Consider the following 56691-nt stretch of genomic DNA (forward strand, 5'->3'; position numbering starts at 1 on the left):
GCGCGCTGGCCACCGTCAGCACCACCGGCGAGGGCCGCCTGCTGCTCGAGGAGGCGCGCGAGACGCTCGCCGGGGGCCCGGCGGCCCGGCTCTCCGCGCAGGTCGACACCGACCTGGCCGGGCTGCTGGTGCTCTCCGGCGAGGGCTCCTCGCCCCGGGTGGTGCGGCTGCTGCGCGCCGCGGAGACGTACGCCGCCGACCAGGGGCTGTGGCCGCTGCGCCAGCGTGCCCGGCGGCTGCTCGACCTCGTGGGCGCGAGCGCGGAGGGGCGCAGCGAGGCGCTGGCCGCCCTCACCCTGGCCGAGCGTCGGGTCGCCGAGCTGGCGGTGCAGGGCCTGAGCAACCGCGAGATCGCCACCGCGCTGGTGGTGACGGTCAAGGCCGTCGAGTGGCACCTGTCGCGGGTCTACCGCAAGGTGCAGATCACCTCGAGGCGCGAGCTCGCCGGCGCACTGATGGGCTGAGTCGCTCAGGAGCGCTCAGGGCAGGTCCGGGTCCGGTGCGGTCCAGGTCAGGGCGCGGCCGTGGGCGTGCGTCCAGCCCACCGCCCGGCCGTCGAGGCCCAGCACGAACAGGCCCGGCGGCGGGGCGGGGCCGGTGGCGGTGACGCCGGGCAGCACGTCGGGACCCTCGTTGCTGAGCCAGTGGCAGGCCCCCTCGGCGACCAGCCCCCGCAGCAGCTCCTCGGCCCGGCGCCGGGCCGGTTCGGGCAGGTAGCTGAGCACGGCGCTGTGCTGCACCACGACCCGGCCGTGGGCCGCGGCCCGCTCGACCAGGGCCGGCAGCTCCTCGACCAGGTCGCCCGCGACGAGGTGCGGCGGGTCCTGCCGAGCCACCTCGACCGCGGCAGCCAGCACCCGGCGACGGTCCTCGTGCTCGGGCCAGACCAGCGTCTCGAGCCAGTCGGTGGCGTCGTGGTCGGTGACGTCGAGGGGGTGCAGGTCGACGCCACCGCGCCAGGCGACCCGGGGCAGCCGGCCGGGCAGCGGGGCGCACGCCGCGCCGGCCCCGTCGACCCGGCACTCCAGCACCGGCCGGCCCTCGCCGACCCCCACCTCGTGCACGACCTCACCGTCGGGAGCGCGGTAGCGGTGGCCCCACCGGTCGGGGTAGAGGCACAGCCCGGCGCTCGCGCCGACCTCGACCAGCGCCAGCGGCTCGTCACCGAGCGCGGCCACCGCGGCCAGCGCCGGCAGCAGGGTCGCCATCCGCCCGGCCTCGTTGGTCTGCGTGGCGCGGGAGAGGATCGTGGCCCGCACCGACCCGTCGTCGCCGAGCAGCGCCGCCCGCAGCGCGTCGTACGGCGCCGGGGCCGCCACGCCGTGCCACCGCGCCGCGGCGAAGACCAGGTTCGGCTGGCGCTTCGGCGCCGGCAGCGTCTCGAGCCAGGCCCGCACCTCGGCGTCACCGACCACGCCCAGCGCCCACTCGGTGAAGCACGGTGAGTCGTCGGCGGCCCCGGCGTACGCCGCGAAGTCCTCGTAGACCGCCACCACGTCACCCTCGACCAGCACGCCCCCCACTATCGCCGACCCGGCCCATATCTCACGCTGACCCGGCGCACATCTCGCCTCGAGCCGGCCCGAACCGACGCCGGGTAAAGGCCGGTGCTGCGCGACTCGGCCGGTTGAGGGAGGGTGGGCCCGTGACGACGTACCTCCTCATCGCCGGGCTGGGCCTCGTGCTGCTGCTGGTCTCGCTGGTCCTCGGCGACCTGCTCGACGGCGCGCTCGACGCGCTGGCCGGCGACACCTTCTCCAGCGCGGTGATCGGGGCGTTCGTCTCGGCGCTCGGCTTCGGCGGTGCGCTGGCCCAGGGCCTCGGTGCGCCACTGGCGGTCTCGCTGCCGGCCGGCGTCGTGGCCGGCGTCGGCTTCGGCTGGTTCGCCGCCTGGTTGACCCGGCTGCTGCGCACCGACACCTCCGGCGCCTCGCCGCGCACCGACGACACCGTGGGCCGCGAGGCGGTGGTCGTCACCGCGATCCCGGCCGACGGCTACGGCACGGTCAAGGTGCTCATCGGCGGGCACGAGATGCGCCTCAACGCGCGGCTCGACACCGACCACCCGATCCCCGTCGAGCCCGGCACCCGGGTCCACGTCACCGGCTCCGTCTCCCCCACGGCCGTCACGGTCGCGCCCACCTGGCGCGAGCTCGGCTGATCCCCTGCGACCCACCCCCGGCACCACCCCGTCCCGCTCCCAAGGAGTCTCGTGTGAACCCGTCCGTGCTGATCCCCGTCGCGGGGTTCGTCGTCCTCTTCGTCCTGCTGGTGCTGCTGGTCACCAGCCGCTACAAGGTCGCCGGGCCCAACGAGGCCTTCATCGTCACCGGCCGCAAGGGCAAGGCGGTGGTCAACCCCGAGACCGGTGAGCTGACCACCGACCTGTCCGGGCAGAAGGTCATCCTCGGCGGCGGCACCTTCGTCATCCCGTTCGTGCAGAAGCTCGGCACCCTCGACCTCTCCTCACGCCGGATCTCGGTGCAGATCCGCGGCGCCGTCTCGGGCCAGGGCATCAAGCTCAACGTCGAGGGCGTCGCGATCGTCAAGGTCGGCGGCAACGCCGACCAGATCCGGCTGGCGGCCCAGCGCTTCCTGTCCCAGCAGGCCGACGTGGAGTCCTACACCCAGGAGGTGCTCGCCGGTGCGCTGCGCTCGATCGTGGGAGGCCTGACCGTCGAGCAGATCATCCGCGACCGCGCCGCCTTCGCCCAGCGCGTGGCCGACGAGTCCGAGAACTCGCTCACCGGCCAGGGCCTGATCCTCGACACCTTCCAGATCCAGGACGTCACCGACGACGGCACCTACCTCGCCGACCTGGGTCGGCCCGAGGCAGCCCGCGTGGCCCAGGAGGCCCGCATCGCCGAGGCGAACGCCCGCCAGGCCGCCGAGCAGGCCCAGATCGCCGCCGAGCAGGAGATCGCGATCTCGCAGCGGGTGCTGGCGCTGAAGCAGTCGGAGATCAAGGCCGAGACCGACGCCGCCTCCGCGCAGGCCGCGGCGGCCGGGCCGCTGGCCCAGGCCGACCGCGACCAGTCGATCCTCACCGAGCAGGAGAAGGTCGCGGTGCGCCAGGCGGCCCTGACCGAGCGCCAGCTCGAGACCGAGGTCCGCAAGCCCGCCGACGCCGAGCGCTACCGCGTCGAGCAGGAGGCCGAGGCCCGCCGCAGCGCCGAGATCGCGGCGGCCGAGGCCCGCAAGGCCTCGACCATCGCCGCCGCCGAGGCCAAGGCCCAGGAGGCCCGCCTCTCCGGTGAGGCCGAGAAGGCCCGCCGCGCCGCGCTCGCCGAGGCCGAGGCGATCGAGGGTGAGCGTCGCGGTGCGGCCGAGCGCGCCCGGCGTACGGCCGAGGCCGACGCGACCCGCGCCGAGGGTGAGGCAAAGGCCGCAGCGACCCTCGCGGTCGGCCAGGCCGAGGCCGAGGCGATGGACAAGCGGGCCGAGGCGTTCGCGCACTACAACGACGCCGCGGTGCTGCAGATGCTCATCGAGGTGCTGCCCAAGGTCGCCAAGGAGGTCGCAGCACCCATCAGCGCCATCGACCAGCTGACCGTCATCTCCACCGACGGCGCCGGCGCGATGCCCAAGCAGGTCACCGACAACGTCACCCAGACGATGAGCATGCTCAAGGCCACCACCGGCCTCGACCTCGAGGCGCTCATCAAGAACTCCGTCGGCAAGGCGGCCCAGGCCACCGGGCTCGAGGGCTCCTCGACCGACTGAGCGCGAGCCGGCCCGGAGCTCCTGGAGGGAGGTCCGGGCCGGGTCGGCGCGAGATATGCGCCGGGTCGGCGCGAGATAAGGGCCGGGTCAGGTGGCGGGGAGGGCGACGTACGTCGTCTCCAGGTACTCCTCGATGCCCTCGAAGCCGCCCTCGCGGCCGAAGCCGGAGGCCTTGACGCCGCCGAAGGGGGCCGCGGGGTTGGAGATCAGGCCGGTGTTGACCCCGACCATGCCGAACTCCAGCGCCTCGGCCATCCGGATCGTGCGGGACAGGTCGCGGGTGTAGACGTAGGAGGCCAGGCCGTACTCGGTGGCGTTGGCGCGGGCCACCGCCTCCTCCTCGGTGGCGAAGGTCGTGATCGGGGCGACCGGGCCGAAGATCTCCTCGCTGTTGATCGCGGACCCGGCGGGGACGTCGAGCAGCACGGTCGGCCGGTAGAACCACCCGGCGCCCTCGGGGCGCTCGCCGCCGGTGACGACCCGGGCCCCGTCGTGCACGGCGTCGGTGACCAGCTGCGAGACGGAGTCGACGGCGGCCTCGTCGATGAGGGGCCCCACGTCGACCCCGTCGTCCTGGCCCCGGCCCAGCGACAGCGCCCCCATCCGCTCGGCCAGCTTCTCGCCGAACTCGGTCGCGACGTCCTCGTGCACCAGGAACCGGTTGGCAGCGGTGCAGGCCTCGCCCATGTTGCGCATCTTGGCCACCATGGCGCCCTCGACGGCGGCGTCGAGGTCGGCGTCGGCGAAGACCAGGAACGGCGCGTTGCCGCCGAGCTCCATGCTGACGCGCTGGAGCTGGTCGGCCGACTGGCGCACCAGGGTGCGGCCCACGCCGGTGGAGCCGGTGAAGGAGACCTTGCGCAGCCGGTCGTCGCCCTGCAGCGCCTGGCTCATCTCCTTGGCGTGGGTCGAGGGCAGCACGTTGAGCACCCCGTCGGGCAGCCCGGCCTCACCGAGGATCGCGGCCAGCGCCAGCATCGTCAGCGGCGTCTGGGCGGCCGGCTTGATGACCATCGTGCAGCCCGCGGCGACCGCCGGGCCGATCTTGCGGGTGCCCATCGCGAGCGGGAAGTTCCAGGGCGTGACGAAGAAGCAGGGACCGACCGGCTTCTTGATCGTCAGCAGGCGGCTGCCGCCGGCCGGCGCCTGCATCCAGCGGCCGTGGATGCGCACGGCCTCCTCGGCGTACCAGCGGAAGAACTCGTTGCCGTAGGCGACCTCGCCCTTGGCCTCCTTGATGGTCTTGCCCATCTCCAGGCTCATCAGCCGGGCCAGGTCGTCGGCGCGCTCACCGATCATCTCGAAGGCGCGGCGCAGGATCTCGCCACGCTCCCGGGGCGGGGTGGCCGCCCACCCGGCCTGGGCGGCCACGGCGGCGTCGAGCGCCTCGACCGCGTCGCCCACCGACGCGTCGGCGACCCGGGTCAGCTCCGAGCCGTCGGCCGGGTCGTGCACGGCGAAGGTGGCGCCGTCCTCGGCGTCGCGCCACCGGCCCCCCACGAGGAGCCGACGGTGCTCGTCGGGCAGCAGGGCGGCGAGGTCGGGAGTCTGGTCAGCACCGTTCATGGCGCGATCCTCGCACCACGATCTCCTTCTCCCAACGCTTCACCCGGCCGGGCGCGTCGTGGCATACTCGAGATGTCGACTTCGGAGGGAGCACTCAGAAGACGGCTGTGGACCCCTCGCCGACCCCATGCGGCGGGGGGTTCATCTGTTCGGTGCCAGCCCGGCGCCAGCCCGCACCAGCCCGGGGGCTCAGCCGGCCGCGCGCAGCAGCGCCTCGACGAGCGGACCGGCCGTGCCGGAGCCGGAGTCGCCCACCTCGACGTACGCCGCGACCGCCAGGTCGCCCTGGGCGGCGACCATCCAGGCGTGGGTGAGCACCTTGCCGTCCCGCTCGAACTCGGCGGTGCCGGTCTTGGCCAGCACGGCGGGGCCGGGCACGTCGGCGAGGCCTCGCCCGCTGCCGGAGACGACCACCTCGCGCAGCATCGAGCGCAGCGCCTCGGCCTCGCCCTTCGTCAGCGGCGCGGCCCCCTCGGGCGGGTCGTCGGTGTAGCCCTCGACCAGGGTCGGGACGACGGTCGCCCCCTCCTGGACGCTGGCGATGACCGCGGCCATCACCATCGGCGAGGCCAGCACCCGGCCCTGCCCGATGAGCGAGGCCGCCGCCTCGGTCTCGCTCTCGGGCTGCGGCACGCTGCCGAAGTACGCCGGGAAGCCCAGGTCGTGGTCGATGCCCATGCCCAGCGTGGCCCCGGCGTCGTAGAGGTCGGTGCCGTCGAGGCGACCGGACTCGGCGATCAGCGCGGTGTTGCACGAGCTGGCGATCGCGCGGCGCAGCGGGATCCGGCCGAGGTCGGCCGAGGGGTAGTCGGAGTAGTTGGTGAACGCCTTGCCGTCCACGACGACCCGCGGGCTGCAGGTCACCGTGGTCGAGGGGCTCATCCCGGCGCGGAGCAGGGCCAGGCTGGTGACGATCTTGAAGGTGCTGCCGGGCGCGGCCTGGCCGAAGGTCGCGACGTTCGTGGCCCCGACCCCGGGGCCGTTGGCCGCGGCGAGCACCTCGCCGTCGCTGGGGCGCAACGCGACCAGCGCGCTGGCCGGGCCGACGTCGGCCAGCAGCGACTCGGCGGTGCGCTGCAGACCGACGTCGAGGCTCAGGCGCAGGTCCTCGCCGTCGGTGGCCGGCAGGGCGACCAGCTCGCGCTCGCCGCCCCCGGCCCCCGGGTCCTCGTCGACGGCGCGCACGAGCATGCCCGGGCTGCCCCGCAGCTCCTCGTCGTAGCGCGCCTGCAGCCCCGAGAGCCCGGCACGGTCCCCGACGCGGTAGACGCCGGGCTGGGCCTCCATCATCTCGGCGGTCACCTCGCCGACGCTGCCGAGCAGCTCGGCGGCGAAGTCGCGGGTGGGCGCGAGCGCCTGCTCCGAGGAGATCGCCTTGATGCCGGCGAACGTGTCGGAGCCCTGCGACAGCGACGCCGGCACGTCGCCGACGCGGTAGACGATCCCCTCGACGAAGGCCTCGGGCCCGGCCCCCGCGACCCGGGCGCGGTAGGTCTTCTTGTCGAGGTCCGCGAGCTCGGCGAGCCGCTCGGCGGCCCGCAGCGCCTGCTGCTTCGACACCGCCGACCGGTCGACCCCGAAGCGCACGACCGCCCGGGGGGTGACGATGCGCTTGCCACCGGCACCGAGCACGTCGCCGCGCGAGGCCCCCAGGGTGGAGGCGTCGAGCACCTCGCCGTCCTCGAGGCTGGGCTCGACCACGGACGGCTGCCACACCGCGCGCCACTCGTCGTCGACCAGGCGCAGGCTGGTGGTGGTCTCGTAGGACCAGTCCCCGGCGGGCAGCCGCCAGGTCCAGCCCAGGTCGACCTCGGCCACGTCGCGGGTGTCGCTGACCGTGAGCACCTCGACCTGCGGCTCGAGGCCCGCGAAGGCCGGCTCGAGCCCCGCGACCACGGCCGCGTGCGCCTCGTCGGCCTCGGCGGCGGCCGGCTCGGCCAGCGGGACCGAGCCGGGCTCGCCGGCGGCCAGGGCGGCGGCGTACGCCTCCGCGGCGGGACGCGCGTCGGGCCCGCCCACCGTGTCGGCGACCTGGTCGCAGGCGGTCAGGCCGGCCGCGACCAGCGCGGCGGCGCCCAGCAGGGCAGGGGTCCCGAGACGTCGCATGCGACGTTCCTACCAGCCCCCGCCCCCAGGGCCCGGGAGCCCCGCGAGGGGCAGCGTCCCTACGGCTTCTTGTGGCGCGCCTTCTTGCGGTCGAAGTCGCCCGCGGGCTTGTCGCCGCGGGGCGGGCGCGCCACGGAGCTGCGGGGGCCGTTGTCGGCGCGCAGCTCGATCAGCTTGCCGGAGATGCGGGTCTCGGCCAGGGCCGAGAACACCTCCGGGCCCAGGTCGGCCGGCAGCTCGACGAGCGAGAAGTCGGGGCGGATCTGGATCTTGCCGAAGTCGCTGCGCGAGAGCCCGCCCTCGTTGGCGAGCGCCCCGACGATCTGGCGCGGCTCGACCTTGTGCCGCTTGCCCACGTTGATGCGGTACGTCGACAGGTTGGTGTCGCCGCCGCGGCGCGGGGCCCGCTCGGCGCGGGCCTTGCCGGCCCGCTCGTCGCGACCGCCCGGCTCGGAGCGGCGCTCCTCGCGCTGGGCGCGGGCCCGGTCGGCCTCGGGGTCGATCAGCAGCGGGGTCTCGCCCTGCGAGAGCACCGCGAGGGCCGCCGCCACGTCGACCTCGGGCACGTCGTGCTCGCGCACGTAGTGGGCCACGATGTCGCGGAAGCGGTCGATGCGCGCGGTGTTGGCCAGCGCCTCGGTGATCTGGTCGTCGAAGCGCGCCAGCCGGGTGGAGTTGACGTCCTCGGCGGTCGGCAGCTGCATCTGGGTCAGCGGCTGCTTGGTGGCCTTCTCGATGTGCTTGAGCAGGTAGCGCTCGCGCGGGGTGATGAAGGAGATCGCGTCGCCGGTGCGTCCCGCGCGGCCGGTGCGGCCGATGCGGTGCACGTAGGACTCGGTGTCGGTGGGGATGTCGTAGTTGACGACGTGGCTGATCCGCTCGACGTCGAGGCCGCGGGCGGCGACGTCGGTGGCGACCAGGATGTCGAGCTTGCCGGCCTTGAGCTGGTTGACGGTCCGCTCGCGCTGGGCCTGGGCGACGTCGCCGTTGATGGCGGCCGCGGAGTAGCCGCGGGCGCGCAGCTTCTCGGCCAGGGTCTCGGTCTCGTTCTTGGTGCGGACGAAGACGATCATCCCCTCGAAGTTCTCGACCTCGAGGATGCGGGTGAGGGCGTCGACCTTCTGCGGGTAGGAGACCGTGAGGTAGCGCTGGGTGATGTTGGCGGCGGTCGTCGCGCTGCGCTTGACGGTGATCTCGGCCGGGTTGCTCAGGTACTGCTTGGAGAGCCGGCGGATCTGCGCGGGCATGGTGGCCGAGAACAGCGCCACCTGCTTGTCGTCGGGGGTCTCGGCCAGGATCGTCTCGACGTCCTCGGCGAAGCCCATGTTGAGCATCTCGTCGGCCTCGTCGAGCACCAGGAAGCGCAGCTGCGACAGGTCCAGGGTGCCCTTGTCGAGGTGGTCCATGATCCGGCCGGGGGTGCCGACGACCACGTGGACGCCGCGACGCAGCGCGGAGAGCTGCACGCCGTAGGCCTGGCCGCCGTAGACGGGCAGCACGTGCACGCCGCGCATCCGGGCGGCGTACTTCTCGAACGCCTCGCACACCTGGAGCGCGAGCTCACGGGTGGGGGCGAGCACGAGCGCCTGCGGGCTCTTCTGCGCGATGTCGAGGTTGGAGAGGATCGGCAGGGCGAACGCGGCGGTCTTGCCGGTGCCGGTCTGCGCGAGGCCGACGACGTCGCGGCCCTCGAGGAGGGTCGGGATCGTGGCGGCCTGGATGGCCGACGGGGTCTCGTAGCCCACGTCGGACAGTGCCTTGAGCACCGGCTCGGACAGACCGAGATCGACGAAGGTCGGCACCTGATCGTCGACGGTCGTGGGGTCGGTGTCAGAGGAAGTCACTGCCATAAGGTAGTGGGTCGCGGGCGTGGGCCCCGATTCCTGCGCGCGGTGGCCTGGATCACCCGCACCCTCCGGGGCCCTCCCCGACCCGCTGCCCGGCCCACTCCCGGGCTCACTCCACGGTGACCGACTTGGCCAGGTTGCGGGGCTTGTCGGCGTCGAGCCCGAGGTGCTTCGCGGCGTGGTAGGCCAGCACCTGCAGCGGGATCGTCAGCAGGATCGGGTCGATCTCGCGCTCGTTGCGGGGTACGTCGATGCGGTGCGTGCCCGGGGCGGCCGACAGGTCGCCCAGGTCGACGCCCTCGTGGGTGACGACCACCAGCGGCCCGCGGCGGGCCGCGATCTCGTGGAGCGCGGCGACGTTGCGCTCGACGAGCTCGTCGTCGGGCACCAGCGCCACGGTCGGCACCGCCTCGCTGATCAGCGCCAGCGGGCCGTGCTTGAGCTCGGAGGTCTGGTAGGCCTCGGCGTGGCGGTAGGTGATCTCCTTGAACTTCTGCGCGCCCTCGCGGGCGACCGGGAAGCCGCGCACCCGGCCGATGAAGAACAGGCTGTCGGCCTCGGCGAGGCGCTGGGCGACCTCCTCGAGCTCGCCGTCGCGGTCGAGGACCGACTGGATCTGCTCGGGCAGCCGCTGCAGGCCGGCGATGAGCCGCTTGCCGTCGGCGATGGAGAGGTCGCGCACCCGACCGAGCTGGAGCGCGAGCAGCGAGAAGGCCAGGAACATCGTGGTCAGCGCCTTGGTGCTGGCCACCGCGACCTCGGGGCCGGCGTGCAGGTAGATGCCGCCGTCGCACTCGCGGGCGATCGCGCTGCCCACGACGTTGACCAGCCCGACCACGCGACCGCCCTTGCGCCGGATCTCCTGCACCGCCAGCAGCGTGTCGATGGTCTCGCCCGACTGGCTGACTGCGACGTAGAGGGTGTCGGGCTCGATGACCGGGTCGCGGTAGCGGAACTCGCTGGCCGCCTCGGCGTCGGCGGGGATGCGGGCGAGCTCCTCGATCATCGAGGCGCCCATCTGCCCCACGTAGTACGCCGAGCCGCAGCCCAGGATCTTGACCCGGCGGATCGCCCGCAGCTCGCGGGCGTCGAGGTTGAGGCCGCCGAGGTGGGAGGTGCCGAACCGCTCGTCGAGGCGCCCGCGCAGCACCCGCTCGGCCGCGCGCGGCTGGTCGAGCATCTCGGCGTGCATGAACGACTCGTGCTCGCCGATCTCGTACGCCGCCGGGTCGACGTCGACGCGCGAGGCGTCGCGGTGGGTGCGGTGCAGCTGGGCGGTGTCGTGGCGGTAGGTGGTGAAGCCCTGCGCCGTGACGGTGGCCATCTCGCCGTCGTCGAGGTAGGCGACGGTGGTGGTGTAGCGCACCAGCGCGGCCAGGTCGCTGGCCACGTGCATCTCCTTGTCCCCGACGCCGACGATCAGGGGGCTGCCGTTGCGGGCCACCACGATCCGGTCGGGGAAGTCGGCGTGCACGACCGCCAGGCCGTAGGTGCCCTCGACGGCGCTGAGGGCGTCGGCGACCCGGCCCTCGAGGGTGTCGGCGCCGGAGCGGGCCACCAGGTGGGCGATGACCTCGGTGTCGGTGTCGGAGGACAGCTCGACGCCCTCGTCGGTGAGCATCGCGCGCAGCGACGAGGCGTTGTCGAGGATGCCGTTGTGCACCACCGCCACGCGGCCGGCGACGTCGGTGTGGGGGTGCGCGTTGTGGTCGGTGGCCGGGCCGTGGGTGGCCCAGCGGGTGTGCCCGATGCCGACCTTGCCGCCGAAGCGGGCCGGCAGCTCCTCGGCGAGGTCCGCGCACCCGGCCCGAGCGCTTGGCCACCCGCAGCGCGCCGGCGGTGCCCAGCACCGCCATGCCGGCGGAGTCGTAGCCGCGGTGCTCGAGGCGACCGAGGCCCTCGAGGAGCAGGGGGGCGGCCTGCTGGGTGCCGATGTAGCCGACGATTCCGCACATGCTGGTGTCTCCTGGCTGGTTGGGGCTGGTCGAGGGGTGCTGGACGGCTCAGCCGTAGATCATCCGGCGCAGCTGGCGCTCGGACAGGGTGGGCGGGGCCACGACGCGCTCGGCCAGCTCGGCCGCGACGCGCGCGAAGATCTCGGGGTTGCGCAGCCCGCGCAGCTGCAGCGCGGCGTGGCGACGGCGTACGTAGTCCTCGACGCTCTCGCGGTGGAAGGCCACCACGTCACCGACGACGCGGCGCGCCTCGGCCTCGTCGAGGCCGGTGGTGGCCACCAGGTGCTGCACCAGGGGCGCCACCGGGTCGGGGGCACCGACCCCCCGCTGCACGACCGTCACCCCGTCAATCTGCTCGATGGGGGGTCGTCGACGCAAGATCCTGCCCGATTCCGGGCAAGAACTGGTGCATCGGCTCGGAACTTCACTTCCGGTGGTCAGCACCACGGAAAGGGTGTTATGTTAGGTGAACAGAAGGTGAACAGGAGGTGTCCGATGACGGACTCACAGATGACCGGGTGCCCCACTCGCAGCTGGGTGCTGGTGACCGACGCGGACGGACGTTCGCACCTGGAGTCGCGGTGGACCACGCCCCAGCCCGCCCCGGCCGCCGCACCCGTGCCGGCGACCCAGGCCGCCTGAGGCGTCCCGCACCACATCCAGTCGAACGAGCCGCGTCCCACCGGGACGCGGCTCGTTCGCGTTGCCCGACCCGTCGCTGGAGAAAAAGTTCCGCGGCCCGGGAATGATTGCGCGGCGTCGTGGCTTAGGTAGTTGAATCTTCACCAACAACTTCCCAGGAGCATTCCATGGCCTTCTTCCGCAAGAACGACACCGCGACCACCACCCCCGACTTCGACGCACCCACCGCCGCCCTGGAGGACATCTCCGGCGACTACACCATCGACGCCAGCCACAGCCGTCTCGGCTTCAGCGCCCGGCACGCGATGGTCACCACCGTGCGCGGGCAGTTCACCGACTGGTCGGGCACCGCCCACGTCGACACCGCCGACCCGGCCGCCTCCTCGGTCTCCCTCACCATCCGCACCGCCTCGATCGACACCGGCAGCGCCGACCGCGACGGCCACCTGGTCTCCGCCGACTTCTTCGACGCCGAGAACCACCCCGAGATCACCTTCGTCTCCACCCACGTCACCCGCGACGGCGCCGACTGGACCATCGCCGGCGACCTGACCATCAAGGGCGTCACCCAGCCGGTCACGATCGAGTTCGAGTCGACCGGCTCGGCCCAGGACCCGTTCGGCAACCTGCGCATCGGCTTCGAGGGCGGCACCTCGATCAACCGCAAGGACTGGGGCCTGACCTGGAACGCGGCCCTCGAGACCGGTGGCGTGCTGGTGTCGGAGAAGATCAAGCTCGACTTCGACGTCTCGGCGATCCGCAACGCCTGATCCCTGCGCGGCCCCGGGACGTCATGCCCCAGGCACGGACGGACGTCCTGCCCGTACGACGTCCCGGGCGCCCGCCGCGGAAATCAGGTGCCGGGGGTGCCCGCCCGGGTGCACCATCGGCGCATGAGCACCACGCCGGCACCGCTGCCCCCCGGGCTGCGCACCCGCACCCTGACCCTCGACGACGCCGCGGCCGTGGCCGACCTGGTGCGCGCCGAGGAGACGGTCGACCTCGGCGCCCCCGAGGTTGACGTCGAGGACATCCGCGCCGACTGGCTGCGCCCCAGCTACGACCTCGCCTCGAGCGCCGTCGGCGTCGAGGACCCCGCGGCCGGCGGGCGGCTCGTGGCCTACGTCGACCACGCCGGTGACGACGTCGCCTACGCCGCGGTCGACCCCGCCCACCAGGGTCGCGGCATCGGCACCTGGCTCGCAGGGTGGGTGCAGCAGCGCGCCCGGGAGCGTGGCGCCACGCGGGTCGGCAGCCAGGTGCCGCAGGACAGCGCCGCCGACCGGCTGATGGCCGCCCTGGCTACCGGGTGCGCTGGACCGCCTGGGACCTGGAGCTGCCCGAGGGCGTCACCATGCCCGCCGCCCCGCTGGCCGCCGGGCACACGCTGCGCGACGCCGACCCGGCCGACCGGCCGACCGGGAGGCGGCCTGGACGCTGCTCGAGGACTGCTTCCTGGAGTGGGCCGAGCGGCCCCGCCAGCCGCTGGCCGACTTCGGCGCGCGGGTCTGGGACCGCGAGGGCCACCAGCCCTGGAACCTGCGGCTGGTGCACGACGCGGACGGCGTCCTGGTCGGCGCCACCCACGTGCACCTGGCCGGCGGGGGCGGCTACGTCGCCAAGGTCGGCGTACGTCGCGACCGGCGCGGGCAGGGCCTGGCCGCGGCGATGCTGGTCGACGCCTTCGCCCTGGCCCGGGAGCACGGGGCGACCCGCTGCTACCTCTCGACCGACTCGCGCACCGGGGCGCTCGGCCTCTACGAGAAGGTCGGGATGGTCGTCTCCTCGACCTGGGTGAACCGCGCGATCGACCTCTGAGCCGGGCCGTCCCGGCGACCTCTGGGAGGCTGTCCCGGTGAGCAGCCCGACCAGCACCACGCAGCCCGACCTGCACGGGGCCGGGCTGCAGCGCTCGCTCATCGCCCTGATCCAGGTGCTCGGGCTGGCGGTGTGGTTCTCGGCGACCGCGATCGCGCCCACGCTGCGCGGCGAGTGGGGGCTCGGCGACACCTCGGTGGTGTGGCTGACCGGTGCGGTGCAGATCGGCTTCGTCGTGGGGGCGCTGACCTCCAGCGTGCTCAACCTGCCCGACCGGATGCCGCCGCAGCGGCTGGTGGCCCTGTGCGCCTTCGGCGCGGCCGCGTCGACGTCGCTGCTGGCGCTGGCCGCCGACGGGCTGGCCCTGGCCCTGCCGCTGCGCTTCCTGACCGGGGCCTTTCTCGCCGGGGTCTACCCGGTCGGCATGAAGCTGATGGCCTCCTGGTCGCTGCCGGTCGACCGCGGTCGCGCGTTCGGCGTGCTCGTCGGCTCGCTGACCCTCGGCTCGGCGCTGCCGCACCTGATCAGCGCCTCGGGGCCGCTGCCGTGGCGCGTGGTGATGCTCACCGCCGCCTCCCTCACCCTCGGCGCCGGGCTCGTGGCGCTCACGGTGCTGCGCCCCGGGCCGCTGCTGGCGCCGGGCCAGCGCCCGCAGGCACGGCACGCGCTCGCCGGGCTCAGCAGCCGCGCCCCGCTGCTGGCCAACCTCGGCTACTTCGGCCACATGTGGGAGCTCTACGCGCTGTGGACCTGGCTGCCGGCCTTCCTCGTGCACCAGCCGGCGTGGGAGCTCTCGGGGGCCGGGGTGAGCGCGCTGACCTTCCTGACCGTGGGCGTGGCGGGTCTCGTCGGCGCCCTGCTCGGGGGCTGGGGCGCCGACCGGTACGGCCGCTCGGCCGCGGCCGTCGCCGCGATGGCGACCAGCGCGGCCTGCTGCCTGCTCGCCCCGCTGCTCTGGTCGACCGGACCGGTGCTGCTGGTGGTCTTCCTGCTGGTGTGGGGCGCGTCGGTGATCGCCGACTCCGGGGTCTTCTCCACCGCGCTGAGCGAGAGCACCGACCAGCGCTACGTCGGCACCGCGCTGAGCGTGCAGACCGCGATCGGCTTCACGCTCTCGGTGGTGACCATCCAGCTGCTGCCGCTGCTGGCCGACGCGGTCGGGTGGCGCTACGCCTTCTGGCTGCTCGCGCCGGGTCCGGCGCTGGGCGCGCTGGCGATGCTGCGCCTGGGCCGGATCACGGCACCTCGACGGTCGTGACCACCGAGGTGACCGAGGGCCGGCGGGGGGTGGAGGAGAAGCCGAAGTCGGGAGCGGGGTGCACGGGCGCGAGCGCGCCGAGGTCCCGCCCCTCCAGCCGCCCCCGGATCGCGGTCACCGCGTGGTGGTCGGTGGCGCCGTACCACTCGCGGCGCCCGTGGCCGGCCGACCCGCGGGTCCGCACGCCCCGCATCACGACCCGGGCGACCGGGTCGACCGCTGCGCAGAAGGCGGGCGACGTCGCCACCGGGTCGGGTACCAGGCCCAGCAGTCGGCCCAGCGGGGTGCGCCCGCCCACGTCGAGGTCGAGCTCGAGGGAGTCGGCCCGCACCGACCAGGCACCGGCCGGGCCGGTGGTCTCGAAGGCCTCGACCCGGACCTCGTCGAAGGTGTAGGTCGAGGCGATGAACTCGGCGACCCGCTCGGTGGGGGCCAGCAGCAGCCGGTGACCCGAGGGCAGCGCGACCATCGCGTCGGAGAACGGGCCCCACGGGGTCCGGTCCCAGCGCCCGACGACCACGCGCACGCCGGTGGTGCTGCCGACGCCGGCGATCCGGCCGTGGAAGCGTTGGCGCATGCGGCGAGCCTAGGGGCCGGGCCTCACCCCCCGGCGTTCCAGATGTCGTTGGTGCAGCGCCAGGTGCCGCCCTCGCGGCGCCACGTCGTGAGGACCCGCCCCTCCATGACCACGGGCGTGCCGTCCTCGCCGGTCATCTCGACCCGGTTGGTGCCCCGGATCCAGGCCATCGAGCCGTCGTCGGAGAGCTCGATGTCGCCGGTCTCCCACGAGATGCGGAAGCCGGGGATGGCCGTGCTCGCGGTGACGTAGGCGCGCAGCGCGTCCTTGCCGCGCACCTCGTCCATGCCGGGTGGCACGACGACGGCGTCGTCGCTCCAGTACTCCAGGACCTCCTCCAGCGGGGCGCCGGACGAGGCGGCCGCCGACCAGGCGGCGTCGCGGGCCCGCAGCTCGTCGCTCAGGGCGTCGGTCGTGGTGCTGCTCGTGGTGTCGAGGGTGTCGCTCATCGGGACCTCCGGGATGACCGACCCGCCCCATGCGGGCCGGACCTCTCATCGTGGCACCGCGGGGGGCCGTCGGGAAGCCTCGCCGCTAGTTGTGGCCGAGGCGATCGAACGCGCGGGTCGCGGCGTCGACGATGTCGTCGGGACCCGCGGCGATCGAGCCGTCGAGCCAGGCGCTGACGAGCTTCTCCAGCCCGCCGATGAACATCAGCCCGGCGAGCTCGCCGTCGCGCCCCTGCAGGGCGTCGGTGCCGTAGAGCGCGGCGGCCTCGGAGGCGGCGTACGCGCCGAAGCCGCGCAGCATCGCGTTGCGCGGGGCGCTCAGGGTCGGCCGCGCCGCGCCGCGCAGGATCGCGACCCGGCCCTTGCGCGGGTCGTCGGTGATGAGGTGCACGAACGCCTCGACCGCGGCGCGCACCCGCTCGGCGGGCCCGCCCTCGGTGCCGCTGATCGCGGCGTCGACCACGGTGCGGATCTCCTCGGTGATCTCGCGGAGCACGGCGAGCAGGGCGTCGTCGAGGTTGGCGAACTGCTCGTAGAAGTAGCGCTCGGTCAGCCCCGCCTCGGCGCAGATGCGGGTCATCGTCACCGGCGGGCCGTCGACGCGCGCCCAGACCTCGAGGGTGGCCTCGACGAGCTGCTGACGGCGCGCGGCGACACGCTCCTGGGCGCTCTGCCCGCGGTAGCGACCCGCTTTGACGGCCATGGGGGCATGGTGCCACGACTTCGGGCGGCCCCGACCCCACCCACTCGGAGGCACCCGACGACTATTGACAGGACGCTCTGTCTGAATGACGCTGTGGCCGTGACCCTCCGCCCGCCCGCGCACCCGGCTCCCGCCCTCGGGTCGTCGCGAGCCCACCGCGGCGGGCTGCCGCTGGTGGGACGGACCCTGGAGTACGTCCGCGACCCCCAGGGCCTCTTCGAGAGGCAGTGGGCGGAGCAGGGCCCGGTCTCCCAGCTGCCGCTCCTGGGCGACCCGTGGGTGCTGCTGCTGGGCCCCGACGCCTGCGGCGCGGCCCTCACCAACGGCGACAAGGCGTTCGCGAGCGCCCCCGCCTGGACCTACCTCGTCGGGCCCTTCTTCCGCCGCGGCCTGATGCTGCTCGACTTCGAGGAGCACCGGCTGCACCGACGGATCCTGCAGCAGGCCTTCACCCGCGACCGGCTCGAGGGCTACGCCCGCAGCCTGCAGCCGCCGGCGCGGGCCGGGGTCGGGGCGTGGACGCCGGGCCCCGGGTTCCGTGCCCACCCGGCCCTGAAGGCGTTGACCCTCGACCTGGCCGCCGAGATCTTCATGGGCGGCGCCGAGCTCACCTCGGCCCAGGAGATGGCCCGGGTCAACCGCGCCTTCATCGACTGCGTGCAGGCCGCCTCCGCGCTCGTGCGCCGGCCGGTGCCGGGCACCCGCTGGTGGCGCGCCACCCGCGGGCGCCGGGTGCTCGAGGAGTTCCTGCGCGGCTACCTGCCCGTCCGCCGCGCCGAGCCGGGCGACGACCTGCTCTCCCAGCTGTGCCTGCTCGAGGACGACGACGGGCAGCGCTTCGACGACCAGGCCGTGGTCGACCACATGATCTTCCTGATGATGGCGGCCCACGACACCTCCACCAGCACCCTGACCACGATGACGGAGATGCTCGGCAAGCACCCCGAGTGGCAGGAGCGCTGCCGCGCAGAGTCGCTGGCGCTGGGCCCCGACCCCACGCTCGCGGAGCTCGAGACGCTCAGCTCGCTCGACCTGGTGATGCGGGAGTGCCTGCGGCTGCGCGCCCCGGTGCCGCTCGTCGTGCGCCGCACCGTCAAGGACACCGAGGTGCTCGGCACCCGCGTCCCGGCCGGCCGCTACGTGGCCGTCGCGCCGGGCTTCAGCCACCTGATGGCCGAGCACTGGAGCGACCCCGAGCGCTTCGACCCCGAACGGTTCGGGCCGGAGCGCCGGGAGGACCGCTCCCACCGGCACGCGTGGATGCCCTTCGGTGCCGGGGTGCACAAGTGCCTGGGCATGGCCTTCGCAGGCCTCGAGGTCACCACCGTGATGCACCACCTGCTGCGCCGCTGCACCTGGGACGTCTACCCCGACTACCGCCCACCGCTGGACCACCGCTCCCTGCCCTTCCCCACCGACGGCCAACCCCTCGACCTGCGCCCCCTCACGACCCAGGAGACCCCATGACCCGCACCCGCACCGACCGCCAGCGCGACCTCCGGGGCAGCGTCGTCGTCGTCACCGGAGGCGGGCGGGGCATCGGTCTGGCCACCGCCGGCCGTTTTGCCGACGCGGGCGCCCGTGTGGTCCTCGGGGACCTCGACGGCGACCTCGCGGCCCGGGCGGCCCGGTCCCTCGGGGGCACCACCCGGGCGCACGGCCACGCGCTCGACGTGACCGACCGCGCCTCGTACGCCGACTTCCTCGAGCGCGCCGCCGAGCACGGTCCGGTCGAGGTGCTGGTCAACAACGCGGGCATCATGCCGCTGTCCCCGCTGGGCGAGCAGAGCGAGGAGTCGATCGACCGGGTGCTCGACGTCAACCTGCGGGCCGTCATCACCGGCACCCGGCTGGTGCTGCCGGCCATGACGGCGCAGGGCCGCGGGCACGTCATCAACGTCGCCTCGGCCGTCGGCCGGGTCGGCATGCCCGGCGGCGCGGTCTACTCGGCCTCCAAGTTCGGCGTCGTCGGCTTCTCCGAGGCCATGGTCGGCGAGCTGTCCCCCCTCGGCATCGACATCTCCTGCGTGCTGCCGACCGTGGTGGCCACCGAGCTGTCCGCCGGCGTCTCGGCAGCCCGCGGGATGCGCCCCTGCACCCCCGAGGAGGTCGCCGACGCGATCCTGGGCGTCGCACGCGCGCCCCGCTTCGAGACCTGGGTGCCGGCCTACGCCAAGGGCGTCTTCCACGCGAGCAACGCGCTGCCGCGCCGCGCCCGCGACCTGCTCAGCCACCTGATGCACGCCGACTCCAGCCTCACCGACGTCGACACCGCGGCCCGCGCCGGCTACGAGCAGCGCGCCCAGCGCTGACCAGCCCCCACCTCGCCGACCCGGCCCGAATCTCGCGCTGACCCGGCCCGTACTTCGCACCGAGTCGGCGCGAACCGACCCCCTGCGCCCCGGAACCTCCGTACCCTCGTGCTCGTGCCCACCTCCCGCTCCCGGTGCGCGGCGCTCCTGGTCGCGGCCGGGCTCGCGCTGACCGGGCTCCCGCCCCAGGCCGGCGCCGACGCGCCCGCGCTGGCCGAGCGCGACCCCCGCAGGACCCAGGGGCTCTTCGTCGACCCGCTGATGCCCGCCGCCCAGCAGGGTCCGGCGTACGCCGACATCGCCAAGCGCGCCCAGGCGCTGTGGCTCTCCAACGAGTACTACCCGCGCGACCAGGTGGCCGACGTCGTGCGGGCCTACACCTCGCGCGCGGCGCAGGCCGGCAAGACGCCGATGCTGGTCGTCTACGCGATCCCCGACCGCGACTGCGGCCTGTACTCCTCCGGCGGCCTCCCCGGCGCCGACGCCTACCGCTCCTGGGTGGCCGAGGTCGCCGCCGGCGCCAGGGGCAGCAAGGCCCTGGTCGTCGTGGAGCCCGACGCGATCGGCTTCTACGGCCACGACGAGTGCGCCAACGGCCGCGAGCGGCTGCTGCTCCTGCGCAGCGCCGTGCGCAAGCTGAGCAGGGCCGGCGCCTGGGTCTACCTCGACGCCGCCCACTCCGGCTGGACGCCGTACGCCGACCGCGCGCGGCTGCTCAAGAAGGCCGGCGTCGGCCTGGGCCGCGGCATCAGCACCAACGTCGCCAACTACCGCCGGCTCGGCCAGGAGAAGGCCTACGCCGAGACGCTGCTGCGCTCGCTGCGCCAGGACGGCGTCAAGGGTCTGCGCTACGTCGTGGACACCTCGCGCAACGGCGCCCGCAAGCCCGTCGACGGCGACGTCACCAACCCGACCTGGGCGCGCCTGGGCAAGCCGCCGAAGCTGCGGTTCGACGGTCGCTTCGACGGCACGCTGTGGGTCAAGCACCCCGGCGAGTCGGACGGCCCGGTCAACGGCGGACCCTCGTCGGGGCAGTGGTGCGACCTGCTCGCCGACCGGCTGCTGGGCCGCGACGACCCGGGCCCCGGCTGCTGACTACCAGCCCCAGGAGCCCGGGATCCCCTTGAAGGGCCCGACGACGCGGCTGGTGATCCAGCCGCCGTAGAACCCGCCCTCCTGCGCCACCACGACCTCGCCGTCGACCCGGCAGGCGTCGACGGCCAGCGGCGTGACCGCGACCGCGTCGGCCAGCGCGGCGAAGGCCGGCGTCGGGGCCGGGTAGGTCCACGCCGCCCGCGGGGCGACCACCGGCGTGCCGTCGGGGCCCGGGCCGCCCACGAGGTCGAAGTAGGCGGCGTAGCCCTTCCACTCGCAGGCCGACGAGCCGTCGGTGGGCCGCAGCACGCCCTCGGCGAAGGCCTCGCGCGGCAGGTAGTAGGTCGGCGGGTGGCTGGTCTCCAGGACCCGCCAGGACCGGGTGGTGCGGGCGACGACGACACCGCCCAGCTCGACCTCGATGCTCTCGGAGGACTCCTCCAGCGCCGGCGGGCGCGGGTAGTCCCACACGGACTCCTGCCCGGGGCCGGGCTTCTCAGGTCGGGGGCGCATGGCGCCAGTGAACTCCCACGCACCAACCGCACCTCGTCGGTGCCCGCGCCGAGTCGGCTCGTTCGAACCGGCCGGCTCGCGGTGGGGTCAGTCGGTGGCGGGCTGCTCCTGCGCATGGCGCAGGTGCATCAGCTCGAGGGCCGTGGTGAGGTCCTCGGCGCTCTCGTAGGTGGCGGGCGCCTGGTCGATGAGCACGCTCGCCCAGGTGGGCTCGTCGGTCAGCACCTCGTGGCCGAAGTACTCCTCGATGGCCGCCGCGGCCCCCTGCATGTCGAGTGTCATCTCTCCATAGTGCCAGGCCAGAAGGGGTGAGGCGCCGAGCGTGACCGTTCTGTGGCCACATCCCCCCACCCTTGGGGATGGCCGTGGCCCCTGCCCGACCCGGTAGGCATGACCTGTGACCCACCCCAGCAGCTCGACCACAGAGGCCCTCGCCCCGCACGTCATGGTGCTCTTCGGCGCCACCGGCGACCTGGCGGCCCGCAAGCTCTTCCCGGGCCTCTACCGCCTGGCGGCGCAGGGCCGCCTGCCCGACGAGTACGCCGTCATCGGCAGCGGGCGGCACTCCCCCGGCAGCGACGACGAGTTCCGCGAGCAGGTGCGCGAGGCGCTCGGCGAGAGCGTCGAGGACCTCGACGACGAGGTGGCCGACGCGCTGCTGGAGCGGGTGTCGTTCTGCACCTCCGACGCCGACGACGGCGCCGACCTGGCCGCCGCGGTGCGCGCGGCCGAGGAGGACCTCGGGGCCGACGGGGGCACCGACGGGGTGCGCCGGCTGGTCTACCTGTCGGTGCCCCCGGCGGCGATGGAGCCGATGATCGCGATGCTCGGGCGCGAGGAGCTGACCGAGCGGGCGCGGCTGGTCGTGGAGAAGCCGTTCGGCCTGGACCTCGACTCCGCCCGCGAGCTCGACGCGGCCCTCAAGGAGGTCGTCGACGAGGAGCAGGTCTTCCGCATCGACCACTTCCTGGGCAAGGAGGCGGTGCAGAACATCCTGGCGCTGCGCTTCGCCAACGGGCTCTTCGAGCCGTCCTGGAACGCCCGCCACATCGACTCGGTGCAGATCGACGTGCCCGAGGACCTCGGCCTCGAGGGCCGGGGCAGCTTCTACGAGTCCACCGGCGCGCTGCGCGACATGATCTCGACCCACCTGACCCAGCTGCTGGGCCTGGTGGCGCTCGAGGAGGCCTGCCGCTTCGACGCCGACGAGCTGCGCGACGCGAAGTCGGCCGTCTTCGCCGCGATGCGACCGCTCGACCCCTCCCGCGTGGTGCTGGGTCAGTTCGAGGGCTACCGCGACGACGAGGACGTCGCCGACGACTCCGAGGTCGAGACCTTCGTGGCCCTCGAGGCCTGGATCGACAACGACCGCTGGCGCGACGTGCCGTTCTACCTGCGCACCGGCAAGGCGCTCGCCGAGGGCCGGCGCACCATCACGCTGCGCTTCCGCACGCCGCACACCGACATCTTCAACGGCTCCGTGGCCTGCAACGAGCTGGTCCTCGAGCTGACCGACCAGCCGCAGGTGCACGTCGAGCTTCAGGCCAAGAAGCCCGGGCCCGACATGGACCTGGTCAAGGCGGTGATGAGCCTCGACTTCGCCGAGGACGTCGACGAGGGCGACCCGCTCGAGGCCTACGAGCGGCTGCTGCTCGACGTGCTGCGCGGCGAGCGCACCCTCTTCACCCGCTCCGACGAGGTCGAGCGGATCTGGGAGGTCTGCCAGCCGGTGCTCGACGCACCCCCAGAGGTGCACTCCTACGAGCAGGGCTCGTGGGGCCCCCAGGCCGCCCTCGACCTGGCCCGCGGCGGCTGGCACCTGGGGCGCTGAGCGGCCGCCGGCCGGCTCAGCGGGCGGTCTCGCGCAGGGTCGCGCCCCGGGCGCCCCGCACGGTGAGCACGGCGCTGCCCAGCGCCACGGCGCCGAAGAGCACCGCGGTCAGCAGCGCCAGCAGCGCCAGCCGCACGGGGTCGACACCGGCGACCAGCTCGGGCGTCGACAGCGTCTCGGCGTAGCCGAGGGTGACGGTCCGCAGCACGACGTACTGGGCGAGCGCGCCGGCCGCCAGCCCGGCCACGGCGGTGCTGCCCAGCACCACGCCCAGCTCGCGCGCCACCGCGCCCATCACCTCGCGCCGCGGCACCCCCACCACCCGTAGCGAGGCGGCGTCGCGACGGCGCGCGGGCAGCTGCACGGCGGTGCTGACGCCGAGGGCCGCCACCGCCATCACCAGCACCAGCACCGCGACGACGGCGTACAGCCGCAGGGCCAGGGCGTACGCCTCACCGTCGAGGCCGGCGCGCACGTCGCCGAAGGTGCGGTCGACCGAGAGCCCGGCCGCGCGCAGCTGCTCGGAGACGTCCTCGGGGGTATCGGCGCGGGCCAGGACCACCACCTCGGAGGAGTCCTGGTCGTAGACCTCGCGGTCGATGCTGACCATGTCGTAGTCGATGAGCAGCCCGCGCGGCCCCAGCAGCGGCACGCTCGTGGCCTCGACGACCGGGTCGACCGGGAAGCTCAGCGGTGAGCTGGTCGAGAAGGCGTTGGGGTCGGGCTCGGTGCGGGCGTCGAGCCCCTTGACCACCGGCAGGGCCTCGGGCACGTCGCCGGCGGTGAGCTGGAGGATCGCGGGCTCGCCCGTGGCTGCCTCCACGCGCAGGACGCCGTCGTCGTCGGTGAGGCGGGTGACGGCCTCGGGCGCCGACGCGTCGGCGGCCACCTTCCACCCGGCGCCGGTGACGGCCCCGTCGACCGGCTCGCCGTCGGCGAGCACGCCCCAGATCTCGACGACCCCCTGGATGTCGGTGCGCAGCGCGGCCGGGCCGCCGAAGGTCAGCCCCTCCAGGCGGCAGCCGCTGCGGCAGGCCGGCACCCGGGTCTCGAGGGTGCCCGAGCTGGGAGGCACGGGCAGGAAGGCGAACCGGACGTCGCCCTCGGCGGTGACCAGGCGCAGGCGCAGCACGAGGTCGTCGCTCGAGCGGGCCTGGTTGTCGACGACGACGCCGATCCGGCTGCCCTCCAGCAGCGGGACCTCGCCGGTCGGGCGCAGCCGCTCGGCGATCTCGGCGGTGGAGGTGCCGGGGGTCCACTGGTCCGACCACTGCGCCACGCGCTCGAGGCGGGAGGTGTCGGCAACGGTGAAGACCGGGCCGGTGCTCGAGAGGGTGCCGGCGGCCATCAGCCACTCGCCGTCGGGGTCGGCGGTGCGGCTCAGCGCCACAGTGCGGTCCAGCGACAGGTCGGAGGCCCACACCACGGCTGCGGGGGCCCGGGTCGCGGCCACGCTGGCGCGCCACTGGGAGGCCGAGTCGTAGACCCCGGCCCCGAAGACGCAGATCGCGATCGCCGCGGTGACCGGCAGGATCACCAGGGTGCCCTCGCGGCGCCGGCTGAGCGCACGCGCGGCCACGAAGGTCGACAGCGACGAGCCGCGCGGGCCGCGGCGGGTCCACCAGCCGGCCAGCGCAGAGGTGGCCCGCGCGCCCCCGAGGCCCGCGACCACCGCGAGCAGCACCGGCAGCACCAGGTCGGTCACGTCGGGGTCGCCCGGCGCCGTCGACGACAGCTTGCTCAGCAGCACCACCAGGGCGCCGGCCACGAGCGCGAGCTGGGCGACCACGGCGCCGCGGCGCGCCCGCGACGGACGGCGTACGCCGCCCAGCTGGGAGGCCAGGTCGACCCGCAGCACCAGCCCCACCGCGACGACCGCGACCAGGCCCGCGCCGAGCCCCACGCCGAGGCCGGCCAGCAGCGAGGTCCACGGCAGCGGCACCGGCAACCCCGGCACCAGCCACGACTCGACCAGCAGCCACGAGACGCCGAGCCCCAGCGCCCCGCCCACCGGCACTGCGACGCCCAGCAGCACCAGCGGCTCGGAGAGGCCCAGCGACCACATCCGGCGCCGCGGCAGCCCGCGCAGCGAGGCCAGCGCCAGCTCGGGCAGGCGCAGGTCGGCGGCGGCCGTCAGCAGCCGCAGCAGCAGCGCGAGCGCCACCAGCACCAGGGACAGCACGGCCGGGGCGACCGAGCTGCGCGCGGTCTCCTGCTGGGCGCGCACCTCGGCGGCCACGCCGTCGATGTCGTTGATCGAGCGGGTCTCGAACGACGCTCCCGCGGCGACGTCGAGCCCGAGCGCCGCGAGGTCGTCCTGGGCCGAGGCCACCGCGCGCACCGCGTCGAGACCCTCGAGGTCGAGGTCGGCCGGCGGCTCGAGGCGGCGGTCGACGAGCACCTCGACGTCGACCCCCGCGAGCCCCTCGAGGGTTTCGTGGCCGGTGAGCAGCGGTGCGGGCCGGTAGGGCTGGTTGCTCGGCGGCGGCGTCGGGGTGCGGGAGGAGAAGCGCGACAGGTCGAACCACCAGTCGGCCTCGGCAGGGCCCTCGGGCACGGTGTAGAGCCCGACCACCTCGAGGGTGCCCGCTCCCTCGACGTCGAAGGTGGCGCCGACCTCGAAGGCGGTGAGCTCGGCGTCGCCGGCGAGCATCAGCACCTCGCGGGGCGCCGCGGGGCAGCGGCCCTCGACCTCGAGGTGCTCGCAGTAGCCCTCCTTGGCCGCCAGCCGCACCTGGCCGCCCAGACCCGGGGTCTCGTCGGTGCGCAGGAACGTCTGCGGCGCGACGTAGGTGTCACCGGCGCCCGCGCCGGCCTGCCGGGCCAGGGTGGCGGCCTCGCTCGCCGCCGCCGCCGGGCCGGTGCCCGGCGCGGGCCGGTAGGCCCAGCTCAGGCCGGTCAGGGGGTTGGGCGCGTCGGCGAGCCGGGTGACCAGGTAGGAGCTGGTGACCGCGACCTGGAAGACCGGGCCGAGCACGGCCGAGGCGACGGCCAGGGCGATCAGCAGCACCGAGCCGAGCGAGAGCAGCAGCCGCGAGCGCAGACCACGCAGCACGGTGGCGACCAGGGACCTCACCGGGCGGCCTCCTCGCGCAGGATGGCCGGCCGCGACCGCTCGGCGGAGACCCGGCGGCCCCGGCCCACGACCAGCGCCACCACCGCGGCCACGACGACCGCGAGCAGCGCCACCGGCCAGGCCTCGAGGGAGGTGCGGAGCGCGACCGCGTGGGCGGGCACCTCGACCAGGGCCAGGTCACCCAGCAGCCACGCCACGCCCGCCGCGGTGCCCAGCAGCGCCGCGACCACCGAGACGACCACCAGGCCGGCGGCCTCGAGGCGGCCCGCGCCCCGCAGGCGTCGTACGTCGAGGCCGACGGCGCGCAGCGCGGCCACGTCGCGCAGCCAGGCCGGCCGCTCGCGGGCCACCGCGGTGGCCAGGACCAGCAACGCGACCAGCAGCCCGGACCCGGCGACCAGCAGGTAGACCCGCGCCTGGGCGGCGCCGGTCTCGTCGCTCACCCCGGCGCGCACCTGGGCGAGCGTGCGCAGGTCGCCGCCGGTCTCGTCGAGCACCTCGTCGAGCAGGGCCTCGGGCGTGTCGGCGCGGGCCAGCACCATCACCTCGGCCACCGGCACCGTGGGGGGCGAGCCCAGCAGGACCCGAGGCAGGTCGGCGAGGAGTCCGTCGGCCTGCACCAGCGGCAGGCCGGGGACCCGGCCCACGACGCGCGCGGCCAGGTCGGCGCCGCCGGGCGAGTCGACGACCGGGTCGTCCTCCCAGACCGCGCTGCGGGTCGCGAGCACGGGCACGGAGAGCCCGGCCGCGGCGGGCACCGCCACGAGCGGGGCGGAGGTGCTGACCGCGAGGAGCCCACCGGCCACCGGGACCGGACCGCCGGGCCGGTCGCCGCGGGTCTCCTCGGCCGGCGCCCAGCCTCGCTCGAGCAGGTCCTGGTCGCCGACGACCAGCGAGTCGAGGGTCCAGGGCAGCTCGCTGTCGCCCGGCTTGCGCTGGAGGGTGACCGCGACCGGCTCGCAGCCCGCGGCGCACTCCACGGGCGTCGAGGCGGTGGCGGGGCCCCCGTCGAGGCCGACCTCGAGGCGCAGCCGCACCTGCCGGGAGCCGCCGGTGAGGTCGCGCAGGCTCAGGACCACCACGGGGCGCATGCGGCCCTCGAGACGTCGGCTGACGCCGCTGACGGTGGCGCTCACCTCGGTGCCCACCACCGGTCGGGTCGCCGACCCGGTGTCGGGGGCCAGCTCGTCGACCACCGACGCGAGGGCGGCCGCCGCGGTGTCGTCGTGGAAGTCGCCGAGCACGGCGTCGTGGCGCGAGAGGTCGAGGAAGGCGCGGCGCGCGACCGCGCTGCCCTCCCCCGGCACCAGCACCGCCGCCATCAGCCAGCGGCCCTCGGGGTCGAGGCGGCGGGTGAGCTCGAGCGCGGGCTCCGCGTCGGTCTCCAGGTCGATGCGCAGCGGGGCCCCGGCCTGCAGCCGCGCGGTGCGCTCGGTCCACTGGTCGACCTGGAGGGCGGCGGTCAGTGCCACGCCCGCGACCACGGCCGCGGCCACGAGCACCTGCACCGCCCCCGCCACACCGCTGACCCGGTCGAGGCGGCGCGCGGCGAGGAAGCCGCCGAGCCCCCCGCGGGGCCCGCGCCGGCGCACCCACACCCGGGCCACGGCGCGCAGCAGCCACAGGGCGCCGGCCCCGACGGCCAGCCCCACGAGCGCCGGCCCGGCCAGCACCACCACGTCGACCCCCGCGGCGCCGGCGCCGCTCGACCCGAGCGAGCTGCGGTAGACCGCGACCGCGGCGCCGACCACGACCAGCACCTGCGCGAACGCCGCCGCGACCGTCGTACGACGGGGCCTCGCGACCGCGGCGACCTGGTCGGCCAGCGGCTCCCGCAGCGCCGCCGCCATTCCCACCAGCAGCGCGGCGAGCGCCACCAGGACCACCAGCAGGGCCGCGACCAGGGCGTCGACGCCGACCAGCGGGGCGGGGTCGCGCAGCCAGGCGTGGGCGCTGAGGCGCGCGACGAGCAGGCCCAGCCCACCTCCGAGCAGCCCGCCAAAGGTGAGCACCAGCAGCGGCTCGAGGGCCACCAGCACGTAGAGCTCGCCGCCCTCGAGGCCGCGCAGCCGGGCCAGCGCGATCTCGCCGCGCCGGGCCGAGGCCAGCTCGCGCCCCGTGGTGGGCAGCGCGACCAGGGCCAGCAGCAGCAGCGGCACCGCGAGCGCGCCGGAGGTGCCCGCGGCCTCGGCGAAGCCGAGCACCGCCACGACCCCGGCGACCACCACGGTGGTGAGCAGCAGCAGCGGGGTCAGGGTGGCGCGGCGCGACCAGGCCCCGCGCAGGGTCCGGGCCAGGGCGCCGACGGGCTCGCGGGTCACCGGCCGGCCGGCGGGCGCCGGAAGGCGGAGTCGTCGCGCGGCGCCGGGTCCTGGGCGGGTGCCACGACCGGGTCGGCGACCGGCGGCGTGGCCGGGGCCTCCGACGCCGACGGCTCGGGCCGGAACCGCGTGTGGGCCAGGTGCACGGGCTCGGTGTGGTCGACCAGCCGGCCGTCGTCGAGCGCGTGGTGGGCGTCGCAAGCCTCGACCACGGCGGGGTCGTGGGTGGCCACGACGACCACGGCGCCGCGCTCGGCCTCGCGCCGCAGCTCGCCCAGCACGAGCGCCCGGTTGCCCTCGTCGAGCTCGCTGGTGGGCTCGTCGGCGAGCAGCACCCCGGCGCCCACGCACAGGCCGCGGGCGAGCGCGACGCGCTGCATCTGACCGCCCGAGAGCTCCTCGACCTGGCGGTCGGCGAGGTCGGCGATGTGGAAGCGGGTGAGGGCGGCCAGCGCCTGCTCGTCGGCCTCGACCGGGTCGACGCCGCGCGCGCGCAGCGCGACCGAGACGTTCTCGCGCGCCGAGAGGATCGGCACCAGGCCGTAGACCTGCAGCACGAAGGCGACCTCGGGCCGCGGGTCGCCGGTGCCGCGCCAGGTGGGCGCGCCGTCGTACGTCGCCTCGCCCGCGGTGGGCTCGAGCAGGCCGCCGACGATGGAGAGCAGCGTCGTCTTGCCCGAGCCGCTGGGCCCCGAGAGGGCGGTCATCTCGCCGGCGCGCAGCACCAGGTCGATGTCGGCCAGCAGCGGCCGGTCGACCTCGTAGCGCACGCCGCGCACCTGCACGTCGCTCACGCGTGGTCCCCCTGCTCCTCGGGCGGTCGCGAGACGACCAGGCGGTCGGCGCTGTCGACGGTCTCGGGCTCGATGCGCACCAGCGTGCCCTGCGGCCACTGCTCGGCCAGGTGGCCGGGCAGGTGCACGACGCCCTCGGCGCCGATGACGACGTACTCCGCGCCGTCGCGGCCCTCGAGCCCCACGCGCCCGCCCTTCATGGTCACCGTGCGCGGGAAGGTGGCCGCGACCTCGGGCTGGTGGGTGACCACGACGATGGTGGTGCCGAGCTCGTCGCCGAGCTCGTGGACCAGGCCGATGACGGCGTCGCGGTCGTCGTGGGAGAGCTGGCTGGTCGGCTCGTCGGCGAGCAGCAGCTGGGGCGAGGTGGAAACCGCGCAGGCCAGGGCCAGGCGCTGGCGCTGGCCGCCCGACATGGTCGAGACGACCTGGTCGGCGACGCCCTCGAGGCCGACCCGGGCCAGCAGGTCGCGCTCGGGCACGGCCTGGCGGCGCTCGGCCGAGGTCAGCGCCAGCCGCGCGAAGGCGATGTTCTGGCGGGCGGTGGCGTAGGCCAGCAGGTTGCGGGTGGCGCCCTGGAGCATGGTGCTGACGCGGCGCGAGCGAAGCCGGGCCAGCTGGGGCTCGGGGAGCCGGGAGATCTCGTGCTCGCCGAGGAAGATCCGCCCGGCGCTGGGCTTCTGGATGCCGCCCAGCAGCGTCAGCAGCGTCGACTTGCCCGAGCCGGACGGGCCCAGGAAGGCCACCCGCTCACCGGGGCGGATGACGAGGTCGACGCCCTGCAGCGCGACCACGTCGTGGCCCTCGAAGGTGCGGTAGAGGTGCACCACCCCCGTGCACCGCACCCCGATGCCACCGGGGTGGTCCAGCTCGCCGATGTCCACACCGGGCTCGAGCACTGCCACCGTTGCCGCCTCCCCTTGGTCCGCGGCACAGCAGACCCCACGCGCGCGCCGGCGCGCAACACCGCACCGGCTCCGGCGCCGCTTCGTTAAGGACCTGTGACTCTCGCCGGCCCACCGGCCCCTGCCAGACCGGCGCGGCAGGCGCGCTCGAGGGCGCGGTGGCCGCGCCAGCGCGCCAGCAGCCCGGGCACCGGGGGCAGGCCGGTGGTCTCCGGGGCCTGCTCGACCTGCAGCGCCGAGCCGTCCCAGCGCCCCCGCCAGGTCCAGCGGCCCCACCGCTCGAGGTCGGGCCACGACACCTCCTGGCCCAGCAGCAGCGCCGGGTCGCCGCCCGCGGCCCCCGGACCCGGCGGCGGGCCCACCCGGGGCAGGTCGCGGACCACGCGGGCCCGCGTCCCGTCGGCGCCGCCGACCACGAGCAGGTGCTCGTCGGGGCGCGTGCGGGCCGCGAGCGGCTCGGTGCCGACCACCTCGAGGTGCACCAGCAGCCGCGGCAGCCACCACCAGTGCTCGCGGCGCAGCAGCACCGAGTCGGCCAGCAGCCGCGAGGGCGGCCAGCGCAGCAGCTCCTGCTCCAGCAGGGTGGCGGCGAAGACGTCGCCCTCGGGGTCCTCCTCCAGCCGGGGGCGGGCCCGCACCGACATCGGTGCCCACGCGGCCCCCGCCCCCGTCGGCTCGCTGAGGCACACGAGCACCTCCGGGGCGGCGGCCAGCGACCGCGCGACGCCGGCCTGCGCGTAGGGCAGCGCCAGCACCGGCCCGTCCGGCCCGACCAGCGGCAGCACCCCGTGCACCTGCGGCCGGTCGCCGGCGCGCCAGGCGACGTCGGCGACCACGGCGGCGCGCAGGGCGGCCTCGACCTGGGCGTCGCGGCGTACGGGGTCGGGAGGCACGCGGCCACTGTAGGCACCCGGCGTCACCGTCACGGGGGGTGACAGCGGTCACAGGTAAAGGACATGATGGCGACGGCTCGGGCCACCCACTCCGCCGACGGCCCGGCCGGGAGGAGTCGTCGTGCCCGCCATCGTCGTCGCGGCCGCCGTGGCCGTGCTGTTCTTCCTGGCCTACCGCCACTACTCCAGCTACCTGGCCCGCCGGGTGTACGGCGTCGACGCGGCGTTCGTGACCCCGGCGCACCAGTTCGCCGACGGGGTCGACTTCGTGCCGACCAACAAGCACGTCGTCTTCGGCCACCACTTCACCTCGGTCGCCGGCGCGGCGCCGATCGTCGGCCCGGCGATCGCCGCCTTCTGGGGCTGGGGCCCGGCCCTGGCCTGGATCGTGGTCGGCACGATCTTCGCCGCGGGCGTGCACGACATGGGCTCGCTGGCCGTCTCGGTGCGCCACGGAGCCCGCAACATCGGCACCATCGCCCACGACGTCATCAGCAAGCGGGCCCGCACCCTGTTCCTGCTGATCATCTTCTTCCTGCTGACCCTGGTGAACGCGGTGTTCGCGGTGGTCATCGGCAACCTGCTGGTGGCCAACCCCGGCGCGGTGATCCCGATCTTCGTGGAGATCCCGCTGGCCATCGGGATCGGGCAGTACATCTACCGCTCGAAGTCGGCCGCGCTGGTGCCCTCGCTGGTCGGCGTGGTCGTGCTCTACCTGCTGATCGGGGTCGGCCAGGCGGTGCCGATCGAGCTCACCGGGCTCGCCGACGCCCTGGGCGTCGACAACCCGCGCAACGTGTGGGTCGTCATCCTCTTCGCCTACGCCTTCATCGCCTCGCGGCTGCCGGTGTGGGTGCTGCTGCAGCCGCGCGACTACATCAACTCCCACCAGCTCTTCATCGCCCTGGGCGTGATCGTCGCCGGCATCGCCGTCGGCTGGAACACCATCGCGGCGCCGCTGGTCAACGACGTGCCCGAGGGCTCGCCCTCGATCTTCCCGTTCCTGTTCATCACGGTGGCCTGCGGCGCGATCTCGGGCTTCCACTCGCTGGTGGCCTCCGGCACCACCGCCAAGCAGATCGACAAGGAGGCCGACGTGCGCCACGTCGGCTACCTCGGCGCGGTCGGCGAGGGTGCGCTGGCCGTCGGCGCGCTGCTGGCGGTGACGGCCGGTGTCGCCGCGACCCGGGCCGACTGGACGGCGCTCTACCCCGACTTCGACACCGCCTCGGGCGGCGCGGTCGGCAACTTCGTCAACGGTGTCGGGGTCTTCGCCAACAACCTGGGCGTGCCGCTCGACCTCGCGATCATCTTCGCCGCGGTCGTGGTGATCTCCTTCGCCGCGACCACCATGGACACCGGGGTGCGGTTGCAGCGCTACGTCGTGCAGGAGATCGCCGAGGTCCTGGGCTGGCACCGCCTGGCCCGCAACCTGACCCTGGCCGGCATCGTCGCGGTCGTGGTGCCGCTGGCGATGGCGCTGCTGCCCGGCGGCGGCGAGGCCGGCTACACCTTCGGGGTGCTGTGGCAGCTCTTCGGCACCACCAACCAGCTCACCGCCGGCCTGGCCCTGGCCGTGGTGGCGGTGTGGGTCGTCCAGCGCGGCCGGAACCCGGTCGCGGTGCTGGTGCCGCTGGCCTTCCTGCTGGTGATGACCTCGTGGGCGCTCGTGGTCAACCTCAAGAACTTCGTCGACGACGGCCAGTGGGTGCTCGCCCCGCTCGACGCGATCATCTTCGTGCTGGCCGTGTGGCTGGTGGTCGAGGCCGCCCTCGCGCTGCGCCGGGCCAGCGGCAGCAGCACCGACGGCGAGCAGGCGCCGGTGCCCGACGACAGCCCCCAGCGACGATGAGGTCCGGGGCGGTGAGGTCCGGGGCGGCGAGGGCCGAGGCGGTGGCGCTCGCCGGTGAGGTGGGCCGGGTGGTGCTGGTGCGCCCCTGGACCGACGCCCGGGGCGGGGGTGGCTGCTGCTCGGGGCCCGTGCCGCGCCACGAGCACCACGACGCCTCGAGCGACCCCTCCAGCGACCCCTCCAGCGACCCGGTGGGGGCGGCGTACCGGGCGCTGCGCGCCCAGCTGCCCGAGCTCGACGTGCAGGTCGTCGACGCCGGCAACACCGCCTGGCTGCTGCCGGCGGTGCTGCGCCGGGCGCGGCGACGGGTCGGCACGCTGGGCGCGGTGCGCTCGGCGCTCGGCGCCACCCGGGCCGGCTCGGTGCTCGTCGACGGGCTGCGCGTGGGCGACCTGGAGGCGCTCGGGCCCGACGAGCTGGTCACCGTCGTGAGGCGGGCCGCCTCGGCGTAGGTTCTGCCCCCGTGGGGGAGCGGATGCGCGGCCTGGTGGCCGACACGAGACCACTGCGCAACGACCACTTCCGGCGCCTGTGGGTGGCCAACATCATCACGGTGGTCGGGGCGCAGCTGACGGTCGTCGCGGTGCCGGCGCAGATCTACGCCGACACCGGCTCGTCGGCGTACGTCGGGCTGACCGGGCTCTTCGGCCTGGTGCCGCTGGTCGTCTTCGGCCTGTACGGCGGGGCGCTGGCCGACGTCTTCGACCGGCGCAGCATCCTGCGGGTCACCACCGTCGGGCTGATCGTGACGAGCGGGCTCTTCGCGGTGCAGGCGTTCCTGGGCTCGAGCAACGTGTGGCTGCTGCTGTGCCTCTTCGCGGTGCAGCAGGCGTTCTTCGCGGTCAACCAGCCCACGCGCAGCGCGGTGCTGCCCAAGCTGCTGCCGCCCGACCTGCTGCCGGCGGCCAACTCCCTCAACATGACGGTCTTCCAGGCCGGGGCGATCGCCGGGCCGCTGGTGGCCGGCATCGCGATCCCCTTCACCGGCTTCGCCTGGCTCTATGCGATCGACACCCTGACCCTCTTCGCGACGCTGGCCGCGGTGCTGCGGCTGCCGACGCTGGCGGTCGAGGGCGCGGTGGCGCAGGTGCCGGGGGTGCGCGCCGTGGTCGACGGCTTCGCCTACCTGCGCACCCAGCCGGTGCTGCTGATGTCGTTCGTGGTCGACATCATCGCGATGGTCTTCGGGATGCCGCGGGCGCTGTTCCCCGAGATCGCCGCGGTCGACTTCGGCGGCCCTGAGGAGGGCGGCCTGGTCTTCGCGCTGCTCTTCGCCGCGATCCCGGCCGGTGCCGTGGTCGGCGGGGTGCTCAGCGGCTGGGTCTCGCGGGTCTCGCGGCAGGGACTCGCCGTCGTCGTGTGCATCCTGGTGTGGGGCGTGGCGATGGCCGGCTTCGGCGTCGCCGTGCTGCTGGCCCCCCAGTGGCGCACCCCGATGCTGGTGCTGGCGCTGCTGATGCTCGTCGTCGGCGGCGCCGCCGACATGGCCTCGGCGGCGTTCCGGACCTCGATGCTGCAGAGCGCCGCCACCGACGCGATGCGCGGGCGCCTGCAGGGCGTCTTCATCGTCGTGGTCGCCGGCGGGCCCCGGGTCGCCGACGTGCTGCACGGGGCCACGGCCGCCGGGGTGGGCGCGGGCGCGGCCGCGGCCGGCGGCGGGGTGCTCGTCGTGGTCGGCACGGTCGTGGCCGCCCTGGTCGTGCCGTCCTTCGTGCGCTACCGGATCACCCGCACCCCTCCCGTCGTCCGGGTCGATGAGGGATAGTGGGGCGGTGGACCACGTCGGTGACGCCCCCCTGCTCGAGCACGACACGTACGACGAGGAGCTGTCGGCCCACCTGCGCTCGCTGGCCTTCCGCCTGCTCGGCAGCCTCGCGGCCGCCGACGAGGTGACGACGCTGACGCTGCAGCAGCTGGCCGCCCAGGAGCGGTCGCAGCCGGGCAGCGTGATCGACGAGCGCACCTGGGCCTGCACCCGGCTGGCGCGCCTGGCCCTCGGGCGGCTGCGCGGGCGGCGACCCGCCACGGTGGCGGCCGGCGCCCCGGTCACCGTCGACCTCGACGAGCCCCTCGACCCCGTCGACCCCGCGCGCGAGGCCGACGCCGCCGCGCTGCGCTCGGCGGTGGGCCCCGACCTGCTCGCCGCGCTCGAGCGGCTGGCCCCGGCCGAGCGGGTGGCCTTCGTGCTGCACGACCTCTACGACTGGCACTTCGAGGACGTCGCCGGTGCGATCGGGCGGACCCCGGTCGCCGCGCGCGAGCTGGCCATCCGCGGCCGGTACGCCGTCAGCGCCGGCAGCGACGACGAGGCGGCCGTCGGCGGCTCAGGGTCGCGCGCCCGCCAGCTCGCCGTGGTCGGCGAGGTCGTGGCCGCCGCCCGCGCCGACGACCTCGACGCGATGCGGGCCGCGCTGCACCCCCAGGTGCGGCTGCGCGCCGACGGCGCCGCGATCGACCTGGGCGCCGAGGCGATCGTCGAGGGCCCCGCGGCCGTGGCCGCCCACCTCGCCGAGCACGTGGCCGACCTGCGACCGGTGCTGCTCGACGGCTACGCGGCCGCGGTGTGGCGCGACGGTGCGGCCGAGCGGATGGTCGTGGGCTTCACCGTCGAGGACGCGCTGGTGCACGAGATCGACCTCGTCGCCGACCCCGCCGTGCTCGCGCTGCTCGACCTGGCCCCCCTGGACTGATCCGCCGGGCACCGATGAATCCGGTTGTCGGCGGGGGTCCCTAGGCTGCAGAGTCGAGGGGCGACGCCCGGGAGAGGACGACTGATGGTGGACATGATCCAGGCCCACGGCCTGGTCAAGAGGTACAAGTCGGTGACGGCGCTCGACGGTCTCGACCTCGCGGTGCCCGAGGGCCAGGTGCTGGCCCTGCTGGGGCCCAACGGTGCCGGCAAGACCACGGCGGTGCGGGTGCTGACCACGCTGCTCAAGCCCGACGAGGGCACCGCCCACGTGGCCGGGGTCGACGTGCGCGCCGACCCCGACGGCGTCCGCGCGCGCATCGGCCTCTCGGGCCAGTACGCCGCGGTCGACGAGCACCTGACCGGCTTCGAGAACCTCGAGATGGTCGGGCGCCTCTACGGCCTGGGCCGCAGCCGCTCGCGCGAGCGGGCCCGCGAGCTGCTCGAGCGCTTCGACCTCGTCGACGCCGCCGACCGGCCCTCCAAGACCTACTCCGGCGGCATGCGCCGGCGCCTCGACCTCGCCGGGTCGCTGGTGGCCGCGCCGCCGGTGCTGATCCTCGACGAACCCACGACGGGGCTCGACCCGCGCAGCCGCGTGGGCATGTGGGACGTCATCCGCGAGCTGGTGCGCGACGGCGCCACGCTGCTGCTGACCACGCAGTACCTCGAGGAGGCCGACCGGCTCGCCGACGACATCGTGGTCATCGACCACGGCCGGGCGATCGCGCGCGGCACGGCCGACGAGCTGAAGTCGCAGACCGGCGGCGAGCGCGTCGAGGTCGTGCTGGCCCACGCCTCCGACCGCGACGCCGCCACCCGGCTGCTCGCCGGCGTCGCCGTGGGCGAGGTCGGCGTCGGCGACAACGGCCGCGAGCTGACCGCGGCCGTCGAGGGCGGCGTCCGCTCGCTGCGCCGCGTCCTCGAGGGGCTGGAGGAGGGCGGGCTCGAGGTCCTCGACATCGGCCTGCGCCGCCCGACCCTCGACGACGTGTTCCTGACCCTGACCGGGCACGCGGCCGAGGACGCGACCGGCGACGACACCCCTGCGGCCGAGGAGGCCCTGCGATGAGCACCACCACCTCCCACGACGCCGGCACCGGCCGGCTCCCCGAGCCCACGCCCGTGCCCGAGCGGCCCGGTGGCGTGGTCCGCGCCCTGACCGACGGCTGGATCGTGGCCAAGCGCAACCTGGTCAAGATCAAGCGGGTGCCCGAGGTGCTCATCTTCGTGCTGATCAGCCCGATCATGTTCGTGCTGCTCTTCGCGTTCGTCTTCGGCGGCGCGATCGACCCCGAGGGCGCGGTGGGCTACCGCGAGTTCCTGATCGGCGGCATCTTCGCCCAGACGGTCGTCTTCGGCGCCACCTTCACCGGCGCCGGTCTGGCCGAGGACATGCAGAAGGGCATCATCGACCGCTTCCGCTCCCTGCCGATGTCGCACGCGGCGGTCCTGGTGGGCCGCACCACCTCCGACGTCGTCTACAACGTGCTCTCGCTCATCATCATGGCGCTGACCGGCCTGCTGGTCGGCTGGCGCATCCGCGAGGGCGCCTTCGACGCGCTGCTCGGTTTCGCGCTGCTGCTGCTCTTCGCCTACGCGATCAGCTGGGTGATGGCCTACGTCGGCCTGCTGGTGCCCTCGGTCGAGGTCATCAACAACGCCTCGTTCATCGTGATCATGCCGCTGACCTTCGTCTCCAACGCGTTCGTGCCGCTGAGCTCCTTCGACGGGGTGCTGCGCCAGTTCGTGCTGTGGAACCCGGTCTCTGCGCTCACCCAGGCCAGCCGTGAGCTCTTCGGCAACGTCGACGCCTCCACCCCGGTGCCCGACGCCTGGTCGATGCAGCACCCGGCGCTCTACACGCTGCTGTGGGTCGCGCTGATCCTGGCGGTCTTCGTGCCGCTCTCGACCCGCCAGTTCGCCCGCGCCTCGGCCTGACCCCCCCACGCCGACCCGGCCCGAAATTCGCGCTGACCCGGCTCAGATCTCGCACCGACCCGGCTCATACCCGCGCGGTCAGGGCCGGGTCAGCGCCAGGGCCCGGTCGTCGCCGTCGCGGACCTCGCCACGTCCGTCGGTGTTCGACGTGACCAGCAGCAGCTCGCCCGCACCGCCCGCACCGCTCGTGGGCAGGGCCAGGACGCTGCGCAGCCTGCCCAGCTCACCGGCGAGGTGGGCCACGGGCTGCTCGACGCCCGCCTCGCCCTCATCGCCTTCAGCGCCCTCGGCGCCCGCTGCCAGGGGGATCTCCCAGAGCCGCTGACCGCGCAGGGCCGCCATCCACAGAGACCCGTCCCAGAAGGCCAGCCCCGAGGGAGAGGCGTCGGCGGTGCTCCAGACCACGACCGGGTCGGTACGACCCTCGCCGCCGCCGCTGCCCTCCACGTCGGGCCAGCCGTGGTCGGCGCCGGCCTCGACCAGGTTGAGCTCGTCGAAGGCGTTCGCCCCGAACTCCGAGGCCCACAGCCGGCCCTGCTCGTCGAAGGCGAGGCCCTGCACGTTGCGGTGCCCGTAGCTGTAGACCTCGTTGTCGAAGGGGTTGCCCGGAGCCGGCTCGCCCTCGAGCGTCAGGCGCAGCACCTTGCCGGACAGCGACCCGGTGTCCTGGGCCGACTCGGGCACGCCGTTGTCGCCGGTGCCGACGTAGAGCAGGTCGTCGGGCCCGACCACGAGCTGGCCGCCCTGGTGGTAGCCGGCGCCACCGGGGATGCCGGCGAGCAGCACCTCGGGCTCGCCGAGCCGCTGCCCGTCCCAGGGCATCGACACGATCCTGCTGGTCTCCTCGACGGTGTAGTAGGCCAGCAGGGCGGACTCGTCGGGGGTCAGCGCCAGCCCCAGCAGACCGGCCTCGCCGCCGGGCACCACGTCGGGCAGGGTCCGCAGCTCCTCGCGCTGCCCGGTGGCCGGGTCGAGCAGCAGGATCCGTCCGGTGTCGCGCTCGCTCAGCAGCACCCGGCCGTCACCGGTCGCCGCCAGGCCCCACGGGCTGGTCAGCCCGGTGGTGACCTGCCGCTGCCCCAGCGCCGCCGGGTCATCGGCCGGCAGGTCGTCGGCGGGGCCGGCGGTGCGGGTGGAGCCGCTGGGGGCGTTGGCCCGCTCACCGGGCTCGGGGTCGGCGCCGCAGGCGACCAGGACGGGCAGGGCCAGCACGGCGGCGGCGACCCGGGCGGCGCGGGGACGGCGTACGCGAGGGGTCACCGCTCCAGCGTGACAGGCCGACCTGACGACCGGGCCCACCCGCACTGGGCGCCCCGCCCGACGTGCTGGAAGGATCAGCCCTGTCGGCAGGAGGAACCCCATGGACGACATGACGGCGATCCTGGTCGTGGCGCTGCTCGGCGGCATGGCTGCCGCCGTGGTGCGCCTGCCTCCGCTGCTGGGCTTCCTGGTGGCCGGCTTCGTGCTCAACATCGTCGGCGTGGAGTCGGTGCCGGCCCTCGAGACCGCCGCCGACCTCGGCGTGACGCTGCTGCTCTTCGGGGTGGGGCTCAAGATCGACCTGCGCCAGCTGGCCCAGCGCGAGGTGCTGGCCACCGCCACCGCCCACCTGGTCGGCTCGACCCTGCTCGGCGCGGGCGTGGTGGCGCTGGTCGCCGTCGGCGGCGTCGCGCTGCTCGAGGGCAGCGACTGGCGGACCTGGGTCCTGGTCGGCTTCGCGCTGTCGTTCTCCAGCACCGTCTTCGTGGTCAAGACGCTCGAGGAGCGCAGCGCCGCGCGCTCCCTGGGCGGGCGCACCGCCATCGGGGTGCTGATCGTCCAGGACCTCGCCGCCGTGGTCTACCTGGCCGCCTCGGGCGGCAAGCCGCCCAGCCCGTGGGCGGTGGTGGTGCTGCTGCTCCTGCCCGGCGCCTGGGTGCTGCGCACCGTGCTGGCCCGCATCGGGCACGACGAGCTGCGGCCGCTCTTCGGGCTGGTGCTGGCGCTGGTGCCCGGCTACGCGCTGTTCGAGGCGGTGGGGCTCAAGGGCGACCTGGGCGCCCTGGTCGTCGGGATGCTGCTGGCCGGCCGCCCTGGCGCCGAGGGGCTCGCGAAGAGCCTCTTCACGCTCAAGGACCTGCTGCTGGTCGGCTTCTTCGTCTCCATCGGCCTCGGTGCGCTGCCCGACGCCGAGCACCTCGTGGTCGCGCTCCTGCTCGTGGTCCTGCTGCTGCCGCTCAAGGCGATCGGCTTCGCGCTGCTGCTCAGCCACGCCGGCCTGCGGCGGCGTACGTCGGTGCTCACCGGGTCGACCCTGGCCAACTTCTCGGAGTTCGGGCTGATCGTCGCCGTCGCGTCGTCCGCCGAGGTGCTGGGCGAGGAGTGGGTGGTCACCCTGGCCACCGCGATCGCGGCCAGCTTCGTGGTCGGCACGGCCGTGGGCCGCCGACCCGAGTACCTGGTCGGGGTGCTCTCCCGGCTGGTGCCCGAGCGCGCCGAGGACCGGCTGCACCCCGAGGACCGCCCCCTCGACGTCGGGCACGCCGAGGCGGTCGTGCTGGGCATGGGGCGCGTCGGCCGGTCGGCGTACGAGCGGCTCGAGCAGGTGCACGGCCTGGCCACGGTCGGGGTCGAGACCTCGGGGGACCGAGTCGCACGGCTGCTCGAGGAGGGCATCGACGTCATCGAGGGCGACGCCACCGACCCGGAGTTCTACGAGCGGCTGCGCACCGGCGACGTGCGCGTCGTGCTGCTGGCGATGCCGTTCCACGGCAACAACCTCGACGCGCTGCTGCAGCTGCGCTCGAGCGGGTTCACCGGCGTCGTCGCCGTCGTCACGCAGTACGACGCCGACCTGCGGCAGGCGCGCGCCCTCGGCGCCTCGGCGGGGTTCCAGCTCTACGACGGCGCCGGCACCGAGCTCGCCGACCGCGCGGCGCAGGCGGCCGGGCTGCGCCGTGAGGACGACTGAGCCTGCTCGGCGGCGCGGCTCTGGCAGGGTGAGGTGGTGACCCCCGGCCAGAGAGCGAGCGTCCCCGCCCCGCAGCTGTCGCTGCCCGACGACGAGGCCCGGGCCCGGGTGGCGGCGTTCGCCGACGACCTGGTGCGCCGGCGCACGGTGCGGGACTTCTCCTCGCGCCCGGTCGCCGACGGCGTCCTCGAGGACGCGGTGCGGGCCGCGGCCAGTGCCCCGAGCGGGGCGCACGTGCAGCCGTGGCGCTTCGTGGTGGTCACCGACCCCGACGTACGCCGGCGGCTGCGCGAGGCGGCGGAGGCCGAGGAGCGGGAGTTCTACGAGCGACGGGCCTCGGAGGAGTGGCTCGACGCGCTGGCTCCCCTCGGCACCGACGCGACCAAGCCGTTCCTGACCGACGCGGCCGCGCTGGTGGTGGTCTTCGAGGTGCACGCGGGGCCCACCTCCCCCAAGCCGTACTACGTCAAGGAGTCGGTGGGCATCGCCGTCGGCTTCCTGCTGGCCGCGCTGCACCAGGCGGGCCTGGCCACGCTGACCCACACCCCGAGCCCGATGCGGTTCCTCGGCGAGGTGCTGGGCCGTCCACCCGAGGAGCGCGGCTTCGTGGTCGTCGCGGTGGGGCACCCGGCCGAGGACGCGCGGGTGCCGGCGCTCGAGCGCAAGCCGCTCAAGGAGGTGCTGGTGCGGGTCTGAGGCGCGGGCCGCCTGCACGGAACTGTCGGCGGGACCATGAACCTTCGTCGTGGCGGCGAGAGCTCCATCGGGTGCCCGATGAAACTCCCGCGGCGCCCGCTCAGCCGGTGAGCTTGGCGAGCCGGGCGCGGAGCAGGTCGACGCGGTGGGCGTTGCCGTGCAGCTCGACGTACCCCTCGGCGTACGACGCCAGGAGCGCGTCGTCGAGGCGGCGCACCGCACCGGGCGGGTAGCGGTAGTCCATGTGCTCGTTGATCTGGGTCTCGTCGACGCCCATCAGCACCTCGGAGAGCTCGCCGAGGCTGGTGATCCCGAGCTCGAGCAGCAGCCCGGAGATCCAGGCGTAGTGGTCGGTGCGCGACCAGCCGGCGTCGGCGTACTGCCCGGCGAGGAAGGCCGCCAGCTCGCGGGGGTCCAGGCGCGGGTCGGCGTCGGGGCCGGCGGGCTCCTCGGTGCGCGGGTCGGTGGCCTGGAGCCGGTCGCGGATGGTGGCGAACTCGCGGTCGGCGAGCTCGAGCAGCCCGGCGGCGAGGGTGAAGCGGCGGTCGAAGTCGCGCGCGTGCTCCTCGGGCACCACGCCCTTGTAGCGGATGTCGTGCTCGAACTCGGCCCAGGCGTGCTGCAGGACGGTGCGGATCTGCACCGAGGCCACCAGCCCGCGCAGCGGTGACCAGTCGGGGTCGCCCTCGCGCGCGGCGTCGAGGCCGATCACCTGGTGCCGGCTGGCGTAGCCGAAGCGGCCCTCGCTGGCGGTCTCGCGGCCCATGTCGCGGTCGTCGTGCACGACCAGCTGGTCACCGAGCAGGTCGGCGACGGTCTCGACGTCGCGCTGCACGTAGGTGATCACCCGCACCCCGAGCTGGTCGGTGACCTCGGTGAGCGGGTCGCGGTACATCGCCCGGCCGCCCGGGCGACCGTCGACGGTGCGCGCGGCCTTGGCGGCGAAGGAGGCCACCGACTTGGTGCGCCCGGTGACCGACAGGTAGTTGATGCCGGCCTCGTCGAGGATCGACTGCACCAGGCGCACGTAGCGCTCGCCGGCGTCGCGCAGCTGCGGCAGCCGCGCCGCGTAGGCCTGGGTGGCCGCCTGCACCGGGTCGACCCGGGGGCGGGCGCGGCGCGGGCTGGGCTCGAGGTCGGCGGGCAGCGTGGGCACCACGACGTAGCCGTCCTCCCAGCCGCCGTCGGGCCCGACGTACGTCGTGGTCTCCTCGGGGTGGGTGTCGGCGAAGAGCCCGACGTAGGCGCAGACGACTGCGTCGACCTGGTCCTCCACGACCCGCAGCTCGCTCTTGCGGGTGGCGCCCTCGACCGCGTCGCGCAGCCGCGCCCACGGCTCGCCGGCGGTGACCACGACCGTCTCGAGGTAGCCCATCAGGGCCAGCAGCTCGCTGCGCAGGCTCTCGAGGTCGCGGCCGGGCTTGTGCTTGTACTTCAGGGTGCGGCCCAGGCGGAACAGCGAGACGGTCGCGGGGTGCGGGTAGACCTCGATCGCGCGGCGCTGGCGCCCCGAGCGGGGGTTGAGGTCGAGGCCGAGGCGGCCCGCCACCCGGGCCCCGCGCGGGGTCTCGGCGAACTCCGGCTTGCCGGTGTTGGCGGGGTGGGCCCCGGCGTCGAAGCGCGCGAAGTCCTTGTTCAGCGCGGCCTCGCAACCGCGGTTGCCGCTGGCGTTGCGCACGATCAGCGGCGCGTCGACCGCGACCAGGCAGGCCCCGCCCGCCACGACGCCCTCGACCGCGGCCACCACCTCGTCGTCGCTGCGCTGCGCCGAGACGTGCACCAGCCGCGCCTCGGGGTCGAGCACCGCCACCCCCGTCGGGGCGCGCTCGCCCCAGGCGAGGTCGACGCCGACGTAGTGCATGCCCCCAGCCTCTCGTACGCCGCTCAAGCCTCGTGGATCGGCTCGGCGGGCAGCTTCTTGACCCGGCGGGTGCGCCGGCGCCGGCCCGGGATCATCGAGCGCATCTCCTCGAGCTTGCCGAAGCACAGCAGCCGGTCGCCGGCCTCGAGCACGTGGCGGCTGTGCGGGTTGGGGATGACGCTGGTGCCGCGCTGCAGGGTGAGCGCCGAGATGTCGCGCTCGCGCAGCCCCGACTCGCCCAGCGTCTTGCCGACGAGGTCGGAGGCGGCCTGCACGGCGATCTCGGCGACGCCGTACCCGGTCGAGACGGTCAGGCGCTGGCGCACGTCGATCTCGGGGAAGGCGACCTGGTTGTCGATGTGGTCGATGATCGAGCCCGCGATGTCGAGGTCGGTGGCGCGCTCGATGCCCTCGAGGCCCGGGGAGGAGTTGACCTCCATCACCAGCGGTCCCTCGTTGCCCTCGAGCATGTCGACGCCGGCCACCCGCAGGCCCATGATCTGCGCGGCCCGCACCGCCGCGCGCTCGTAGTCCTCGTCGAGGGTGACGCCCTCCACGATGCCGCCGCGGTGCACGTTGGAGCGGAACTCGTCGCCCTGCGCGACCCGCCGCATCGCCGCGACCACCCGGTCGCCGACCACCAGGGCGCGGATGTCGCGGCCCTTGCTCTCGCTGACGAAGCGCTGGATGAGCACGTTCTGGCGGGTGCTCTGCAGCGTCTCGATGATCGCCTCGGCCACCTTGAGGGTCGGGGCCAGGATCACGCCGATGCCCTGGGTGCCCTCGAGCAGCTTGATGACCACCGGCGCCCCGCCGACCCGCTCGATGGCCGCGATCACGTCGGCGCGGTCGCGCACGAACGTCGTGGCCGGCATCCCGATGTGGTGGCGCGAGAGGATCTGGGTGGCGCGCAGCTTGTCGCGCGAGTTCGTGATCCCCCACGAGGTGTTCGGCGTGTAGACGTCCATCTGCTCGAACTGGCGCACCACCGCGGTGCCGAAGTAGGTGATCGAGTTGCCGATGCGGGGCAGGATCGCGTCGTAGTGCGAGAGCCGCTTGCCGCGGAACTGCAGGTCGGGCTCGTCGCCGGACAGGTCGATGCCGAACCGCAGCGTGTTGAGCACCTTGACCTCGTGACCCCGGTCGAGGGCGGCCGTGCGCAGGCGCTGCGTACTGTACGACCGGGGCGCGCGGGACAGGATCGCGAGTTTCATGGGTACCCAGACTGAGAGGCGACGGTGGAGACGGGACTTTCCTACACCCTCGCAGGGTGGCGCGAGTGGGTGAGCCTGCCCGACGCCGGCGTGGAGTGGATCAAGGCCAAGCTCGACACGGGCGCGCGGACCTCCGCCATCCACGCCTTCGACCTCGAGTCCTTCGAGCGTGACGGCGTCACGATGGTGCGCTACTCGGTGCACCCCTGGCAGGCCACCGACGACGACGCCGTGGTCGTGGAGAGCACCGTCCTGGACACCCGCGAGGTGCGCTCGTCGTCGGGCCACGTCGAGGAGCGCTACGTCGTGCCGATGCCGATCACGCTGGTCGGGCACACCGTCACCGTGGAGATGAGCCTGAGCCGCCGCGACGAGATGGGCTTCCGGATGCTGGTGGGGCGCGAGGCGCTGCGCCAGGGCTTCGTCGTCGACCCCGGTCGCTCCTACCTCGGCCCCCGCCCGCCCGTGGCCGTGCGCCGCCGCAACCGGGGCCGCTGAGATGGCGCGCCCCTCCTTCGAGATCGGCCCGGTGCGGGTGCGCCCGGGCCGGGTGCAGTCGCTGGCGCTGCCCATCACCCGCCTGGTCACCGGCGCCGAGGTCGACCTGCCCGTGCGGGTCGTGCACGGGCGCGAGGACGGCCCGACGGTGTGGGTCGACGCCGCCATCCACGGCGACGAGGCCGTCGGCGTCGAGGTGGTGCGCCAGGTGCTGGCCGACCTCGACCCACGCACCCTGCGCGGCACCCTGATCGCGATCCCGATCGTCAACGTGCTCGGCTTCATGACCGGCAGCCGCTACCTGCCCGACCGCCGCGACCTCAACCGCTCCTTCCCCGGCTCGGCCCGCGGCTCGCTGGCCGGGCGGATCGCGCACCTGATGATGACCGAGGTCGTCGCCAAGTGCTCGGTGGGCATCGACCTGCACACCGGCTCCGACCGGCGCACCAACCTGCCGCAGATCCGCACCGACCTCGAGGACCCCGAGACCCGCCGCCTGGCCGAGGCCTTCGCCGCGCCGGTGATGATGCACGCCCGGCTGCGCGACGGCTCGCTGCGCCACGCCGCCCGCGAGGAGGGCGCCAAGGTGCTGCTCTACGAGGCCGGGGAGGCCTGGCGGATGGACCCCTGGGCCATCGACGCCGGCGTGCGCGGCGTACGCCGCGTGCTCGCCGCGCTCGGGATGACCGAGCCGGTCGAGGAGGAGCCGCCCACCCCCAGCCTCGAGTCGTGGCGCAGCGGCTGGGTGCGGGCCCGGGGCACCGGGATGCTGCACCTCGAGGCCGAGCTGGGCCAGCGCGTCGAGAAGGGCGACCGGCTCGGCGGGCTCTTCGACTCCTTCGGCAAGCGGGTGCGGCTGGTGCACGCCGACCGCGCCGGCATCGTGGTGGGCCGCACCGAGGCGCCCCTAGTGAACTCCGGCGACGCCGTGGTCCACCTCGCGGAGGTCGAGGACTGACCTCCCGGGTGGGCCACGACTGACCGATCGGCGGAGGCGCCGCCGCGCGGGGCCGGGTGAGACTGCGAGTCCCCCCACCCCCCTGGAGAACCTCCGTGCGTCCTTCCCCCGAGGCGCCGCGCACCCCCGCGCTCCGCCGCCTGGCAGCCACCGCGCTCGGTGCCGGCCTGCTCGCCTGCCCCCTGCCCGCCACCGCCGGACCCGCCGCGCCCCCCGCGCCCCCCGCGTCGCTCGCTCCTGCGGCCTCCGCCCCTGCCACCGTCGCCACGGCCCCCGCCGCGGCGTCGTACGACGTGCAGCAGCGGCGGCGCAACGCCCGCGGCCCGGCCGTGGGCGTGCAGTTCCACGGCATGTGGTCCTCCTACTCCGACCCCGAGCGGGAAGAGGTGCTCGACCGGCTGGTCGAGATGGGCGCCGGCTGGGTGCGCCTGGACATGTCGTGGTCGATGATCCAGCCGACCGCCGGCCGCATCGACCCGCAGGGCTGGGGCGTGCGCTTCGTCGACCGCGTGGTCGGCATGGCCGCCGACCGCGGGCTCAAGGTGCTGGCCACCTTCTGGCTGACCCCCGACTGGGCCGACCCCGAGGCCGGCGCCCGGTCGCTGCCCGCCGACCCCCGCGACTACGGCCGGGCCCTGGCCTGGGCCGCGGAGCGCTGGCAGGGCGAGGTCGACGCCTGGGAGGTCTGGAACGAGCCGAACTCCGAGGACTTCCTCGCCGGCGCCGACGCGGCGGCGTACGCCGACCTGCTGTGCGCCGGCTACGACGCGGTGCAGGCCTCCGCGGCCCGCGGCACCGACGTCGTCTTCGGCGGCACCATGCACAACGACTCGACCTGGATCGAGGCGGCGTACGACGCCGGCGCGGGCGACTGCTTCGACGTGCTGGCCACCCACCCCTACCAGTCGCCGTCGGACACCGGCCCGATGTCGGGCTCGGGCGAGGCGCACTGGGAGTTCAGCCACCTCGGCGAGGTGCGGGACCTGATGCGCCGCCACGGCGACCGGCGCCCGGTGTGGGTGACCGAGTTCGGCTGGTCCTCGCACCGCGACCGCGGCGACGAGCAGCCGTGGGAGCGCGGGGTCAGCAAGCGCCAGCAGGCCGACTTCACGGTCGCCGCCCTCGAGGCGCTGCGCACCCGCTTCCCGTTCGTGCGCAAGGCGTTCCTCTACAACGAGCGCGCGCGCACCGACGCCGGGCGGCACATGAAGGGCTACGGCCTGATGACCAACGGGATCAAGCCCAAGCCGGTCTACCGCGCGGTGCAGGCCTGGACCGGGCGCTGAGCCGGCTCAGCGGCCCGAGGCCTCCAGCATCCGCTGCAGCTCGGCGCCCATCGCCTCGATGACGGCGTGCAGGCCCTGCAGCGGGCGCACCATCACGGTGAAGTCGCTGATCAGGCCGGTGTCGTCCCAGGTGATCATGTCGACGCCCTGCACCTGCTTGCCGCCGACCTCGGTGGTGAACTCCAGCACCGCCGAGTCCTCGCCCAGCCACTCGCGGCGGTAGGCGAGCCCCGGCCCCAGCACGGCGAAGGCCGCGGCGAGGTAGGCCACGACCTTGTCGCGGCCCTCCTGCGGGGTGTGCACGGCCGGGGAGCGGAAGACCGCGTCGGCGGCGACCAGGTCGGGCAGGCCCGCGGGGTCGCCGGCCTCGGCGACGGCGTGCCAGCGGGCGAGGGCGGCGGTGGTGTCCATGGGGCCATCCCACCACCGGCCACCACCGATTGACACCCGCCGCCGGGCAGGCGGCATCCTGCCCGGGTGGACACCCCCATCCCGGACTACCTCGTCGAGGTCCTCGACGCCGTCGCCGCCGACGCGAGCGGTGCCGTGGCCGACTACATCCCCGAGCTCGCGCAGGTCGACCCCGACCAGCTCGGGGTGGTGCTCGCGACCGTCGACGGCGCGGTCTACGAGGCCGGCGACTGCGCGGCCGGGTTCACGATCCAGTCGATCTCCAAGCCGTTCGTCTACGCGCTGGCGCTGCAGCAGCGCGGGCTCGAGGCCGTGCTCGACCAGGTCGACGTCGAGCCCTCCGGCGAGGCGTTCAACGAGCTGTCGCTCGAGAAGGGCTCGGGGCGCCCGCTCAACCCGATGATCAACGCCGGCGCGATCGTGGTGCACACGATGGTCGGCGACGCCCAGGACCCGCAGGGCCGGTGCGAGCAGGTGCTGGCCGGGCTCTCCGCCTTCGCCGGGCGGCCCCTGGCCGTCGACGAGGCGGCGTACGCCTCGGAGAGCGAGACGGCGTTCCGCAACTACGCCATCGCCAACATGCTGCGCAGCCGCGACTCCATCGTCGAGGATCCCGAGGACGTGGTGGCGGCCTACACCCGGCAGTGCTCGGTGCGGGTCACGACCCGCGACCTGGCGCTGATGGCCGCGACCCTGGCCAACGGCGGCGTGCACCCGCTGAGCGAGGAGCGGGTCGTCGAGGAGTGGGTGGCGCGCCAGGTGATGAGCGTGATGGCGACCTGCGGCATGTACGACTCGGCCGGCGACTGGATCTCCACCGTCGGCTTCCCGGCCAAGAGCGGCGTCTCCGGCGGCATCATCGGCGCGCTGCCGGGCCAGCTGGGCATCGCGGCGTTCTCGCCCCGCCTGGACCCGCACGGCTCGAGCGTGCGCGGGGTCGAGGTGTGCCGCCGGCTCTCGGCCGACATGGGGCTGCACATGATGGACCCGCCGCAGCCGGCGCGCTCCACGATCCGGCGCACCCACACGGTGCAGTACGTCGACGGCAGCGCCGCGATGGTCTTCGCCCTGCACGGCTCGCTGCAGTTCGCGGGCGCCGAGCGCCTGGTGCGCGACCTGGCCGACGCCGACGCCGCGGGCCGGCTCTCCGACGCGGTGGTGCTCGACCTGACCCGGGTGCACTCGATCAACGACGTGGCCCGCCGGATGCTGCTCGAGACCGTGCGGCGCCTGCAGCTGGAGGGCTGCGGGGTCACCCTGGTCGACCCCGAGTCGACCCTGCCCGACCCCGACTGCGGCGGCGGGGTGCGCCCGCCGGTGGTGGCGACGGTCGCCGAGGCCGCGGCGCGCGGGCACGCCTGAGCCCCGTCAGGCCTCGGCAGCCGCAGCGCGGCCACGACGTCGGCGAACATGCGCTGCTTGATCGTGCCGAGCGTCGCCCGGTCCTTGCCGGCGAGGTGGCGCACCCGCGCGGCGGCCGCCTCGTGGAGGTCCTCGACCTCGGCGGTCGCGTCGACGATGCCGGCGGCCAGCGCCTCCTCGGCGCCGAAGCGGTGCCCGGTGGTCATCGCGTCGACGGCGGCGCGCGGGGTCAGCTTCGACATGACCAGCGCGTTCATGCCCGGGGTGAAGGGGATGAGGATGTCGACCTCGGGGAAGCAGACGTAGCCGCGCTCGGTGCGCATCACCCGGTGGTCGTGGGCCATGGCGAGCATCGCGCCGGCACCGAAGGCGTGGCCGTTGAGGGCCGCGACCGTCGGCACCGGGAGCGTCAGCACCCGCTCGAAGACGCCCTGCACGCGCGCGACGTACTCGCCGAGCCGCTCGGGGTGGGCGCCGAGCCAGTCGAGGTCGAGCCCGTTGGAGAAGAACTTGCCGCCGCCCGTGGTGACCAGCACGGCGGGCTCGCTGGAGGCGGCGAGGTCGGCGAGGAAGCCGTCGACCTCGTCGAGGAAGGCGGGGCTGAAGCGGTTCTCGTCGTCGCCCAGGTGCAGGGTCCACACGCGGCGGTCCTGGGGGCCGTCCTGGCTCAGCGTCGGCATCCGGCGCTCCTCTCGTCGGGCACATCAGAGCACACGTCGGGGGAGCCCACCGGGACCTGAGGGGGTGTGCTCGCGCCGAGCCGGGCTCGGCACAATCGGGACGGGCCCGCGCTCGGGCCCGGTGTCGGGTCGCGGACAGCGGCCCGTCCCCCACGAACCATCGAGGAGGACGCATGACGCGCATCATCATCATCGGAGGCCACGGCAAGGTGGCCCGCAAGGCGACGCCGCTGCTGGTCGAGGACGGTCACGAGGTCACGTCCGTGATCCGCGACCCCGACCAGTCGAAGACGATCACCAAGCTGGGCGCCGAGCCGGTGCTGGCCGACATCGCCTCCATGCAGAAGCACGAGATCGAGGACCTGCTCCGCGGCCAGGACCTGGTGGTCTGGGCGGCCGGTGCCGGCGGCGGGTCGGCCGAGAAGACCTACGCGGTCGACCGCGACGCAGCGATCCGCTCGATGGACGCGGCCGCGGCCGCGGGGGCCGAGCGCTACGTGATGGTGTCGTACTTCGGGGCGGGCCCCGACCACGGCGTGCCGCCCGACAACGACTTCTACGCCTACGCCGAGGCCAAGACCCAGGCCGACGCCCACCTCGAGGAGTCCGCGCTGAAGTGGACGATCCTCCAGCCCAGCGGCCTCACCGAGGGTCCGACGACCGGCAAGATCGACGTCCACACCGAGGACGCCGGGCAGGTCTCGCGCGGCAACGTCGCCGAGGTGATCCGCGCTGTCGCGGGCGCCGAGGCCTCGGCCGTCGCCGGCCTCAAGATCCCCTTCAACGACGGGGACACCCCGATCGCGGAGGGTCTGCGCCACGTGCGCTGAGCCGTCCGGGCGCCGGTGGGCCCGTCGGCCCTCCGGCGCCGGCCGCTCCCCCTAGGCTGGGCGGACCCGAGCCCGGGTCCAGCACGACACCGCCGACGCAGGAGACCCATGAGCGACCACTACGGCAGCTACCCCCAGTCCCCCGACCCCGGCCAGCAGCCCGGACAGCCCGGCCAGCCCGGGTACGGCGCCCCGGTCGGCGCCGACGACGTCGCCGGCACCGGTGTGCGCATCGCCGGGTTCGTGCTCGACGTCGTGGTCGTGGCCATCGTCGGCACCCTCGTGACCCTGCCCTTCGCCTCGACGTCCAGCGGCGGCGGTGAGATCGGATTCGAGATCGGCCCCACCGGCATGGTCGTCAGCCTGGTCGTCGCGGCGCTCTACTACATCGTGCCCACGGCCCTGTACGGCCAGACGCTGGCCAAGAAGCTGCTCGGCACCCGGGTCGTGCGCATGGACGACGGCCAGGTCCCCGGGTGGGGCAAGGCGGCCGGCCGCCAGGTCATCCTGGCGCTGCTCAACATCGGCTGCTACATCCCGCAGATCGTCAACGCGGTCCTGCTCGCCCAGGAGCCGCTGCACCGCGGCTGGCACGACAAGGCCGTCGGCACCCGGGTGGTCACGACCCGCTAGGCGCCGGGGCGGGCGCGACGCTCGTCGCGCCGGGCGAAGAGCGCCCGCCACAGCCGCAGCGCCCAGGAGGGGTCGCCGCCGCCGTGCAGCGACGAGGTGCCGAGGAAGGACCCCGACACGCCGCGGCTGGCCCGGTCGCGCCCCTCGAAGTCGGCGTTGGACTGGCCGGGGCGGCGCTGCTCGGGTCTCATCGGTTCTCCTCGCGGTCGACGATGGCGAACACCCGGGCCGGGAAGCCCGAGCCGTCGCGCGGCTTGGGCCAGGTTGCCACGGTCAGCGCCCCGACGGCAGGTACCCGGTGCAGGTCGGTGAGCAGCTCGATCTGCCACTTGTCGGCGCCCAGGATGTAGGTCTCGGCGGGCGCCGAGCCGCCGGCGACCACCGCGCCGGGGTCGGTGTCGGTGGTGTCGTGGCCCACCGCGGCGACCTGGCGCTGCTCGACGAGGAAGCGCAGCGCCTCGACGCTCCAGCCGGGGTAGTGCGCGACGCCGTCGGCGTCGCGGTTGGCCATCGCCTTGCCGTCGGGCCAGCGCGACGCCCACCCGGTCAGCAGGGCCACCAGCGAGCCGGGGGTGATGCGTCCGTGCCGGGCCTCGTGCGCCTCGATGTCGGCGGGGGTGACGGCGTGGTCGACGTCGGCCTCGACCTGGTCACGGACGTCGACGACCACCAGCGGCAGGATCATCTCGGTGACCGGCAGCTCGTCGAGGAAGCGCCCGCCCCGCGCGAAGTGCGCCGGAGGGTCGACGTGGGTGCCCCACTGCCCGATGTGGGTGTAGCGGTGGGCCAGGAAGCCGGTGCCCACCGACCCGACCCCCTCGTCGAAGTGGAAGAGGGTCTCGCGCTCCTCGTCGGGAAAGGCGAAGTAGTGCGGGATGCCCGGCCCGAAGGCGTGGGTCAGGTCGACCCACTCACAGGCACGCAGGCGGGTCAGGACGTCGAGCAGCGAGTCGGCCATGTCGCGGATGCTAGCTCGCGTCAGAGGCCGGTGACGCCGCCGACGAGCCAGTCGTCGAAGGTCAGGGTGCTGATCCGAGCACCGTCACCGGGCAGCAGCCCGCCGGACGCCATGGCCCGGCCAGCGCGCCCGGGCAGCCGTACGCCGACCACGGGGCGGCGGCGCCCCTCGGCGCGCACGACCCGGCGGGCCAGGTCGACCAGCTGGTGCTCCTCCGGGCCGGCGATCTCGGTCGCGTGGCCCTGCGGCCCGACCGGGGCCAGCCGGGCCAGCTCGGCGGCGACCTCGGCGGCCGCGACCGGACGGATCCGTTGTCGGGGCAGGACCGCGACGGGGCCGGGGACCCGCGCGAGCAGCTGGCCGGCGAACTCGTGGAACTGCGTGGCCCGCAGCACGGTCGCCGGCACGGCACCGCGCAGGGCGACCTCCTCCTGCCGGCGCTTGCCCTCGTAGTAGCCGAGGTCGACCCGGTCGACGCCGACGATGGAGAGGACGAGCAGGTGCTGCACCCCTGCGCGCCGACCCGCGTCGGCCAGGTTCGTGGTCGCGGTCTCGAAGAAGTGCACCGCCCTCCGGCGGCCGGTCGTGGCGATGTTGCTGACGTCGATGACCGCCTCGGCACCGGTCAGGGCGTCGTCGAGGCCACTGCCGGTCACCAGGTCGACCCCGCGGCTCCTGGCCAGGACGACCGGCGTGTGCCCGGCCGCCGTGAGTGCCTGGACGACGTGACGCCCGAGGAGACCGGTCCCGCCGGCGACAGCGATCCTCATCTGCCCATCCTGCCTCAGCTGGCTGGGCGCACGCGCACCTTCTGCCCCGGCTCGATCTCCACGCGTCCCTGCGCCGGCCACCCGTTCCAGCGACGGATCCTGGCGCTGGGCCGGTCGAACCAGCGCGAGACCCGGGCGATCGTCTCGCCCTCCTGGGCACGGTAGATGCCGCGGTGGTTGGCGACCGGTCGTCGCAGCGGGGCCGGGCAGGGCGAGAGGTTCGGCTCCTTCCACGGCGCCGCCAGCTCACCGACCCATTTCGGGCAGGGGCCGTGGTCGAGGGCGCGCGGGGAGCCGGCCCACCAGGAGGTGCGCCTGGTGGCACCGTTCCAGGTGAAGGAGAGGTGGATGTGGTCGGTGTGCGGGTTCTCGCCGGTGTAGGGCTGCCACGCCGACCGGGCGTCGTACCCGCGCCAGATGCGGCGGTTCCAGATCATGTACATCACCCCGAGCTCGCGGGCGTGCGCCGCGACCTCGCCCTCGACGCTGCGGGTCAGCCACCCGGTCGCGCGCTTGGCGATGCGCCGGTCCTTGGCCCTCGACGCGCGCAGCGACCAGTCCCAGGCCCGACCCTCCTTGTGCTCCGAGAGCCCACCGCTGCTGCACGCGCGGGTGATCCCGCCGCTGCCTCCGCCGAACTTCGCCAGCAGCAGCCTGCGTGCGGCCAGCACGCCCGGCTTGGCGACCGGGTCGCAGGAGACCTGCCCCTGGTAGACCGGGAAGGCGTCGACCTCCTTGGCCTGGGCCGGGGGCACCGCGGCGAGGACGGCTGCCGCGAGCAGCACGGCGAGGACGGACGTGAGCAGGCGTGCGGAACCGGCGAGGGGCATGGGGGTGCTCCGGGGGTCGAGCGGCAGGGGCGGTCGCGGTGGCGGTCGGGGGTCGCCCGCGACACCCCGACCGTATCCGCGGCGGCGGCCGCGCGTGGTGGCTTCGCGCAACGCGGCCAGGGGGCGGGTCAGGCGGTCCGCTCGTCGACCTCGGCGGCGGTCAGCTGGCGCGGCCGGATGTCGCCCCGCGCGATCTCCTCGACGTAGTGGCAGGCCACGCGGTGGCCGGGGCGCACCTGGACCAGCTCGGGCCGCTCGTCGTCGCAGCGCGTCTCCTGCCGGTAGGGGCACCGGGTGTGGAACCGGCAGCCGGCGGGCGGGTCGGACGGCGAGGGCAGGTCGCCCTGGAGGATGATCCGCTCGCGCGTGTCCTCGACGACCGGGTCGGGGACGGGCACGGCCGACATCAGCGAGCGGGTGTAGGGGTGCAGCGGCTCGTCGTACAGGTCGTCGGCGTCGGCCTGCTCGATGATCGAGCCCAGGTACATCACCGCGACCACGTCGCAGACGTGGCGGACCACCGCCAGGTCGTGCGCGATCACCAGGTAGGTCAGCCCGAGCTCGGCCTGGAGGTCCTCCAGCAGGTTCAGCACCTGCGCCTGCACCGACACGTCGAGGGCCGAGACCGGCTCGTCGGCGATGATGAAGCGCGGCTCGAGGGCGAGCGCCCGGGCGATGCCGATGCGCTGCCGCTGGCCGCCGGAGAACTCGTGGGGGTACTTCTGCGCCGCGCTCGACGGCAGGCCGACCTGGTCGAGCAGCTGGCGCACGCGGGCGCCCTTCTCGAAGGAGATGCCGTGCGCCTTCAGCGGCTCGGTCAGGATCGTCTCGACGCTCTGCCGGGGGTTGAGGCTCGCCAACGGGTCCTGGAAGACCATCTGCATGTCGCGGCGCGCGCGGCGCAGCGCCTCGCCACGCAGGCCGGAGACGTCGGTGCCGTCGAAGTGGACGGTGCCCGCCGTGATCGGGCTGAGCCGGAGGACGGCGCGCCCGAAGGTCGACTTCCCGCAGCCGGACTCGCCGACCAGGCCGACGCTGCTGCCCTGCGCGACGTCGAGGTCGACGCCGTCGACGGCCTTGACGGCACCGACGGTGCGGCCGCCGAGCAGGCCGCCCTTGATCGGGAAGTGCACCTTCAGACCGCGCACGGACAGCAGCGGCTCGGCGCCGCCGGTCGAAGGAGTGGGGCGGGGGCTCGGGCTGGGGTCGGTCACGGGGAGGCTCCTGGGGACGGCGCGGGCTCGGCCACCGGGTTGAAGCAGCGCAGGGCACGGTCGCCGACGCGCTCGAGGCTCGGAGCTCGCGTGGTGCACTCGTCGACGACGTTCCCGCACCGCGGGGCGAAGGCGCAGCCCTGGGTCCAGGGGATGGTCTGGGTGGGCGATCCCGGGATGGGGGTCAACGGCGTGCCGCGCGGGTGGTCGAGACGAGGGATGCTGGCCAGCAGGCCGGAGGTGTAGGGGTGGCGCGGCTGGGCGAACAGCGGCCCACGACCCGCCGCCTCGACGATCCGCCCCGAGTACATGACGTTGACGTCGTCGCACAGGCCGGCGACCACGCCGAGGTCGTGGGTGATCATCAGCAACGCCGCGTCGGTGTCCCTGACGAGGTCCTTGAGCACCTCCAGGACCTGCGCCTGGATGGTGACGTCGAGCGCGGTGGTCGGCTCGTCGGCGATCAGCAGCTTGGGCTCGCAGGCGAGCGCGATCGCGATCAGCACCCGCTGCCGCATCCCGCCGGAGAGCTGGTGGGGGTACTCCCGCACCCGCCTGCCCGGTTCGGGGATGCCGACCTTCTCGAGGAGCGCCACGGCCCGGTCCTGGGCCTCCGCGCGGTCGACGTCGAGGTGCGCCCTGAGGACCTCGCGCAGCTGCACGCCGATGGTCACCACCGGGTTCAGCGAGGACATCGGGTCCTGGAAGACCATCGCGATCTCGCGTCCGCGCAGTCTGCTCATCTCCCGCTCGCTGGCGTCCAGGAGGTTGCGCCCGCCGTAGAGGACCTGGCCGCTGGTGCGGGCGGCGCGGCGCGGCAGCAGGCCCATCACGGCCAGCGAGGTGACCGACTTGCCGCTGCCGGACTCGCCGACCAGGCCGACGTGCTGGCCCGCGTGCACGCTGAAGGAGACCTCGTCGACGGCCACCACGTCACGGCGCCCGCGACCGCCGAAGACGACGGACAGGTCGCGCACGTCGAGCAGGGGCTCGCCCACGGGTGTGTCGTCCACGGCCGTCACCTCCGGGACCGGGGGTCGAGAGCCTCGCGCATCGCCTCGCCCAGCAGCGTGAAGCCGAGGGCGGTGAAGGCGATCGCGAAGCCGGGAAGGAGGGCGAGGCGGGCCGCGGCCTCGAAGCGGTCCTGGGCCGCGACGAGCATGCGGCCCCACTCCGCCACAGCGGGGTCGGCCTCGCCGAGGCCGAGGTAGGACAGCGCCGCGACCTCGATGATGGCCGTGGCGAGGTTCAGCGTCGCCTGCACGATGGTCGGTCCGATCGCGTTCGGCACGATGTGGCCGGAGACGATCTTCCGCTTGCGGATGCCGAGCGCCCCCGCGGCGAGCACGTAGTCGGACTTGCCCTGCGAGAGCATCGAGCCGCGCAGCAGGCGCGCGAAGATCGGCACCTGCGCGGTGCCGATCGCGATCATCACGGCGTAGGCGTTCTGACCGAGGACGGCGACGATGCTGACCGCGAGCAGCAGGCTGGGCACCGACAGCATCACGTCGACCAGGCGCATCACCGCGTTGTCGACCCACGAGCCGACCCGGCCGCCGAGCGCACCGAACCCGCCCGCGACGGCGCCGAGGCCGGCGCCGGCGACGAGGCCGATCGCGGTCGAGATGACGCCGTACGCCAGCGACTGGCGGGCCCCGTAGACCAGCTGGGTCCACATGTCGGAGCCGTAGCGGTCCAGGCCCAACCAGTGGTCCTCGGAGGGTCCGGGGACCGAGGACGGGGTCACCAGGCCGGCGTCGGCGGTGGAGCCCGGCTCGTAGGACGTCAGCAGCGGGGCGAAGAGGGCGACCAGCACGAAGAGCAGCACGATGACCGCCCCGGCGATCGCGGTCGGGTTGCGCCGCAGGCGGCGGAACGCCGCCCGCCAGAGACCGACGCCACCGGCCTCGTCGGGGCCCGCGCCGTGCCCGCCGCTGCCGGCCAGCATGATCTCGGCGGAGTCGGCGCCCGTCCGGCCGCTCACGAGACCCTCACCCTGGGGTCGATGACGCCGTAGGCCAGGTCGACGAGGAGGTTGATCAGGGAGTAGGTGATCGCGATGAAGATGATGAACCCCTGGAGGACGGGGAAGTCGCGCTGGGAGATCGCCTGGAAGAGGTAGCTGCCGATCCCGTTGAAGGCGAAGACGCTCTCGGTGAGCACGGCGCCGGAGAGCAGCAGGCCGGCCTGGAGGCCGATGGTGGTGACCACCGGCAGCAGCGCGTTGCGCAGGACGTGGCGGCGGCTGACGATGCGGCGGCTGAGGCCCTTGGACTCCGCGGTGCGGACGTAGTCCTCGTGCAGCACCTCGGCCACCGAGGCCCGGGTGATGCGCACGATGATCGCCAGCGGGATGGTGCCGAGCGCGACCGCGGGCAGGACGAGGTGGACCATCGCGTTGAAGGCGGCGTCCCACTCACGTGTCAGCAGCCCGTCGAGCACGTAGAAGTTGGTGATGTGGGTGGCGTCCATCCGGGCGTCCTGGCGCAGCGCGGTCGGGAGCAGGCCGAGCCAGTCGGCGAAGACGAGCTTGAGCAGGATGGCGAGGAAGAACACCGGGGTGGCCACCCCGAGCAGCGAGCCCGACACCACGGCGGTGTCGAGGAAGCGGCCCTGGTTGCGGGCCGCGAGGTACCCGAGCGGCACCCCGACCACGATCGCGAACAGCAGGGCC

Annotated in this window: 53 protein-coding genes and 2 pseudogenes (2 of these 55 only partly in view); 26 read left to right on the forward strand and 29 right to left on the reverse strand. The window is 74.5% G+C overall.

Annotated features, from left to right (window positions below; genetic code table 11):
- A protein-coding gene (locus H0S66_RS20045) for a helix-turn-helix transcriptional regulator (RefSeq protein ID WP_179614764.1) crosses the window boundary here: on the forward strand, positions 1-464 show its 3' end. Its footprint begins 535 nt before the window's first position; the window shows 464 of its 999 coding nt (coding positions 536-999); its start codon lies off the left edge, out of view; it ends in the stop codon at positions 462-464.
- 15 nt (positions 465-479) lie between these two features.
- On the opposite strand, the gene H0S66_RS07075 is transcribed toward H0S66_RS20045, so the two are convergent.
- Positions 480-1514 carry a DUF2332 domain-containing protein gene (locus tag H0S66_RS07075; RefSeq protein WP_179614765.1) on the reverse strand — a complete coding sequence of 345 codons (1035 nt, stop codon included), beginning with the start codon at positions 1512-1514 and terminating at the stop codon, positions 480-482.
- Positions 1515-1645: 131 nt separating this feature from the next.
- On the opposite strand from H0S66_RS07075, the gene H0S66_RS07080 reads away from it, so the two are divergent.
- Both H0S66_RS07080 and H0S66_RS07085 read left to right on the forward strand, forming a co-directional pair.
- Positions 1646-2161: an NfeD family protein gene (locus H0S66_RS07080; protein ID WP_179614766.1), complete on the forward strand. Its 516-nt coding sequence runs from the start codon at positions 1646-1648 to the stop codon at positions 2159-2161.
- 53 nt (positions 2162-2214) lie between these two features.
- Positions 2215-3723 carry a flotillin family protein gene (locus H0S66_RS07085; RefSeq protein ID WP_179614767.1) on the forward strand — a complete coding sequence of 503 codons (1509 nt, stop codon included), beginning with the start codon at positions 2215-2217 and terminating at the stop codon, positions 3721-3723.
- Between the two features lie 87 nt (positions 3724-3810).
- Here H0S66_RS07085 and H0S66_RS07090 read toward each other — a convergent pair whose 3' ends face one another.
- From H0S66_RS07090 to H0S66_RS07110, 5 genes are all read right to left on the reverse strand, one after another.
- Positions 3811-5289, reverse strand: a complete 1479-nt coding sequence (locus H0S66_RS07090; RefSeq protein ID WP_179614768.1) for an NAD-dependent succinate-semialdehyde dehydrogenase — start codon at positions 5287-5289, stop codon at positions 3811-3813.
- A 189-nt stretch (positions 5290-5478) separates the two neighbouring features.
- A complete protein-coding gene (locus tag H0S66_RS07095; RefSeq protein ID WP_179614769.1) occupies positions 5479-7395 on the reverse strand; it encodes a penicillin-binding transpeptidase domain-containing protein in 1917 nt (638 codons plus the stop codon).
- A 59-nt stretch (positions 7396-7454) separates the two neighbouring features.
- Complete coding sequence (locus tag H0S66_RS07100; protein WP_179614770.1) at positions 7455-9245, reverse strand: DEAD/DEAH box helicase; 1791 nt, start codon at positions 9243-9245, stop codon at positions 7455-7457.
- A gap of 106 nt (positions 9246-9351) precedes the next feature.
- A complete protein-coding gene (gene glmS, locus H0S66_RS07105; protein ID WP_338037249.1) occupies positions 9352-11022 on the reverse strand; it encodes a glutamine--fructose-6-phosphate transaminase (isomerizing) in 1671 nt (556 codons plus the stop codon).
- 223 nt (positions 11023-11245) lie between these two features.
- Positions 11246-11539, reverse strand: a complete 294-nt coding sequence (locus H0S66_RS07110; protein ID WP_258017139.1) for a hypothetical protein — start codon at positions 11537-11539, stop codon at positions 11246-11248.
- A gap of 153 nt (positions 11540-11692) precedes the next feature.
- On the opposite strand from H0S66_RS07110, the gene H0S66_RS07115 reads away from it, so the two are divergent.
- From H0S66_RS07115 to H0S66_RS07130, 5 genes and pseudogenes are all read left to right on the forward strand, one after another.
- Entirely contained in the window at positions 11693-11839 is a 147-nt protein-coding gene (locus H0S66_RS07115; RefSeq protein WP_179614772.1) for a hypothetical protein, read from the forward strand.
- Positions 11840-12006: 167 nt separating this feature from the next.
- Positions 12007-12609, forward strand: a complete 603-nt coding sequence (locus H0S66_RS07120; RefSeq protein ID WP_179614773.1) for a YceI family protein — start codon at positions 12007-12009, stop codon at positions 12607-12609.
- A 123-nt stretch (positions 12610-12732) separates the two neighbouring features.
- Positions 12733-13047 (forward strand): annotated as a pseudogene (locus H0S66_RS20980) (GNAT family N-acetyltransferase); the annotation flags it as partial.
- A 277-nt stretch (positions 13048-13324) separates the two neighbouring features.
- Positions 13325-13657: a GNAT family N-acetyltransferase gene (locus H0S66_RS20375; protein ID WP_258017207.1), complete on the forward strand. Its 333-nt coding sequence runs from the start codon at positions 13325-13327 to the stop codon at positions 13655-13657.
- 37 nt (positions 13658-13694) lie between these two features.
- Complete coding sequence (locus H0S66_RS07130; RefSeq protein WP_218876245.1) at positions 13695-14915, forward strand: MFS transporter; 1221 nt, start codon at positions 13695-13697, stop codon at positions 14913-14915.
- Here the strand turns inward: H0S66_RS07130 and H0S66_RS07135 are convergent.
- The 3 genes from H0S66_RS07135 to H0S66_RS07145 all read right to left on the reverse strand — a co-directional run bounded on the left by H0S66_RS07135 (position 14893) and on the right by H0S66_RS07145 (position 16644).
- Positions 14893-15492 carry a hypothetical protein gene (locus H0S66_RS07135; RefSeq protein WP_179614775.1) on the reverse strand — a complete coding sequence of 200 codons (600 nt, stop codon included), beginning with the start codon at positions 15490-15492 and terminating at the stop codon, positions 14893-14895. The genes H0S66_RS07130 and H0S66_RS07135 overlap by 23 nt on opposite strands.
- A gap of 23 nt (positions 15493-15515) precedes the next feature.
- Entirely contained in the window at positions 15516-15941 is a 426-nt protein-coding gene (locus tag H0S66_RS07140; RefSeq protein ID WP_179614776.1) for a YybH family protein, read from the reverse strand.
- A gap of 85 nt (positions 15942-16026) precedes the next feature.
- Positions 16027-16644, reverse strand: a complete 618-nt coding sequence (locus H0S66_RS07145; RefSeq protein ID WP_179614777.1) for a TetR/AcrR family transcriptional regulator — start codon at positions 16642-16644, stop codon at positions 16027-16029.
- Between the two features lie 99 nt (positions 16645-16743).
- Here H0S66_RS07145 and H0S66_RS07150 point away from each other — a divergent pair, with 99 nt between their 5' ends.
- The 3 genes from H0S66_RS07150 to H0S66_RS07160 all read left to right on the forward strand — a co-directional run bounded on the left by H0S66_RS07150 (position 16744) and on the right by H0S66_RS07160 (position 20051).
- A complete protein-coding gene (locus H0S66_RS07150; protein WP_258017140.1) occupies positions 16744-18111 on the forward strand; it encodes a cytochrome P450 in 1368 nt (455 codons plus the stop codon).
- Positions 18108-18956 (forward strand): SDR family oxidoreductase, encoded by an 849-nt coding sequence (locus H0S66_RS07155; protein WP_179614779.1) that lies wholly within the window; start codon positions 18108-18110, stop codon positions 18954-18956. The genes H0S66_RS07150 and H0S66_RS07155 overlap by 4 nt, the downstream gene beginning before the upstream one ends.
- Before the next feature lie 114 nt (positions 18957-19070).
- Positions 19071-20051 (forward strand): glycoside hydrolase family 6 protein, encoded by a 981-nt coding sequence (locus H0S66_RS07160; RefSeq protein WP_179614780.1) that lies wholly within the window; start codon positions 19071-19073, stop codon positions 20049-20051.
- On the opposite strand, the gene H0S66_RS07165 is transcribed toward H0S66_RS07160, so the two are convergent.
- Positions 20052-20564 carry a DUF427 domain-containing protein gene (locus tag H0S66_RS07165; RefSeq protein WP_179614781.1) on the reverse strand — a complete coding sequence of 171 codons (513 nt, stop codon included), beginning with the start codon at positions 20562-20564 and terminating at the stop codon, positions 20052-20054.
- Positions 20565-20651: 87 nt separating this feature from the next.
- Positions 20652-20846, reverse strand: a complete 195-nt coding sequence (locus H0S66_RS07170) for a hypothetical protein (protein WP_179614782.1) — start codon at positions 20844-20846, stop codon at positions 20652-20654.
- A 115-nt stretch (positions 20847-20961) separates the two neighbouring features.
- Between H0S66_RS07170 and zwf the strand changes: the two genes are divergently transcribed.
- Entirely contained in the window at positions 20962-22395 is a 1434-nt protein-coding gene (zwf, locus tag H0S66_RS07175) for a glucose-6-phosphate dehydrogenase (protein ID WP_258017141.1), read from the forward strand.
- Between the two features lie 16 nt (positions 22396-22411).
- Here zwf and H0S66_RS07180 read toward each other — a convergent pair whose 3' ends face one another.
- The 5 genes from H0S66_RS07180 to H0S66_RS07200 form a co-directional block, all read right to left on the reverse strand.
- A complete protein-coding gene (locus H0S66_RS07180; protein WP_179614783.1) occupies positions 22412-25471 on the reverse strand; it encodes an FtsX-like permease family protein in 3060 nt (1019 codons plus the stop codon).
- A complete protein-coding gene (locus H0S66_RS07185) occupies positions 25468-27792 on the reverse strand; it encodes an FtsX-like permease family protein (protein ID WP_179614784.1) in 2325 nt (774 codons plus the stop codon). Before H0S66_RS07185 ends, H0S66_RS07180 begins: the two co-directional genes overlap by 4 nt.
- Positions 27789-28586: an ABC transporter ATP-binding protein gene (locus H0S66_RS07190; RefSeq protein WP_179614785.1), complete on the reverse strand. Its 798-nt coding sequence runs from the start codon at positions 28584-28586 to the stop codon at positions 27789-27791. The genes H0S66_RS07185 and H0S66_RS07190 overlap by 4 nt, the downstream gene beginning before the upstream one ends.
- Positions 28583-29491: an ABC transporter ATP-binding protein gene (locus H0S66_RS07195; protein ID WP_258017142.1), complete on the reverse strand. Its 909-nt coding sequence runs from the start codon at positions 29489-29491 to the stop codon at positions 28583-28585. Before H0S66_RS07195 ends, H0S66_RS07190 begins: the two co-directional genes overlap by 4 nt.
- 86 nt (positions 29492-29577) lie before the next feature.
- Positions 29578-30384, reverse strand: coding sequence for a pyridoxamine 5'-phosphate oxidase family protein (locus tag H0S66_RS07200; protein ID WP_179614786.1), 807 nt, complete (start codon positions 30382-30384; stop codon positions 29578-29580).
- A 121-nt stretch (positions 30385-30505) separates the two neighbouring features.
- On the opposite strand from H0S66_RS07200, the gene H0S66_RS07205 reads away from it, so the two are divergent.
- The 6 genes from H0S66_RS07205 to H0S66_RS07230 all read left to right on the forward strand — a co-directional run bounded on the left by H0S66_RS07205 (position 30506) and on the right by H0S66_RS07230 (position 36866).
- Positions 30506-32236 (forward strand): carbon starvation CstA family protein, encoded by a 1731-nt coding sequence (locus H0S66_RS07205; protein WP_179614787.1) that lies wholly within the window; start codon positions 30506-30508, stop codon positions 32234-32236.
- Positions 32237-32277: 41 nt separating this feature from the next.
- Positions 32278-32688 (forward strand): hypothetical protein, encoded by a 411-nt coding sequence (locus H0S66_RS07210; protein ID WP_180923848.1) that lies wholly within the window; start codon positions 32278-32280, stop codon positions 32686-32688.
- Between the two features lie 11 nt (positions 32689-32699).
- A complete protein-coding gene (locus H0S66_RS07215; protein ID WP_258017143.1) occupies positions 32700-34001 on the forward strand; it encodes an MFS transporter in 1302 nt (433 codons plus the stop codon).
- A 7-nt stretch (positions 34002-34008) separates the two neighbouring features.
- Positions 34009-34926: a sigma-70 family RNA polymerase sigma factor family protein gene (locus H0S66_RS07220; protein ID WP_179614789.1), complete on the forward strand. Its 918-nt coding sequence runs from the start codon at positions 34009-34011 to the stop codon at positions 34924-34926.
- Positions 34927-35010: 84 nt separating this feature from the next.
- The gene (locus H0S66_RS07225; protein WP_179614790.1) at positions 35011-35997 is read left to right on the forward strand and encodes an ATP-binding cassette domain-containing protein; all 987 of its coding nucleotides are present in this window, start codon (positions 35011-35013) and stop codon (positions 35995-35997) included.
- A complete protein-coding gene (locus tag H0S66_RS07230; RefSeq protein ID WP_179614791.1) occupies positions 35994-36866 on the forward strand; it encodes an ABC transporter permease in 873 nt (290 codons plus the stop codon). The genes H0S66_RS07225 and H0S66_RS07230 overlap by 4 nt, the downstream gene beginning before the upstream one ends.
- Positions 36867-36944: 78 nt before the next feature.
- Here the strand turns inward: H0S66_RS07230 and H0S66_RS07235 are convergent, their stop codons facing one another.
- Positions 36945-38126 carry a PQQ-dependent sugar dehydrogenase gene (locus H0S66_RS07235; RefSeq protein ID WP_258017144.1) on the reverse strand — a complete coding sequence of 394 codons (1182 nt, stop codon included), beginning with the start codon at positions 38124-38126 and terminating at the stop codon, positions 36945-36947.
- Positions 38127-38226: 100 nt separating this feature from the next.
- Here H0S66_RS07235 and H0S66_RS07240 point away from each other — a divergent pair, with 100 nt between their 5' ends.
- The gene (locus tag H0S66_RS07240; RefSeq protein ID WP_179614792.1) at positions 38227-39816 is read left to right on the forward strand and encodes a cation:proton antiporter domain-containing protein; all 1590 of its coding nucleotides are present in this window, start codon (positions 38227-38229) and stop codon (positions 39814-39816) included.
- Positions 39817-39852: 36 nt separating this feature from the next.
- A complete protein-coding gene (locus H0S66_RS07245) occupies positions 39853-40512 on the forward strand; it encodes a nitroreductase family protein (protein WP_218876246.1) in 660 nt (219 codons plus the stop codon).
- 100 nt (positions 40513-40612) lie between these two features.
- On the opposite strand, the gene H0S66_RS07250 is transcribed toward H0S66_RS07245, so the two are convergent.
- Both H0S66_RS07250 and H0S66_RS07255 read right to left on the reverse strand, forming a co-directional pair.
- Entirely contained in the window at positions 40613-42373 is a 1761-nt protein-coding gene (locus H0S66_RS07250) for a DUF429 domain-containing protein (protein WP_179614793.1), read from the reverse strand.
- Positions 42374-42396: 23 nt separating this feature from the next.
- Positions 42397-43587, reverse strand: coding sequence for a RimK family alpha-L-glutamate ligase (locus H0S66_RS07255; protein WP_179614794.1), 1191 nt, complete (start codon positions 43585-43587; stop codon positions 42397-42399).
- A gap of 69 nt (positions 43588-43656) precedes the next feature.
- Between H0S66_RS07255 and H0S66_RS07260 the strand changes: the two genes are divergently transcribed.
- From H0S66_RS07260 to H0S66_RS07270, 3 genes are all read left to right on the forward strand, one after another.
- On the forward strand, positions 43657-44085 hold the full coding sequence (locus H0S66_RS07260) for an ATP-dependent zinc protease family protein (protein ID WP_258017145.1): 429 nt from the start codon (positions 43657-43659) through the stop codon (positions 44083-44085).
- Between the two features lies 1 nt (position 44086).
- Positions 44087-45043, forward strand: coding sequence for a succinylglutamate desuccinylase/aspartoacylase family protein (locus H0S66_RS07265; RefSeq protein WP_179614796.1), 957 nt, complete (start codon positions 44087-44089; stop codon positions 45041-45043).
- Between the two features lie 95 nt (positions 45044-45138).
- Complete coding sequence (locus tag H0S66_RS07270) at positions 45139-46329, forward strand: cellulase family glycosylhydrolase (protein ID WP_179614797.1); 1191 nt, start codon at positions 45139-45141, stop codon at positions 46327-46329.
- Positions 46330-46335: 6 nt separating this feature from the next.
- On the opposite strand, the gene H0S66_RS07275 is transcribed toward H0S66_RS07270, so the two are convergent.
- Positions 46336-46740, reverse strand: coding sequence for a nuclear transport factor 2 family protein (locus H0S66_RS07275; protein WP_179614798.1), 405 nt, complete (start codon positions 46738-46740; stop codon positions 46336-46338).
- A gap of 66 nt (positions 46741-46806) precedes the next feature.
- Here H0S66_RS07275 and H0S66_RS07280 point away from each other — a divergent pair, with 66 nt between their 5' ends.
- A complete protein-coding gene (locus H0S66_RS07280) occupies positions 46807-48102 on the forward strand; it encodes a glutaminase (RefSeq protein WP_179614799.1) in 1296 nt (431 codons plus the stop codon).
- Between the two features lie 92 nt (positions 48103-48194).
- Here the strand turns inward: H0S66_RS07280 and H0S66_RS07285 are convergent.
- Positions 48195-48782 (reverse strand): annotated as a pseudogene (locus tag H0S66_RS07285) (enoyl-CoA hydratase-related protein); the annotation flags it as partial.
- 173 nt (positions 48783-48955) lie between these two features.
- On the opposite strand from H0S66_RS07285, the gene H0S66_RS07290 reads away from it, so the two are divergent.
- Both H0S66_RS07290 and H0S66_RS07295 read left to right on the forward strand, forming a co-directional pair.
- Positions 48956-49612 carry an NAD(P)H-binding protein gene (locus H0S66_RS07290; protein ID WP_179614801.1) on the forward strand — a complete coding sequence of 219 codons (657 nt, stop codon included), beginning with the start codon at positions 48956-48958 and terminating at the stop codon, positions 49610-49612.
- A 108-nt stretch (positions 49613-49720) separates the two neighbouring features.
- Positions 49721-50245: an RDD family protein gene (locus H0S66_RS07295; protein ID WP_179614802.1), complete on the forward strand. Its 525-nt coding sequence runs from the start codon at positions 49721-49723 to the stop codon at positions 50243-50245.
- Here H0S66_RS07295 and H0S66_RS07300 read toward each other — a convergent pair.
- The 8 genes from H0S66_RS07300 to H0S66_RS07335 form a co-directional block, all read right to left on the reverse strand.
- Complete coding sequence (locus tag H0S66_RS07300; RefSeq protein WP_179614803.1) at positions 50242-50436, reverse strand: hypothetical protein; 195 nt, start codon at positions 50434-50436, stop codon at positions 50242-50244. The two genes, H0S66_RS07295 and H0S66_RS07300, sit on opposite strands and share 4 nt — an antisense overlap.
- A complete protein-coding gene (locus tag H0S66_RS07305) occupies positions 50433-51203 on the reverse strand; it encodes a cyclase family protein (protein WP_179614804.1) in 771 nt (256 codons plus the stop codon). Before H0S66_RS07305 ends, H0S66_RS07300 begins: the two co-directional genes overlap by 4 nt.
- Before the next feature lie 20 nt (positions 51204-51223).
- Complete coding sequence (locus H0S66_RS07310) at positions 51224-51973, reverse strand: SDR family oxidoreductase (protein WP_179614805.1); 750 nt, start codon at positions 51971-51973, stop codon at positions 51224-51226.
- A 14-nt stretch (positions 51974-51987) separates the two neighbouring features.
- Complete coding sequence (locus H0S66_RS07315; protein WP_179614806.1) at positions 51988-52803, reverse strand: LysM peptidoglycan-binding domain-containing protein; 816 nt, start codon at positions 52801-52803, stop codon at positions 51988-51990.
- A 128-nt stretch (positions 52804-52931) separates the two neighbouring features.
- Positions 52932-54017, reverse strand: a complete 1086-nt coding sequence (locus H0S66_RS07320; RefSeq protein WP_179614807.1) for an ABC transporter ATP-binding protein — start codon at positions 54015-54017, stop codon at positions 52932-52934.
- On the reverse strand, positions 54014-55030 hold the full coding sequence (locus tag H0S66_RS07325; RefSeq protein WP_258017146.1) for an ABC transporter ATP-binding protein: 1017 nt from the start codon (positions 55028-55030) through the stop codon (positions 54014-54016). Before H0S66_RS07325 ends, H0S66_RS07320 begins: the two co-directional genes overlap by 4 nt.
- Positions 55031-55035: 5 nt before the next feature.
- Entirely contained in the window at positions 55036-56001 is a 966-nt protein-coding gene (locus tag H0S66_RS07330; RefSeq protein ID WP_258017147.1) for an ABC transporter permease, read from the reverse strand.
- On the reverse strand, positions 55998-56691 hold the 3' portion of the coding sequence (locus H0S66_RS07335) for an ABC transporter permease (RefSeq protein ID WP_179614808.1). 311 nt of this gene lie beyond the right edge of the window; only the last 694 of its 1005 coding nucleotides appear in the window; the start codon falls outside the window, past its right edge; its stop codon occupies positions 55998-56000. The genes H0S66_RS07330 and H0S66_RS07335 overlap by 4 nt, the downstream gene beginning before the upstream one ends.

The organism is Nocardioides marinisabuli (assembly GCF_013466785.1).
Taxonomy (GTDB): Bacteria; Actinomycetota; Actinomycetes; order Propionibacteriales; family Nocardioidaceae; genus Nocardioides; species Nocardioides marinisabuli.

Bases quoted from the DNA above. Each gene is read 5' to 3' on its own strand.
- H0S66_RS07090 (WP_179614768.1), bottom strand. From the start codon at position 5,289: ATGAACGGTGCTGACCAGACTCCCGACCTCGCCGCCCTGCTGCCCGAC.
- H0S66_RS07095 (WP_179614769.1), bottom strand. From the start codon at position 7,395: ATGCGACGTCTCGGGACCCCTGCCCTGCTGGGCGCCGCCGCGCTGGTC.
- H0S66_RS07100 (WP_179614770.1), bottom strand. From the start codon at position 9,245: ATGGCAGTGACTTCCTCTGACACCGACCCCACGACCGTCGACGATCAG.
- H0S66_RS07115 (WP_179614772.1), top strand. From the start codon at position 11,693: ATGACGGACTCACAGATGACCGGGTGCCCCACTCGCAGCTGGGTGCTG.
- H0S66_RS07120 (WP_179614773.1), top strand. From the start codon at position 12,007: ATGGCCTTCTTCCGCAAGAACGACACCGCGACCACCACCCCCGACTTC.
- H0S66_RS07135 (WP_179614775.1), bottom strand. From the start codon at position 15,492: ATGCGCCAACGCTTCCACGGCCGGATCGCCGGCGTCGGCAGCACCACC.
- H0S66_RS07140 (WP_179614776.1), bottom strand. From the start codon at position 15,941: ATGAGCGACACCCTCGACACCACGAGCAGCACCACGACCGACGCCCTG.
- H0S66_RS07145 (WP_179614777.1), bottom strand. From the start codon at position 16,644: ATGGCCGTCAAAGCGGGTCGCTACCGCGGGCAGAGCGCCCAGGAGCGT.
- H0S66_RS07155 (WP_179614779.1), top strand. From the start codon at position 18,108: ATGACCCGCACCCGCACCGACCGCCAGCGCGACCTCCGGGGCAGCGTC.
- H0S66_RS07165 (WP_179614781.1), bottom strand. From the start codon at position 20,564: ATGCGCCCCCGACCTGAGAAGCCCGGCCCCGGGCAGGAGTCCGTGTGG.
- H0S66_RS07170 (WP_179614782.1), bottom strand. From the start codon at position 20,846: ATGACACTCGACATGCAGGGGGCCGCGGCGGCCATCGAGGAGTACTTC.
- H0S66_RS07225 (WP_179614790.1), top strand. From the start codon at position 35,011: ATGGTGGACATGATCCAGGCCCACGGCCTGGTCAAGAGGTACAAGTCG.
- H0S66_RS07230 (WP_179614791.1), top strand. From the start codon at position 35,994: ATGAGCACCACCACCTCCCACGACGCCGGCACCGGCCGGCTCCCCGAG.
- H0S66_RS07240 (WP_179614792.1), top strand. From the start codon at position 38,227: ATGGACGACATGACGGCGATCCTGGTCGTGGCGCTGCTCGGCGGCATG.
- H0S66_RS07250 (WP_179614793.1), bottom strand. From the start codon at position 42,373: ATGCACTACGTCGGCGTCGACCTCGCCTGGGGCGAGCGCGCCCCGACG.
- H0S66_RS07255 (WP_179614794.1), bottom strand. From the start codon at position 43,587: ATGAAACTCGCGATCCTGTCCCGCGCGCCCCGGTCGTACAGTACGCAG.
- H0S66_RS07265 (WP_179614796.1), top strand. From the start codon at position 44,087: ATGGCGCGCCCCTCCTTCGAGATCGGCCCGGTGCGGGTGCGCCCGGGC.
- H0S66_RS07275 (WP_179614798.1), bottom strand. From the start codon at position 46,740: ATGGACACCACCGCCGCCCTCGCCCGCTGGCACGCCGTCGCCGAGGCC.
- H0S66_RS07290 (WP_179614801.1), top strand. From the start codon at position 48,956: ATGACGCGCATCATCATCATCGGAGGCCACGGCAAGGTGGCCCGCAAG.
- H0S66_RS07295 (WP_179614802.1), top strand. From the start codon at position 49,721: ATGAGCGACCACTACGGCAGCTACCCCCAGTCCCCCGACCCCGGCCAG.
- H0S66_RS07300 (WP_179614803.1), bottom strand. From the start codon at position 50,436: ATGAGACCCGAGCAGCGCCGCCCCGGCCAGTCCAACGCCGACTTCGAG.
- H0S66_RS07305 (WP_179614804.1), bottom strand. From the start codon at position 51,203: ATGGCCGACTCGCTGCTCGACGTCCTGACCCGCCTGCGTGCCTGTGAG.
- H0S66_RS07310 (WP_179614805.1), bottom strand. From the start codon at position 51,973: ATGAGGATCGCTGTCGCCGGCGGGACCGGTCTCCTCGGGCGTCACGTC.
- H0S66_RS07315 (WP_179614806.1), bottom strand. From the start codon at position 52,803: ATGCCCCTCGCCGGTTCCGCACGCCTGCTCACGTCCGTCCTCGCCGTG.